Annotated in this window: 51 protein-coding genes and 1 pseudogene (1 of these 52 cut by a window edge); 30 read left to right on the plus strand and 22 right to left on the minus strand. The window is 72.9% G+C overall.

The annotated features are described in order from the left end of the window. Positions 1-370 precede the first annotated feature (370 nt). The 4 genes from ACFV9J_RS33135 to ACFV9J_RS33150 all read left to right on the plus strand — a co-directional run bounded on the left by ACFV9J_RS33135 (position 371) and on the right by ACFV9J_RS33150 (position 3,588). A complete protein-coding gene (locus tag ACFV9J_RS33135; RefSeq protein WP_385360502.1) occupies positions 371-1,351 on the plus strand; it encodes a small ribosomal subunit Rsm22 family protein in 981 nt (326 codons plus the stop codon). Positions 1,352-1,382: 31 nt separating this feature from the next. After that, on the plus strand, positions 1,383-2,045 hold the full coding sequence (locus ACFV9J_RS33140; protein ID WP_385360693.1) for a response regulator transcription factor: 663 nt from the start codon (positions 1,383-1,385) through the stop codon (positions 2,043-2,045). Between the two features lie 52 nt (positions 2,046-2,097). Continuing rightward, positions 2,098-2,751 (plus strand): TetR/AcrR family transcriptional regulator, encoded by a 654-nt coding sequence (locus tag ACFV9J_RS33145; RefSeq protein ID WP_385360504.1) that lies wholly within the window; start codon positions 2,098-2,100, stop codon positions 2,749-2,751. A 105-nt stretch (positions 2,752-2,856) separates the two neighbouring features. Continuing rightward, complete coding sequence (locus ACFV9J_RS33150; protein ID WP_385360506.1) at positions 2,857-3,588, plus strand: bifunctional DNA primase/polymerase; 732 nt, start codon at positions 2,857-2,859, stop codon at positions 3,586-3,588. A 16-nt stretch (positions 3,589-3,604) separates the two neighbouring features. Here ACFV9J_RS33150 and ACFV9J_RS33155 read toward each other — a convergent pair whose 3' ends face one another. The 5 genes and pseudogenes from ACFV9J_RS33155 to ACFV9J_RS33175 form a co-directional block, all read right to left on the minus strand. After that, positions 3,605-4,594 carry a hypothetical protein gene (locus ACFV9J_RS33155; RefSeq protein WP_385360509.1) on the minus strand — a complete coding sequence of 330 codons (990 nt, stop codon included), beginning with the start codon at positions 4,592-4,594 and terminating at the stop codon, positions 3,605-3,607. After that, positions 4,554-4,691: pseudogene (locus tag ACFV9J_RS33160) on the minus strand (iron transporter); the annotation flags it as partial. The gene ACFV9J_RS33155 and the pseudogene ACFV9J_RS33160, both read right to left, overlap by 41 nt. Before the next feature lie 3 nt (positions 4,692-4,694). Next, positions 4,695-5,537, minus strand: coding sequence for a heme ABC transporter ATP-binding protein (locus ACFV9J_RS33165; protein ID WP_385360511.1), 843 nt, complete (start codon positions 5,535-5,537; stop codon positions 4,695-4,697). Beyond that, positions 5,534-6,622, minus strand: a complete 1,089-nt coding sequence (locus ACFV9J_RS33170) for a FecCD family ABC transporter permease (protein ID WP_385360696.1) — start codon at positions 6,620-6,622, stop codon at positions 5,534-5,536. Before ACFV9J_RS33170 ends, ACFV9J_RS33165 begins: the two co-directional genes overlap by 4 nt. A gap of 5 nt (positions 6,623-6,627) precedes the next feature. Beyond that, positions 6,628-7,656 (minus strand): hemin ABC transporter substrate-binding protein, encoded by a 1,029-nt coding sequence (locus ACFV9J_RS33175; protein WP_385360513.1) that lies wholly within the window; start codon positions 7,654-7,656, stop codon positions 6,628-6,630. Between the two features lie 103 nt (positions 7,657-7,759). Between ACFV9J_RS33175 and ACFV9J_RS33180 the strand changes: the two genes are divergently transcribed. The 4 genes from ACFV9J_RS33180 to ACFV9J_RS33195 are packed head-to-tail and all read left to right on the plus strand — an operon-like array spanning position 7,760 to position 12,379. After that, the gene (locus tag ACFV9J_RS33180; RefSeq protein WP_385360515.1) at positions 7,760-9,199 is read left to right on the plus strand and encodes an HtaA domain-containing protein; all 1,440 of its coding nucleotides are present in this window, start codon (positions 7,760-7,762) and stop codon (positions 9,197-9,199) included. A gap of 44 nt (positions 9,200-9,243) precedes the next feature. Beyond that, positions 9,244-10,845, plus strand: a complete 1,602-nt coding sequence (locus ACFV9J_RS33185) for an HtaA domain-containing protein (protein WP_385360518.1) — start codon at positions 9,244-9,246, stop codon at positions 10,843-10,845. A 41-nt stretch (positions 10,846-10,886) separates the two neighbouring features. Then, positions 10,887-11,726, plus strand: coding sequence for a hypothetical protein (locus tag ACFV9J_RS33190; protein WP_385360520.1), 840 nt, complete (start codon positions 10,887-10,889; stop codon positions 11,724-11,726). Positions 11,727-11,734: 8 nt separating this feature from the next. Continuing rightward, entirely contained in the window at positions 11,735-12,379 is a 645-nt protein-coding gene (locus tag ACFV9J_RS33195) for a PhzF family phenazine biosynthesis protein (RefSeq protein ID WP_385360523.1), read from the plus strand. A 1-nt stretch (position 12,380) separates the two neighbouring features. Here the strand turns inward: ACFV9J_RS33195 and ACFV9J_RS33200 are convergent, their stop codons facing one another. After that, positions 12,381-13,028, minus strand: a complete 648-nt coding sequence (locus ACFV9J_RS33200) for a heme oxygenase (biliverdin-producing) (protein ID WP_385360525.1) — start codon at positions 13,026-13,028, stop codon at positions 12,381-12,383. A 132-nt stretch (positions 13,029-13,160) separates the two neighbouring features. Next, positions 13,161-14,018 (minus strand): type I methionyl aminopeptidase, encoded by an 858-nt coding sequence (gene map / locus ACFV9J_RS33205; protein ID WP_385360527.1) that lies wholly within the window; start codon positions 14,016-14,018, stop codon positions 13,161-13,163. Between the two features lie 58 nt (positions 14,019-14,076). Here map and ACFV9J_RS33210 point away from each other — a divergent pair, with 58 nt between their 5' ends. Continuing rightward, positions 14,077-14,319: a hypothetical protein gene (locus tag ACFV9J_RS33210; RefSeq protein ID WP_385360530.1), complete on the plus strand. Its 243-nt coding sequence runs from the start codon at positions 14,077-14,079 to the stop codon at positions 14,317-14,319. Here ACFV9J_RS33210 and ACFV9J_RS33215 read toward each other — a convergent pair whose 3' ends face one another. Then, on the minus strand, positions 14,320-15,663 hold the full coding sequence (locus tag ACFV9J_RS33215; RefSeq protein WP_385360532.1) for an MFS transporter: 1,344 nt from the start codon (positions 15,661-15,663) through the stop codon (positions 14,320-14,322). Between the two features lie 545 nt (positions 15,664-16,208). Further along, the gene (locus tag ACFV9J_RS33220) at positions 16,209-16,823 is read right to left on the minus strand and encodes a hypothetical protein (RefSeq protein WP_385360534.1); all 615 of its coding nucleotides are present in this window, start codon (positions 16,821-16,823) and stop codon (positions 16,209-16,211) included. 131 nt (positions 16,824-16,954) lie between these two features. Here ACFV9J_RS33220 and npdG point away from each other — a divergent pair, with 131 nt between their 5' ends. Together npdG and ACFV9J_RS33230 are read left to right on the plus strand one after the other, a co-directional pair. Next, positions 16,955-17,674: an NADPH-dependent F420 reductase gene (gene npdG, locus ACFV9J_RS33225; RefSeq protein WP_385360536.1), complete on the plus strand. Its 720-nt coding sequence runs from the start codon at positions 16,955-16,957 to the stop codon at positions 17,672-17,674. Between the two features lie 53 nt (positions 17,675-17,727). Further along, the gene (locus tag ACFV9J_RS33230; RefSeq protein WP_016326075.1) at positions 17,728-17,928 is read left to right on the plus strand and encodes a hypothetical protein; all 201 of its coding nucleotides are present in this window, start codon (positions 17,728-17,730) and stop codon (positions 17,926-17,928) included. Positions 17,929-17,950: 22 nt separating this feature from the next. Here the strand turns inward: ACFV9J_RS33230 and ACFV9J_RS33235 are convergent, their stop codons facing one another. Beyond that, positions 17,951-18,748, minus strand: coding sequence for a site-2 protease family protein (locus tag ACFV9J_RS33235; protein WP_385360539.1), 798 nt, complete (start codon positions 18,746-18,748; stop codon positions 17,951-17,953). Positions 18,749-18,945: 197 nt separating this feature from the next. Here ACFV9J_RS33235 and ACFV9J_RS33240 point away from each other — a divergent pair, with 197 nt between their 5' ends. Next, positions 18,946-22,890 carry a BTAD domain-containing putative transcriptional regulator gene (locus ACFV9J_RS33240; RefSeq protein ID WP_385360541.1) on the plus strand — a complete coding sequence of 1,315 codons (3,945 nt, stop codon included), beginning with the start codon at positions 18,946-18,948 and terminating at the stop codon, positions 22,888-22,890. Between the two features lie 21 nt (positions 22,891-22,911). Here ACFV9J_RS33240 and ACFV9J_RS33245 read toward each other — a convergent pair whose 3' ends face one another. From ACFV9J_RS33245 to panB, 3 genes are all read right to left on the minus strand, one after another. After that, positions 22,912-23,751: an ABC transporter permease gene (locus tag ACFV9J_RS33245; RefSeq protein WP_385360544.1), complete on the minus strand. Its 840-nt coding sequence runs from the start codon at positions 23,749-23,751 to the stop codon at positions 22,912-22,914. Beyond that, positions 23,748-24,779, minus strand: a complete 1,032-nt coding sequence (locus tag ACFV9J_RS33250; RefSeq protein WP_385360546.1) for an ATP-binding cassette domain-containing protein — start codon at positions 24,777-24,779, stop codon at positions 23,748-23,750. The genes ACFV9J_RS33245 and ACFV9J_RS33250 overlap by 4 nt, the downstream gene beginning before the upstream one ends. 157 nt (positions 24,780-24,936) lie before the next feature. After that, a complete protein-coding gene (panB, locus tag ACFV9J_RS33255) occupies positions 24,937-25,812 on the minus strand; it encodes a 3-methyl-2-oxobutanoate hydroxymethyltransferase (RefSeq protein ID WP_385360548.1) in 876 nt (291 codons plus the stop codon). 320 nt (positions 25,813-26,132) lie between these two features. Here panB and ACFV9J_RS33260 point away from each other — a divergent pair, with 320 nt between their 5' ends. Together ACFV9J_RS33260 and ACFV9J_RS33265 are read left to right on the plus strand one after the other, a co-directional pair. After that, the gene (locus tag ACFV9J_RS33260) at positions 26,133-27,185 is read left to right on the plus strand and encodes an endonuclease/exonuclease/phosphatase family protein (RefSeq protein ID WP_385360550.1); all 1,053 of its coding nucleotides are present in this window, start codon (positions 26,133-26,135) and stop codon (positions 27,183-27,185) included. A gap of 121 nt (positions 27,186-27,306) precedes the next feature. Beyond that, complete coding sequence (locus ACFV9J_RS33265) at positions 27,307-28,533, plus strand: MFS transporter (RefSeq protein ID WP_385360553.1); 1,227 nt, start codon at positions 27,307-27,309, stop codon at positions 28,531-28,533. 157 nt (positions 28,534-28,690) lie between these two features. On the opposite strand, the gene ACFV9J_RS33270 is transcribed toward ACFV9J_RS33265, so the two are convergent. Next, positions 28,691-30,220 carry an MFS transporter gene (locus tag ACFV9J_RS33270; RefSeq protein ID WP_385360555.1) on the minus strand — a complete coding sequence of 510 codons (1,530 nt, stop codon included), beginning with the start codon at positions 30,218-30,220 and terminating at the stop codon, positions 28,691-28,693. A gap of 120 nt (positions 30,221-30,340) precedes the next feature. On the opposite strand from ACFV9J_RS33270, the gene ACFV9J_RS33275 reads away from it, so the two are divergent. The 6 genes from ACFV9J_RS33275 to ACFV9J_RS33300 all read left to right on the plus strand — a co-directional run bounded on the left by ACFV9J_RS33275 (position 30,341) and on the right by ACFV9J_RS33300 (position 34,711). Further along, positions 30,341-31,291, plus strand: a complete 951-nt coding sequence (locus ACFV9J_RS33275) for an Lrp/AsnC family transcriptional regulator (protein WP_385360557.1) — start codon at positions 30,341-30,343, stop codon at positions 31,289-31,291. A gap of 45 nt (positions 31,292-31,336) precedes the next feature. Beyond that, entirely contained in the window at positions 31,337-31,519 is a 183-nt protein-coding gene (locus ACFV9J_RS33280) for a CopG family transcriptional regulator (protein WP_385360560.1), read from the plus strand. A 1-nt stretch (position 31,520) separates the two neighbouring features. After that, positions 31,521-31,865: a VOC family protein gene (locus ACFV9J_RS33285; protein WP_385360562.1), complete on the plus strand. Its 345-nt coding sequence runs from the start codon at positions 31,521-31,523 to the stop codon at positions 31,863-31,865. 26 nt (positions 31,866-31,891) lie between these two features. Then, positions 31,892-32,749 (plus strand): class I SAM-dependent methyltransferase, encoded by an 858-nt coding sequence (locus tag ACFV9J_RS33290; RefSeq protein ID WP_385360564.1) that lies wholly within the window; start codon positions 31,892-31,894, stop codon positions 32,747-32,749. Positions 32,750-33,638: 889 nt separating this feature from the next. Next, positions 33,639-34,493, plus strand: a complete 855-nt coding sequence (locus tag ACFV9J_RS33295) for a helix-turn-helix domain-containing protein (RefSeq protein ID WP_385360699.1) — start codon at positions 33,639-33,641, stop codon at positions 34,491-34,493. Further along, positions 34,490-34,711, plus strand: coding sequence for a DUF397 domain-containing protein (locus ACFV9J_RS33300; RefSeq protein ID WP_385360566.1), 222 nt, complete (start codon positions 34,490-34,492; stop codon positions 34,709-34,711). Before ACFV9J_RS33295 ends, ACFV9J_RS33300 begins: the two co-directional genes overlap by 4 nt. Here ACFV9J_RS33300 and ACFV9J_RS33305 read toward each other — a convergent pair. Next, positions 34,695-35,372, minus strand: coding sequence for a hypothetical protein (locus ACFV9J_RS33305; RefSeq protein WP_385360567.1), 678 nt, complete (start codon positions 35,370-35,372; stop codon positions 34,695-34,697). The two genes, ACFV9J_RS33300 and ACFV9J_RS33305, sit on opposite strands and share 17 nt — an antisense overlap. 248 nt (positions 35,373-35,620) lie before the next feature. On the opposite strand from ACFV9J_RS33305, the gene ACFV9J_RS33310 reads away from it, so the two are divergent. Then, complete coding sequence (locus tag ACFV9J_RS33310) at positions 35,621-37,678, plus strand: WD40 repeat domain-containing serine/threonine protein kinase (protein ID WP_385360569.1); 2,058 nt, start codon at positions 35,621-35,623, stop codon at positions 37,676-37,678. Between the two features lie 28 nt (positions 37,679-37,706). On the opposite strand, the gene ACFV9J_RS33315 is transcribed toward ACFV9J_RS33310, so the two are convergent. Continuing rightward, positions 37,707-38,285: a TetR/AcrR family transcriptional regulator gene (locus ACFV9J_RS33315; RefSeq protein WP_385360571.1), complete on the minus strand. Its 579-nt coding sequence runs from the start codon at positions 38,283-38,285 to the stop codon at positions 37,707-37,709. 111 nt (positions 38,286-38,396) lie between these two features. After that, positions 38,397-39,758, minus strand: a complete 1,362-nt coding sequence (glnA, locus tag ACFV9J_RS33320; protein WP_385360574.1) for a type I glutamate--ammonia ligase — start codon at positions 39,756-39,758, stop codon at positions 38,397-38,399. Positions 39,759-40,048: 290 nt separating this feature from the next. On the opposite strand from glnA, the gene ACFV9J_RS33325 reads away from it, so the two are divergent. The 3 genes from ACFV9J_RS33325 (at position 40,049) to ACFV9J_RS33335 (ending at position 43,193) form a co-directional block, all read left to right on the plus strand. Continuing rightward, positions 40,049-40,717, plus strand: a complete 669-nt coding sequence (locus tag ACFV9J_RS33325; RefSeq protein WP_385360577.1) for a DUF3105 domain-containing protein — start codon at positions 40,049-40,051, stop codon at positions 40,715-40,717. Continuing rightward, entirely contained in the window at positions 40,714-41,340 is a 627-nt protein-coding gene (locus ACFV9J_RS33330) for a DUF305 domain-containing protein (RefSeq protein WP_385360580.1), read from the plus strand. The genes ACFV9J_RS33325 and ACFV9J_RS33330 overlap by 4 nt, the downstream gene beginning before the upstream one ends. 83 nt (positions 41,341-41,423) lie before the next feature. Next, positions 41,424-43,193, plus strand: coding sequence for an NAD+ synthase (locus ACFV9J_RS33335; protein ID WP_385360583.1), 1,770 nt, complete (start codon positions 41,424-41,426; stop codon positions 43,191-43,193). A 24-nt stretch (positions 43,194-43,217) separates the two neighbouring features. Here ACFV9J_RS33335 and ACFV9J_RS33340 read toward each other — a convergent pair whose 3' ends face one another. The 3 genes from ACFV9J_RS33340 to ACFV9J_RS33350 all read right to left on the minus strand — a co-directional run bounded on the left by ACFV9J_RS33340 (position 43,218) and on the right by ACFV9J_RS33350 (position 44,247). Further along, positions 43,218-43,664: a VOC family protein gene (locus ACFV9J_RS33340; protein WP_385360586.1), complete on the minus strand. Its 447-nt coding sequence runs from the start codon at positions 43,662-43,664 to the stop codon at positions 43,218-43,220. A gap of 68 nt (positions 43,665-43,732) precedes the next feature. Next, positions 43,733-43,987 (minus strand): Txe/YoeB family addiction module toxin, encoded by a 255-nt coding sequence (locus ACFV9J_RS33345; protein ID WP_003976577.1) that lies wholly within the window; start codon positions 43,985-43,987, stop codon positions 43,733-43,735. After that, positions 43,984-44,247: a type II toxin-antitoxin system prevent-host-death family antitoxin gene (locus tag ACFV9J_RS33350; RefSeq protein ID WP_361007257.1), complete on the minus strand. Its 264-nt coding sequence runs from the start codon at positions 44,245-44,247 to the stop codon at positions 43,984-43,986. Before ACFV9J_RS33350 ends, ACFV9J_RS33345 begins: the two co-directional genes overlap by 4 nt. A 179-nt stretch (positions 44,248-44,426) precedes the next feature. Here ACFV9J_RS33350 and ACFV9J_RS33355 point away from each other — a divergent pair, with 179 nt between their 5' ends. Next, on the plus strand, positions 44,427-47,429 hold the full coding sequence (locus ACFV9J_RS33355; RefSeq protein WP_385360589.1) for a bifunctional [glutamine synthetase] adenylyltransferase/[glutamine synthetase]-adenylyl-L-tyrosine phosphorylase: 3,003 nt from the start codon (positions 44,427-44,429) through the stop codon (positions 47,427-47,429). 124 nt (positions 47,430-47,553) lie between these two features. On the opposite strand, the gene ACFV9J_RS33360 is transcribed toward ACFV9J_RS33355, so the two are convergent. Both ACFV9J_RS33360 and ACFV9J_RS33365 read right to left on the minus strand, forming a co-directional pair. Continuing rightward, positions 47,554-48,417, minus strand: coding sequence for a phosphatase PAP2 family protein (locus ACFV9J_RS33360; RefSeq protein WP_385360591.1), 864 nt, complete (start codon positions 48,415-48,417; stop codon positions 47,554-47,556). A 94-nt stretch (positions 48,418-48,511) separates the two neighbouring features. Continuing rightward, positions 48,512-49,546 carry a LacI family DNA-binding transcriptional regulator gene (locus ACFV9J_RS33365; protein WP_003976582.1) on the minus strand — a complete coding sequence of 345 codons (1,035 nt, stop codon included), beginning with the start codon at positions 49,544-49,546 and terminating at the stop codon, positions 48,512-48,514. 391 nt (positions 49,547-49,937) lie between these two features. Between ACFV9J_RS33365 and ACFV9J_RS33370 the strand changes: the two genes are divergently transcribed. The 5 genes from ACFV9J_RS33370 to ACFV9J_RS33390 form a co-directional block, all read left to right on the plus strand. Then, positions 49,938-51,209, plus strand: a complete 1,272-nt coding sequence (locus ACFV9J_RS33370; protein ID WP_385360594.1) for an extracellular solute-binding protein — start codon at positions 49,938-49,940, stop codon at positions 51,207-51,209. Positions 51,210-51,335: 126 nt separating this feature from the next. Then, positions 51,336-52,340, plus strand: a complete 1,005-nt coding sequence (locus ACFV9J_RS33375) for a carbohydrate ABC transporter permease (RefSeq protein WP_385360597.1) — start codon at positions 51,336-51,338, stop codon at positions 52,338-52,340. 13 nt (positions 52,341-52,353) lie between these two features. Then, on the plus strand, positions 52,354-53,265 hold the full coding sequence (locus ACFV9J_RS33380; RefSeq protein ID WP_385360599.1) for a sugar ABC transporter permease: 912 nt from the start codon (positions 52,354-52,356) through the stop codon (positions 53,263-53,265). A 147-nt stretch (positions 53,266-53,412) separates the two neighbouring features. Beyond that, positions 53,413-55,095, plus strand: a complete 1,683-nt coding sequence (locus tag ACFV9J_RS33385; RefSeq protein WP_385360601.1) for a glycoside hydrolase family 13 protein — start codon at positions 53,413-53,415, stop codon at positions 55,093-55,095. A gap of 463 nt (positions 55,096-55,558) precedes the next feature. Further along, a protein-coding gene (locus tag ACFV9J_RS33390) for a helix-turn-helix domain-containing protein (protein ID WP_385360603.1) crosses the window boundary here: on the plus strand, positions 55,559-55,996 show its 5' portion. Its footprint extends 411 nt past the window's final position; 438 of the gene's 849 nt are visible here — the first part of the coding sequence; its start codon is at positions 55,559-55,561; the stop codon falls past the right edge of the window.

Below are 55,996 nucleotides of genomic sequence, written 5' to 3' on the forward strand. Positions count from 1 at the left end.
GCTACGGGGGTGCGGGGCGTTGACGCGCCAACCGCTGCGGGCGGACACCCCCCGACACGCCCCCTTCGCGCCGTACGCGGCTGACCGCCCGTCCCCCCTAGCTGCGGGCCGCCGCCACTCCGCCGTCCCAGCTGCGGGCGGCGCCACCCCCCGCCCCAGCTGCGGGCAGCCGCCCCCCCCGCCCCAGCTGCGGGCAGCCGCCGCCCCCCGCCCCAGCTGCGGGCAGTCGTGCCGCTGGGGCGGCACGGGTGGGCGCAGCGGCACCCCGCAACGCCGGGCCGCGTCCCCCCTCGCGCCCGCACCCACCCCGGGTGCCAAGACCACACCGGGCCACACGACCCACCCACGGAGTGCCTCGTACAATCTCCGGGTGAACGACCCCGCCGACACCCTGCGCGCCACCCTCGCCGACCTCGTCGACGGCTTGCCGCCCCGACAGGCCGCACAGGCCGTGGACCGGCTGATCGCCAACTACCGCGGGGACACCCCCACCGACGCCCCCATCCTGCGCGACCGCGCCGACGTCGTCGCCTACGCCGCCTACCGCATGCCCGCCACCTTCGCCGCGGTGCGCTCCGCGCTGGCCGCGTTCGCCGCGGCCGTGCCGGACCGGGTGCCGGACAGCCATGTGGACGTCGGCGGCGGGACCGGCGCCGCGACCTGGGCCGTCAGCGACACCTGGGGCGGGACGCGTCCGGTGACCGTGCTCGACTGGGCCGAACCCGCGCTCGCCCTCGGCCGGGAGATCGCCGCCTCGCTGCCCGAGCTGAGAGAGGTCCGCTGGCAGCGCTCGCGGATCGGGGCGGCGCTCGCCATCGAGAGCACCGATCTCGTCACCGTCTCCTACGTACTCAACGAGCTGACCGCGGCCGACCGCACCGCCCTCGTCGACGCCGCCGCCGGCGCCGCGCGGACCGTCGTGATCGTCGAGGCCGGAACCCCCGCCGGGTACGCCCGCGTCATCGAGGCCCGCGACCGGCTGATCGCCGCCGGGTTCCGGGTCGCCGCGCCCTGCCCGCACAGTGCCGCCTGCCCCATCGAGCCCGGCACGGACTGGTGCCACTTCGCGACCCGCGTCAGCCGGTCCAGCCTGCACCGGCAGGTCAAGAGCGGATCCCTCGCCTACGAGGACGAGAAGTTCAGCTACGTCGCCGCCACCCGGCTTCCCGTCGCACCCGCCGCCTCCCGGGTGGTCCGGCGTCCGCAGCTCCGCAAGGGCCAGGTGCTGCTGGACCTGTGTGAATCCGACGAGCGGTTGCGGCGTCGTACGGTCACCAAGCGGCACGGCGACCTGTACAAGGCCGCCCGCGACGCGGCCTGGGGCGACCCCTGGCCGCCCGGGGAGGACTGAGGAAGAAGTGGAACCTGACGTGCGGCGCGCCCTGCGGATCGTGATCGCCGAGGACGATCCGCTGCTGCGCGAGGGGCTCGCCCTGCTGCTGCGGGCCGAGGGCCTGGACGTGGTCGCCACCGCGGACACCGCCGAGTCGGTGCTCGCGGCCATCGACGAGCACGAGCCCGACGTGGCCATCCTCGACGTGCGGATGCCGCCCACCCACACCGACGAAGGGGTCCGCGCGGCCGTCGAGGCGCGGCGGCGGCGCCCCGGACTCGCCGTCCTGGTGCTGTCCGCGTACGTGGAGCAGTCCTTCGCCACCGACCTGCTGACCGGGGGAGTGGGCGGTCTGGGGTACCTGCTCAAGGAGCGTGTCGGGCGGGTCGAGGAGTTCATGGACGCGCTCGGGCGGGTCGCGGGCGGTGGCACCGCCATCGATCCCGAGGTCGTCGCCCAGTTGTTCACCCGGACGCGGCAGGACACCCGGATGGAGCGGCTCAGTCCGCGGGAGCGGGAGGTGCTCGCGCTGATGGCCGAGGGCCTGGGCAACAGTGCCATCGCCGGGCGGCTCGTCGTTACCGACGGCGCCGTCCACAAGCACATCCGCAGCATCTTCGCCAAGCTCGACCTGTCTCCGGCCGACCAGGTCGACCGGCGGGTGGCGGCCGTTCTGCACTACCTGGAGAACGCGCGGGCGCCGCGCCACTGAGTGGACGGACGGCGCGAGACGTTCCGTCTTGTCGGGCTGGTAGCTTCGGGGCATGGCCACCACCCGGAAATCCGTCCGCAGCACGAACTCCGCCGCCGAGCGGCCGCACCCCGACGCCACCCGGCGCAGCCAGCGGTCCCGCCAGGCCATCTACGACGCCGCCCTCGCCCTGGTCGGCGAGGTCGGCTACCCGAAGACCACCATCGAGGGCATCGCCGCCCGCGCCGGCGTCGGCAAGCAGACGATCTACCGTTGGTGGTCCTCGAAGGCGGACGTCCTGCTGGAGGCCTTCCTCGACCTGGGGGAGCGGCTCGTGGAGGCCGCCGGTGAGGAGGCGTACACCATCCCGGACACGGGTGACGTCGCCGCCGACCTCAAGGTCGTACTGCGCGCCACCGTTGATGAACTGCGGGATCCGAGGTTCGAGGCGCCCTACCGCGCGCTGGCGGCCGAGGGCGTCGTCAACGAGGAACTGGGCCGGACCTTCGTCAGCCGGCTCCTGGAGCCGTCGCTCCAGCTGCACGCCGACCGGCTGCGGGCCGCCCAGGAGGCGGGCCAGGTACGGCAGGACATCGACCTGCGGATCGCGCTGGAGCTGTTCGTCTCCCCGCTCGCGCAGCGCTGGCTCCAGCACACGGGGCCGTTCTCCCACGCCTACACCGACACCCTCGTCGACTATGCGCTGCACGGGCTCGCCCCGCGGTGACCGAAGAGGCCTGACCAGGGAAGTTTGTCCCTTCGCGACCCCGAAGCGGGGAATGGTGCGACGATAGGGCATGCTGGTGCGCACGACGGCGAGGCAAGGGGATAGATGAGCGCGGAGTTCGGCGGTCGGAGCGGTCTGCAGGGCAAACTCTCCTCGTGGCTGCGCGGACGCCGCCCCAAGGAGGCCGCCGGAGACGGTGGCCGGGAGGATCTGCTGCTCGCCGCCGCCGGTGCCGGACTGCCGCTGGCGCCCGCCGCGCACCCCGCCGGATACCGTTGCTCCTGCGACCGCGTGGGCTGTCCGACCCCCGCCCGGCACCCGGTGTCGTTCGCCTGGCAGACGCAGTCCACCACCGACCGCGCCCAGATCGAGCGCTGGGCCCGGCACCAGCCCGAGGCCAACTTCATCACCGCGACCGGCATGGTGCACGACGTGCTCGACGTGCCGCTGGAGGCCGGTCGCGAGGCGGTGGAGCGACTGCTCGCCGCCGGAATCGACGTCGGGCCGGTCGCCGAGAGCGACGACGGGCGCATGCTGCTGTTCACCCTCACCCGCGGCACCCCCGAGGACGAGGACGAGTGGTGGCCCTGCGAGCTGGACTGCCACCCCGAGACCATGGACGAGCATCCGGGGCTGCGCTGGCACTGCCGCGGGTCCTATGTGCTGGTGCCGCCGGCCCGGCTGCCCGGCGAAGGGCGGACCGTGCACTGGGTGCGCGGTCCCGAGCACCCGCTGCCGGACCCGCTGACCCTGCTGGAGACCCTCACCGACGCCTGCGCCCGGCATGCCGGCGCGGAGGGCGACCACGAGGGAGCCTCCTGGCCGCTGCGCCGCTGAGCGCCCCGGCCCTCTCCTATTCGCCCTTGCCCGAGGTGAGGCCCTGGACCCGGCCCAGTACCGACACCTGCCCGTCCGCCGGATCGAGCGCGACCTCGTTGGAGACGAACTCCATCGTCAGCGACTGCTTGATCTCGCCGTCCGTCAGGGCCAGCACGTCCTTGTTCGGCGTCGGCACGGACGCGCCCCGCGCGGCGGTCTGCTTCTCGAAGTGGCGCGAGGTGAAGAACACCAGCGCGCCGCCGTCCTTCGTGCGCAGTGCCAGCGGGGCGTAGTCGCCGTTCGTCAGCGGCTCGTCGATGTACTGCGTGACCAGGCCGGGGCGGGTCGAGCGCTTCTCGCGCAGCGCGCGCCAGGAGCTGGTGTGCGTCCCGTCCGCGAAGGTCTTGCCGCCGTCCTGGAGGTATGTCGTGTAGTCCTTGCTCAGGTCGGCCGGCGGGACGCTCACGTCGGTGGCGTTCGCGGGCACGGCCTCGGCCCAGCCCTCCTGGTCGGTCTTGAACTCGGGCACCTTGCCGGGGGCGACCAGCGTCAGGTACGCCGCCTCCCAGGTCTCCTCCAGGCCGTCCCGGGTGAAGACCAGCAACCAGCGTGCCTTGCCGCCCTTGTTGGCCTTGGTGTCCGCGACGAACCAGCGCGGCCAGCCCGCCTTCTTCGGGATCGTGAACTTCGCGTCGGTCAGCTCCAGCGGCTCGTGCGCCGGGTTGCCGTCCGGGTGGTTGGCCGCCCCCGCCTTCAGCCGCGCCGAGTCGATCGCGGCGAGGGCGCCGGTGGTGTGGTCGGCGTCCAGGGAGGCGTCGTACGCCTTGTCGGCCTTGTTGTACGCGGTGGTGAACCGCTCCAGCGCCTTCGCGGCCTCGGCCCGGGTGGCCGAGGGGAGTACCTCGCGCTCACCGTGCACCACCACGCAGCCGCTCGCCGTCAGCGACAAAGCGGTCGCCGAGGCGGATATGAGCGCGTACTTCTCAAGCCTGCGGGGCCTTCGAGGGCCGCGATCCTGGCTCATCAGGTTCCTTCACCTTCCCCTTCCCGGAGGCGAACCCTACCGGGGCGAGGAAGAGCGCGAGCGTCGGGACCGGGTACCGCGGCCACACCGTGACTTCGCATCAGGGCTCGCGGTGCGGGACGACCAGGAGCGCGCCCGTGCGCGGGTGCGGGAACACCTCCACCGGCTGGTCGTAGACCTCGGACAGCAGGCCCTCGGCGAACACCTCCGAGGGCGGGCCCCCGGCCGCGATCCGGCCCGAGCGCAGGAGCGCCACCCGGTCCGCGTACGCCGCCGCCAGCGCGAGGTCGTGCAGGACGACGACCACCGCGTCCCCGGCCCGCGCCCGCTCCCGGCACAGCCGCAGCACGAGTTCCTGGTGCCTGAGGTCCAGGGCCGCGGTCGGCTCGTCGAGCAGCAGGAGGGGAGCGCGCTGGGCGAGGACGCGGGCGAGGGCCACGCGGGCCCGCTCGCCGCCGCTGAGCGCGGAGAACGGACGCCCGGCGAATCCGGCCACCTCCGTGCGCGCCATCGCCTCGGCCACGGCCGCGTCGTCCTCGTCCTCCCGGTCGCCGCCCGCCCAGGGCGCCCGGCCCATCCGGACGACCTCCTCCACCGCGAACGGGAAGGACAGCGACGCCGACTGGGGCAGCACCGCGCGGCGCAGCGCGAGTTCGGGCGCCGACCAGCCCGGCACCGGGCGCCCGTGGACGCGTACGACCCCCTCGGCGGCCGGGACGTCGGCGGCCAGCGCGCCCAGCAGGGTGGACTTGCCCGCCCCGTTGGGGCCGACCAGGGCGAGCACCTCGCCCGCCCGGACGTCCAGGTCCACCCCGTCGAGGACCGGCCGCCCGCCGAGGCGCACGCGCAGTCCCTCGGCCGCGGCGAGGACGTCGCCCGGTGCGGCCGGGGGCGGCGGCACCGGACGGGACGGCACCAGCCGCGGCAGCTTCACGCTTCTCATGCCCAGCCTCCCTGCCTGCGCCGGGTGCGGCGCAGCAGCCAGAAGAAGAACGGACTGCCCAGCAGCGCCGTCAGCACCCCGAGCGGCAGTTCGGCCGGCTCCGCGACCGTGCGGGCGGCCAGGTCGGCGGCGAGCAGGACCAGCGCGCCGAGCAGCGCGCTGCCCGGGATCAGGAACCGGTGGCCCGGCCCGGCCGCCATCCGCAGCAGGTGCGGGACGACGAGTCCGACGAAGCCGATGACACCGGCCACGCTCACCGCCGCCGCGGTCAGCAGGGCGATCACCAGGACCAGGACGATCCGCAGCCGCTCCACGTCCACCCCCAGGTGGCGGGCCGGGCGTTCGCCGAGGGCGAGGAGGTCGAGGCGACGGGCGTACAGCGGGGCGAGCCCCAGTCCGAGCGCCGCGCACGGCAGGACCGCCAGCACCTTGGGCCAGGTCGCCTGGGCGAGCGAGCCCAGCTGCCAGAAGGTGATCTGGTTGACCGCCGCCGTGTCCGCGAAGAACAGGAACAGCCCGATCAGCGCCCCCGCGAAGGCGTTCACCGCGATGCCCGTCAGGATCAGGGTCACGACCTCCGTACGGCCGCCCGAGCGGGACATCGCGTAGACGACCAGGACGGTGACCAGGCCGGAGGCGAAGGCGAAGACGGACACCGTCCAGGTGCCGAGGAAGTTCAGGCCGAACGCGATGGCGGCGACCGCGCCGACCGCCGCGCCCGAGGAGACGCCGATGACGCCCGGCTCGGCCAGCGGGTTGCCGAACACGCCCTGCATGAGTGCCCCGGCGCAGCCCAGAGAGGCGCCGACCAGCAGGGCCAGCACGATCCTGGGGAACCGCACGTTCCACAGCACCGACTCGGCCACCCGGTCCAGTTCCGTGCCGCCGAGCCCGGTCCGGTGCAGCAGCGAGCCGAGTACGTCGCCGACCGGGATCGGGTAGGCGCCGGTACCGGCCGCGACCGGGACGAGGACCAGCAGACCGGCGGCGAGGGCCGCGGTCAGCAGCCAGGCGGTGGAGCGCCGGGCGCGGGGCGGGGCGGCGGGGCCGGCGGATGCCCGGGGGCGGCCCTGCTTGTCGTCCAAAACGGTCACTGGTCGCCGTCCTCGCCGTACAGCTGCGCCACGACCGACTTCAGCACCTGGTCGGTGCGCGGGCCGTAGTTGAGGAGTACGCCGTCCTCGACGGAGACGATCCGGCGGTCCATCCCGGCCGGGGTCTGGGCGACGCCGGGGATCTTCACCAGGCCGTCCACGCCGCCGACCGATTCGAGTCCCTTGCTCATCACGAGGATCGCGTCCGGCGCGGCCTTGACCAGGGCCTCGCTGGTGATGGCGGTGAAGTCCTTGTCGAGGCCGGAGGCGGCCCCGGCGTCCACCGCCCCGGCCGCCTCGATCAGCGAACCGGCGCCGGAGTCCGCGCCGCCGATGAGGTAGACGGAGGCCGAGCCGCGCAGGTAGAGGAAGGCGACCCGCGGCTCCTCCCCGTGCGGAACGTCCCCCTGTACGGCCTCGATCCGCTGCTCCGAGCGCCGGGTCAGCTCCTTCCCCGCCGCCGGTACGCCGAGCGCGTCGGCGACCGCCCCGATGCGCGGGCCCACGTCGTCCAGCCCCTTGGCCGCCTCGACGAAGAGCACCGGGACCCCGGCGGCGCGGATCTGGCCCACCGCCTCCTCGGGGCCCGTGGTGGTCTCGGCGATCACCAGGTCGGGCCTGAGGGAGAGCACGCTCTCGGCGGAGACGTCGTGGCCCCGGGTGACCACCGGGAGCTTCGCCGCCTGTTCGAAGGTGGCGGTGACGTCCCGGGCGACGACCCGGTCGCCGAGCCCGAGCGTGAAGACGATCTCGCTGAGGCTGCCGGACAGGGGGACGATCCGCTCGGCCCGCTCGACCGTCACGCGCTCGCCGTCGGCGGAGCGGACGGTGACGGGAAGCCGGGGCTCGGGGCGCTTTTCGAGTGGTTCGACCCGGTTCGCGACGGGCTCCGCCGCCGAGGGGGCCGCAGCGCCGGAACCGGCGCCGGACGAGGCCTCGGAGGAGCCCGCGCATCCGGTCGCGGTCAGGGTGAGGGCGAGCGCGGACAGCAGTGCTCCCGCCAGTCGGTCTCGCAAGCGTCGCACTATTCCGTCCGTCCTCTCCGGTAGACCGCCAGTGTCAGTCGGCTAGAGCTTAGGTTAGCCTTACCTTCGTTCGCTACCGGCCCCCCGATCCGGAGGACTTCGCATGCCCGCCCGTCTTCGCGCCCTGGTCACCGTGTTGTGCGCGGCGGTCCTCGCGGCGCTGCTCCCCGTGGCCGCCGCACACGCCGAGAGCCGGACCGTGCAGGGCGGACGGCTCGACTGGGGCATCAAGTCCTCGTTCCAGACCTATGTCACCGGGCCCGTCGCGAAGGGCAGTTACTCCCTCACCGGGGGTGCGGCCACCGTCGGCGGCAGCTCGTTCCGCTTCCACTCGGCGACCGGCACCTACGACGGCGACACCGGTGCCTTCCGCGCCGCCTTCTTTGGCGGCGTGCACTTCCTCGGCCACCGCACCGGAACCGGCTCCTACCAGCTCGACCTCACCCTCAGCCGTCCCACCGTGAGCATCTCCGGCTCCACCGGCACGCTCCACCTGGACGTCGTCAGCAAGGCGAAGGACACCGGGGCGGTCACGACGTCCCGTCAGGTGCCCTTCGCCTCCCTCTCCCTCGGCGGCATCGACATGCGGGGCGGCGGCGGCACCGTCGCCCTGAACAACCTCCCCGCCACCCTCACCGCCGAGGGCGCCCGGTCCTTCGCCGGGTACTACACCGCCGGCACCGCACTGGACCCGGTGAGCCTGTCCGCCGACGTGAAGGCGTCCGCGCCGAAGCGGGAGACGCAGCCGTCGGACACCCCCTCGGCGTCCGCCGAGTCGCCGAAGCCCGCGAAGACGTCGGGCGGCACGGTCCGGGACGGCGCCGTCGACTGGGGCGTGCGCCGCACCTTCCGCGAGTACGTCACCGGCGACATCGCCGACGGCGAGTGGGTCCTCACCGCGGGCGCCCAGGACGGCGGCGCGCTCTTCCGCTTCCCCGGCGGCGAGGGGACGTACGAGGACGGCGACCTCACCGCCGCCTTCAGGGGCACGGTCCGCTTCACCGGCGCCCACGGCCTCGACCTGAGCCTCGGCAACGTACGGACCGTCGTCGAGGACGGCAGGGGCACGCTGTACGCCGACGTGACGAGCCCGGACGTCAAGGAGAAGAAGGTGCCCCTGGTCACCTTCACCGCGGGCGAACTGAAGCCGTCCGGCGGTCTGGTGAAGGTCACCGAGGCCCCCGCGAAGCTCACCGCGCGCGGTGCGAAGGCCTTCGGCGGCATGTACCAGGCAGGCACCGGGATGGACCCGGTGTCCCTCGCCGTCGCCCTCACCGCCGACGCGGAACTGCCCGCCCTGCCCGACCTCGGCAGCGAGCCCGCGCCGAGCGCGAGCCCGGCGCCCGAGCAGACCGGCGCGGACGCCTCCGCCGCCCCCGTCGCGAGCACCACCGACGACGGCGACTTCCCCGCACTTCCCGTCTCCCTCGCGGCCGGTGCCCTGCTGCTGGCGGCCGCGGCCCTCGTGGCCGTCGCCCTCCGCAGGCGCCGCGCCCGGCCCGCCGCGTCCGCCGACTCCCCGGCGGACCCGGAGCAGGGCTGAACACCCCCGACACCAGCCCGACACCACCCAAGGAGAACCGAGCCATGCCCGTCAGACGACGCCGCTCCACCGCCCTCGCCGCCGCCGTCGCCACGGCCGCCGCCCTCGGCGCGACCGCCCTCGCCACGCTGGGCGGCGCCACCGCCGCCTCGGCCGCCGGATCCCCGCTCTCGGACTACGAGTTGACCTGGGGCATCAAGCAGTCCTACCGGACGTACGTCGGCATGTTCGGCAGCTTCACCGCCTCCGAGGGCGCCACCCAGGCCGCCGGCAACGGTGCCTTCACCTTCACCGGGGGCACCGGCACCTACGACCACACGACGAACGCCGTCGATCTCGGCTTCCAGGGCAAGCTGGTGAGCGCCTCCGCCGCGCACCACTTCGAGGTCACGCTCACCGACGTGCGCTTCGACAGCGGCGCCGGTGAGATCACCGCCGACGTGACGACGGTCGACACCTCCGGCGCGACGCCCACCAAGAAGGGCGACGACGTGCCGCTCGCCAAGGTCGCCGTGACCCGCGCGATGACGGACATGGCGACCACCCTCACCACCGAGGCGGGCGAATACCTCGGCAGCGCGAGCTACGCGGGCGCGGCCGGGGACCCGCTGACGGTGGTCAAGAAGACGCCGGAGCCGACCACCGGGCCGACCACGCAACCCACCACCGGGCCGAGCACGGAGCCCTCCACCGACCCGACCGACCCGGAGCCGACCGGGACCGACTCCACCGGACCCGGGCCGACCGACCCGCAGACCACGCCCGCCACCCAGGACCCCAGCCCCACGGCGAGCACGAGCGCCTCGCCCACGGCCCCCGCGAGCACGGCCCCCGCCAAGGGCGAGATAGCCGACGGCACCCTCGGCTGGGGCGTGAAGGAGTCCTTCCGCGCCTACGTCGTCGGCACCATCGCCAAGGGCCGGGTCACCGTCTCCGGCGGCGCCGTCCAGGCCGCCGGGAACGGCGCGTTCACCTTCAAGGACGCCACCGGCACCTACGACACGGACGCCGACAGGCTGACCGCCACCTTCAAGGGCGCCGTCAACTTCAAGGGCCACCAGTCCGGCGGCACCTACGGCCTCGACCTGACCCTGAGCAACCTCAAGGCCACCCTCGACGGCGGCACCGGCAAGCTCACCGCCGACGTGAACAGCCTCGGGGTGCGGACCGAGGGAGTGGTCCTGGCCGACCTCAAGGCGAAGTCCGGCGATCTGACCGCCGCGAAGAACGTCGTCACCGTCGAGGACGTCGCCGCCACGCTCACCCAGGCCGGCGCCAAGGCCTTCGGCGACTTCTACCAGGCCGGTACCGCGCTCGACACCGTCGACCTGTCGGTGGCGCTCAGCGACGACGCCCAACTGCCGGACGGCGGCGGCTCGGGCACGTCCGGCGGCACGGGCGGCGGCTCCGGCACGGCGGGCGGCTCCACCGGCGGGGGCACGGGCACCGCCGGGGGCACCGGTTCGACCGTCGGCGGCACCGGAACGACCATCGGCGGTTCCATCGGCGGCGGCAGCCTCGCCTCCACCGGTTCGGACATACCGGGCCCCGCCCTCGGCGCGGCGGCCGGAGTCGCGGTCGTGGTCGGCGCGGGCGCGGTGTACGCGACGCGCAGGCGGCGGGGCCAGGCGCGGTCCGCCGAGTAATCCCCCGCGGGCCGGGGCGGTCCGCGCCCGATACTGTCCGTATGGAACGGGCGGTGCGGGAAGCGACGGGGGGACCCCTGGTCCTGGACGTCCGGGGCCGCCCCGGCCCACCACCGCTGCGATTCGTCCGGGCCCGGGACGGCGGCCCGCCCACGCTCCAGCTGGGCGACCGCCCCCTCACCCGGGCCAGGTGGCACGGCGACGGCTGCTGCCGGGAGCTGCACCTGCGCCGCCTGCCGGGACACCGCTCCCCGCTGCCGCCCCTGCGCGCCGCGTCGATGCGCACACCGGACGCCGACTGGCGCCACCGCTGCGCCCGGTGGCTGGAGGACAGCCCCCACGGCCCGCTGCACGACGGACGCTGGTCGGTCACCGCACACGCGTCGTTCGCGCCCGGCATCTGGACCGGGGACTTCGTACGGGACTGGCCCGACACCGTCCTCGAACTGCTCTGCGGAGGCGGCTGGCACGGCGTCCTGCCCCTGCGCCCGCTCTCGCCCCCCGACGCGCCGCGCGTGAAGGCGTACCGCGGGCACGCCCGGGACGGCACCCTCGCCCCGGTCCTGCTGTGGTGGGTGTCCTTCCTCGACGGCTGGCTGATCCTGGACGGGCACGACCGGGCGGTGGCGGCGCTGGCGGAGGGCGCCGAACCGGCCTGCGTGGTGCTGGCCCTGCTGCCGGAGGAGGCGGAGTGGCGGCGGATGGCCGACGCGGTCGCCCAGGGGCACGCGGAGCGGATGTCCCGGCTGCCGGAGCGCCCCGCCGGACCGGGAACCGAACGCCGACGCGCCGCCCTGGAACGCGGGTACGCGGACGCGCTCGCCACCCTCTCGTACGACGAGGCCCCCACCCCGCTCTGGCCGCCCGCGGACGATGCTTGAATGCCCCGGTGACCGACTACGACGTACTGCGGGTCTTCTGCGCGCCGAACGGCGGATACGGCAACGAACTGGGCGTCGTCCGGGACGGGTCCGTACTGCCGGAGCCCGGGCGGCGGCAGGAGCTGGCCGCCAAACTCGGCTTCAGCGAGACCGTGTTCGTGGACGACCCCGAGCGCGGCGTCGTCGACATCTACACGCCCACCCTGCGCCTGCCCTTCGCCGGGCACCCCTGCGTCGGCACCGCCTGGCTCCTCGACGTGCCCGAACTCGTCACGCGGGCCGGGGTGGTGGGCGCCCGACTGGACGGCGAGTTCAGCTGGATCGAGGCCCGCCCCGAGTGGGCCCCGCCGCGCACGCTGCGCCAGTACGCCACCGTCGCCGAGGTCGACGACCTCGCGGTGCCCCCGAAGGGGGAGTGGGTCTACGCCTGGGCGTGGGAGGACGAGGCGGCGGGCCGGGTGCGGGCCCGCGGCTTCCCCGGCCGCGACGACGGCATCGACGAGGACGAGGCGACCGGTGCGGCGGCGCTGCTGCTGACCGGACGGCTGGGCCGGGCCCTCAACATCACCCAGGGTGTCGGCTCCCAGATCCTCACCGCGCCGCAGCCCGGGGGCTGGGTCGAGATCGGCGGGCGGGTACGCCTGGAGCGGTGACTCAGGCGGACAGCGGGAACTCCTCGCCCAGTCCCCGGAAGACCGCCGTGTTGAGGTCGAAGGCGCGCTTGCACTCGGCGACGACCCGCTGCTTCTCCAGGTCGTCGGCGCGGATACCGTCCAGCAGCTCGCGGTACTCCCGCTTGAACGCGGCCGGGTTGGAGATCTCCTCGAAGACGTAGAAGCGGACCCCGTCGCCCTTCCTGGCGAAGCCCCAGGTCCGCTCGGCCTTGTCGCGGATGATCTGGCCGCCCGACAGGTCGCCCAGGTAGCGCGTGTAGTGGTGGGCGACGTACCCGGCCGGCCACTCCTCGGCGCACTCGCGCACCCGGGCCGCGTACGCCTCGGTCGCGGGCAGGGCGGTCAGGCCCGCGCGCCAGTCGGCGCCGCGCAGGTGCGCCAGGTCCCGCTCCAGGGAGGCCAGCCGCAGCAGCTCCGGCCGGACGAACGGCCCGGCCACCGGGTCCGCCGCCAGCCGTCCGGCGGCGGCCTCCAGGGCTTCGTAGACGAACCACAGCTGCTCGGTGTACCGCGCGTAGGCGTCGACACCGAGCCGCCCGCCCAGCAGGTCGCTCATGAACGTCGAGGTCTCCGCCTCCACGTGCTGCTCGTGGGAGGCGGTGCGGATGAGCGTCGAGAAGGAGTCCATGAGCACGATTTTCTATGGTTAGGCTTACCTAAGTCAATAGGCTTGCCGACGGGCTGTCGGTAAAAGCGTACCCACCCGGACGCGAAACGGCCCGCCCTCCGGGGAGAGCGGGCCGTCCAGGGGTGTGCGAGGTCAGGGGAGGGTGAGGATCTCCGCGCCCGAGTCCGTCACCACCAGGGTGTGCTCGAACTGCGCGGTCCGCCTGCGGTCCTTCGTCACGACCGTCCAGCCGTCGTCCCACATGTCGTACTCGTGGGTGCCGAGCGTCAGCATCGGCTCGATCGTGAAGGTCATCCCCGGCTGGATGACGGTCGTCGCGTGCGGGCTGTCGTAGTGCGGGACGATGAGCCCCGAGTGGAACGATGAGTTGATGCCGTGGCCGGTGAAGTCCCGCACCACCCCGTACCCGAACCGCTTCGCGTACGACTCGATGACCCGGCCGATGATGTTGATCTGCCGGCCCGGCCTGACCGCCTTGATCGCGCGGGCCAGCGACTCCCTGGTCCGCTCGACCAGCAGCCGGCTCTCCTCGTCCACGTCGCCGACCAGGTAGGTCGCGTTGTTGTCGCCGTGCACCCCGCCGATGTACGCCGTCACGTCGAGGTTCACGATGTCGCCGTCGCGCAGCACCGTGGAGTCGGGGATGCCGTGGCAGATGACCTCGTTGACCGAGCTGCAGAGGGACTTCGGGTAGCCCCGGTAGCCGAGCGTCGAGGGGTAGGCGCCGTGGTCGCACATGAACTCGTGCGCCACCCGGTCCAGCTCGTCCGTCGTCACGCCGGGCGCGATGTGCCGCGCGGCCTCCTCCATCGCCCGCGCCGCGATCCGCCCGGCCACGCGCATCGCCTCGATGGTCTCGGGCGTCTGCACCTCCGGTCCGGTGTACGGCGTCGGCGCGGGTTTGCCGACGTACTCGGGCCGGCGGATGTTTCCGGGCACGGAACGGGTGGGGGAGAGTTCCCCTGGGACGAGCAGCGACTGGCCAGACATGCGGCGAGTCTAACCAGCGGCCATGGGGGAACATGTCGGTGGCGAGAGGAGCTGTCCCATGGCCCTGTTCAAGAAGCGCACGGTCGGCAAACCGGGCGAGTGGTACTACTGCCTGGAGCACCAGAAGGTCGAGGAGGGCCCGGACTGCCCGGGCAAGGACCGCTTCGGGCCGTATGCCACCCGGACCGAGGCCGAGCACGCGATGCAGACCGCCCGCGAGCGCAACCTCGAATGGGAGAACGACCCCAGGTGGCACGACGCCCCTTCCGGGGGAAGCGCCGGCGGCGACCGGGACGACTGATCAGCCGCTCGCGGCGTCGGCTGCGCGCTTCTCGCGCAGCCGCACCGCGTGCTCGTTCGTCCGCGCGTCGTAGGTCATCATCGTCGGCAGGCACAGCGCCAGCACCCCCACCGCGCCCGCGCACAGCAGCCCGCCCGACCACACCGACGCCCGCACCCCGACGAGCGCGGCCGTGCCGCCCGCCCGGACCTGGCCGAGCTGCGGACCCACCGAGTACGACAGCAGTTCGATCCCGGCGAGCCGGCCGCGCAGCTCGTCCGGGATGGTCTGGTTCCACATCGTGCTGCGGAAGACGCCGCTGACCATGTCGCACGCCCCGGCGAGCACGAAGCACAGCAGCACCAGCCACACGTTCCCGGCGAAGCCCGCCGCGGCGATCGCCACGCCCCAGCCGGCCGCCGCGAGCACCACCATCCGCCCGTGCCGGTGCACCCGCGACGTCCACCCGCTGCTCACGCTCACCAGCAGCGAGCCCGCCGGAATCGCCGCGTACATCAGGCCGAGCGACCACTCGGCGTCCAGCTCGTCGGCCAGGAACGGCAGCACGGCGAGCGGCATCGCCAGGAGCATCGCCGCGACGTCGACCGCGTAGGTGCCCAGCAGCTCCTTGCGGCTCCACGCGTACCGGGCGCCCTCGGTGATCGCCGCCCACGACGGCCTGCGCGCCTCGTGCGAGGCGGGCGAGGAGGCGAGCCCCACCACCAGGGCCACCGAGGCGGCGAAGGTGACCAGATCGACCGCGTACGCCCAGCCGAGCCCCGCGTACGCCACCACCACGCCCGCCAGCGCCGGTCCGGCGATCCCGCCGACCTGCCAGCGCAGCGAGTTCAGCGAGGCGGCGGCCGGCAGGTGCTCGTGGGCCACGATCCGCGGGATCAGCGAGTCCAGGGCCGGGCGCTGGACCGCGCCGAGCGCCGAGGTGAACGCGGCGATCACGTACAGAGGCCACACGGCCGGGCTCGGCATCAGCGCGTTGACCAGCAGCGCCGCGCACGCCACGCCCTGACCGGCCTCCGTCCACAGGATCAGCCGCCGCTTGTCCCAGGCGTCGGCCAGCGCACCGCCGTACAGCCCGAACACCACCAGCGGCACCAGCTCCACGGCACCGATCGCGCCCACCGCCGCCGCCGAGCCCGTCAGCTCCTTGATCTGCACCGGCAGCGCGACGAAGGTCAGGAAGCTCCCGAAGTTCGTGATCAGCCCCGAAACCCAGAGCCGCCGGAAGTCCGGGGAGGCCCGCCAGGGGGAGAGGTCGGGCAGCAGCGCCCGCAGTCCGGTGGGCGCGCCGACGGGCACGTCCGCGGGTCTGTCGGCGGGCGCGTCGGCGGGGGAGGTGTCGGTCACGAGGGCCCATCGTCCGACCCCCGCCCGAACCCGGGCAACCGATTTTCGCGGCGCGGGCCACCGGCCGGTGTGCGGCGGCCCTGGGCCGGGCGGCGGTGGACACGGGGCGGGCGGCGGTGGACACGGGTCGGGCGGTGGCGGTCCGGATCGGGTCGGGTGGTAGCGGTCCCCGGTCGGGTGGTGGCCATCAGCGGGGGCGCGGGCGGGGCGGGGCGGTTTCGGATCGAGTGGTGGTCGCGGCGGTCTGGCGGCGGTGGTCAGTGGAGGGCGCAGCCGTCGCGGTTCGGGCGGTGTCGGTGCCGGTTCGGGTGGTGGTCGCGGCGGTCCGGCGGTGGTGGTCGGGGGAGGGCGCAGCCGTCGCGGTTCGGGCGGTGTCGGTGCCGGTGCCGGTTCGGGTGGTGGTTGCGGGCGGGGGCGCGGTGGTTTTGGGCCGGGGCGCGGCTTTCCGGGGTCGGGTGGTGGTGGGCAGTGGCCCATGGCCACGGCGTGGCCGTCTTGGGGCGGGGTCATCGCGGGGCGGGGTGGTCAGGCGTCGGCCCCGGCTGTCACCAGCCCGACGGTGGTGGGGCCGTCAGGTGGTCGGCGAGGCGGGAGAGGCGGTCGCGGAAGCGGCGGCGGCCCCGGGGCGGCGGCACCGCGTTCTCCCCGGCCGACGCGCTGACCAGGTGCTGCACCGTGTCCAGGTCCAGCTCGGCGCCGTCCGGGACGGTCAGCGTCTCGTGTGCCATCGCCGTCAGCTCCCGCTCGCCCGGCTCGCGGTCGGTGCCCAGCGCCAGCACCGTCGCACCCGCCCGGCGGGCGTCGTGCACCCGCTCCAGGAGCCGGGCGCCGGGGTCGTCGGGCGTGATCACCAGCAGCGTCTCGCCCCGCCGGGCCGCCGCCAGCCGCCCGAGGCCGACCGCGAGGTGCGCCGGGTCCGAGGGGCGCGCCCCGTGCCGGACCAGCGTCGGCGCCAGCTCCGGCGTCCCCGACCAGGCGGCCTCGTCCACCAGGTGCGCCGCCAGGTGCCAGGGCTCGTACTCGGGGGTGCCCACCAGCAGCAGACCGCCCCCGTGCGGCACCACCGACCCCCGCAGCGCCCCAGCGAACCGCCGGGTGGCCCCCAGCCACTCGGTCCCGGCGAGCACTTCCCGCAGCAGCGCGACCCGTACGGCGTCCATGCGGCCGCATCCTGCCGCAACCCCCTCCGCGCGGTCCGGCGTTCGCCCCGGATTCACCCGGCCCGGGGACCGCCTTCCGGCGGGCGGGACCCGTACCCCTGGGCAGGCCGTCGCGGACGTAGGGTCGGCCCATGACCTCTACCGACAGTGCTGCACAGAAGGCCCCCGCCAAGGCCCCGGCCAAGGACCCCTGGGACCTGCCCGACGTCTCCGGGCTGGTCGTCGGCGTGCTCGGCGGCACCGGCCCGCAGGGCAAGGGCCTCGCGTACCGCCTCGCCAAGGCCGGCCAGAAGGTGATCGTCGGCTCCCGCGCCGCCGAGCGCGCCGAGGCCGCCGCCGAGGAGATCGGCCACGGCGTCGAGGGCGCCGACAACGCCGAGACCGCGCGCCGCAGCGACGTCGTGATCGTCGCCGTACCGTGGGACGGACATGGCAAGACCCTCGAAACCCTGCGCGGGGAACTGTCCGGCAAGCTCGTCGTCGACTGCGTCAACCCGCTCGGCTTCGACAAGAAGGGCGCCTACGCGCTCAAGCCCGAGGAGGGCAGCGCCGCCGAGCAGGCCGCCGCCCTGCTGCCGGACAGCCGGGTCGCCGCCGCCTTCCACCACCTCTCGGCGGTCCTCCTCCAGGACCCGGAGATCGACGAGATCGACACCGACGTGATGGTGCTCGGCGAGGAGCGCGCCGACGTGGAGATCGTGCAGGCCCTCGCCGGGCGCATCCCCGGCATGCGCGGCGTCTTCGCCGGGCGGCTGCGCAATGCCCACCAGGTCGAGTCGCTGGTCGCCAACCTGATCTCCGTCAACCGCCGCTACAAGGCGCACGCCGGGCTCCGCGTCACGGACGTATGAGGCGATGGGGGACACTGGTCGGTACCAGTGTCCCCCCGACAGGAGCCGTTCCCATGCCCCGCCTCGCCCTCTACGCCCTGGTCGTCTGCGTACTCGCCGTGGCCGCCGCCGTCGTCTCCTTCGTGCAGGGCAGCGTCGTGATCGGCGTCGTGTGGGTGCTGCTGTCGGGGCTGTCGTCGAACATGTGCTGGTACTACGCCAAGCGCGGCCGGGACGCCCGCCGCGCCGCCTCGTCCACGTCCGTCACCGGCTGAGTCCGTCACCGGCCGAGCGGCGTCATCCGCCCGGCGTGCACAGCGGGTCGGTCTGCCAGAAGCGGTACAGCTCGAAGCCGCAGTACGTGTCGACCTCGCCGATCCCCAGGCCCCGCAGCAGCGCGTCGATCGCGTCGAAGAACACGCCGTTGAGCGCCGGGATCCACAGCAGCGCGAACACGATCAGCAGCCCGAACGGCGCGAGCGGCTCCACCTGCCGCCGCACGTTGTACGACAGCCAGGGCTCGATCACGCCGTAGCCGTCCAGGCCCGGCACCGGCAGGAAGTTCAGGATCGCGGCCGTGACCTGGAGCAGCGCGAGGAACGCCAGCGCCAGCCGGAAGTCGCGCGGTACGCCGTCCAGCGCGTCCAGCCAGAACGGCGCCGTGCACACGACGGCGAACAGCACGTTCGTCAGCGGCCCCGCCGCCGAGATGAGGCTGTGCCGCCACCGCCCCCGGATCCGCCCGCGCTCGATGAAGACGGCGCCGCCGGGCAGCCCGATGCCGCCCATGATCACGAAGAGGACGGGCAGGACGATGCTGAGCAGGGCGTGCGTGTACTTCACCGGGTTCAGCGTGAGGTAGCCCTTCGCGCCGACCGAGATGTCCCCGCTGTGCAGCGCGGTGCGGGCGTGCGCGTACTCGTGCAGGCACAGCGAGACGACCCACGCTGCCGTGACGAACAGGAACACGGCGAGACCCGGCTGCTCGGCGAAGCCGCTCCAGGTGGCCCAGCCCGTGACCGCGGCGACGGCGACGATCCCGAGGAAGACGGGACTGATCCTCCGGTCGCTGGGACGGGCGGTGGCGGTGGACATGGAACTCCCTGACTGTCGGGCACGCGTGACGGCACCCGCGGGGGTGCGGGACCGCCCGACCGTACCGGGCGCACGGGGAGAACGTCTCGTGCGGGGCCGACGGTTCCGGGGCTGGGGAGAGGGGCGGCGCGGGGTCGGCCACGCCGCGCGGACAAAACCCGGTGACCGGCTCCGACGGCAGCGGGGACAATGGGCCCGTGCGCTATCGCATCCTCGGCACCACACAGGTACTCCGTCCCGACGGCACGGCCGTCCCGCTCGGCGGGGCGCGGCTGCGCGCCCTGCTGACCGTGCTCGCCCTCCGGGCCGGCCGCGCCGTTCCCACGGGGCTGCTGGTGGAGGAGGTCTGGGCCGGGGACCCGCCCGCCGACGCGACGGGCGCCCTGCAGGCGCTGGTCGGGCGGCTGCGCCGGGCGCTGGGCGCCGACTCGGTCGCCTCGGCCGACGGCGGTTACCGGCTCGCCGCCGCGCCCGACGACGTCGACCTGCACCGTTTCGACCGGCTCGCCGGTGAGGGCACCCGCGCCCTCGCCGACGGCGACCCGGCCAAGGCGGCCGTCGTGCTCGACGACGCGCTCGCGCTGTGGCGCGGGCCCGTCCTCGCCGACCTGCCCGACCGCACCGCCGAGGCGGCCCGCTGGGAGACCCGGCACTTCGAAGCCCTGCGCGCCCGCCACACCGCCGCCCTGGACCTCGGGCAGGCCGAGCACGCCCTGCCCGAGCTGACCGCCCTGTGCGACGGCCACCCCCTGGACGAGCCCCTCCAGGCGCTGCGGCTGCGCGCCCTGCGCGACACCGGCCGCACCGCCGAGGCCCTGGCCGCCTACGAGTCCGTACGCCGCCTCCTCGCCGACCGCCTCGGCACCGACCCGGGGCGGGAGCTGCGGGCACTCCACGCGGAGCTGCTGAGCCCTTCGCCCGCCCCGGCACCCGGCCCCGGCCGGCCGTCCGGCACGGGTCCGGCGTACGGCGCGGGTCCGGCGTACGGCGCGTCCGGCCCGGGCGTGGCGTCCGGCAACGGCCCCGCGTCCGGTCCTGCCGCGGGACCCGCCGCCGCGCCCGGCTCCGGACCGGGACCTGCCGCTGAGGGGTGGCCCGCCTCCGGTACGGCGCCGGGGCCCACGGCCGCGCGTGCTGACGGCAGGCGACCTGCCCCGGGGAGCGGCCCCGCGTCCGAGGCGGCGCCCGGGTCCCACGCCGCGCCTGCCCACGGCACGGGTCCTGCCCCGGGCAGGTGGGCAGCTTCCGAGACGGCACCGGGGATCCCCGCCGGGCCGCTCCACGGCGCGGGACCTGCGTCCGACGCGGGACCTGCGTCCGACGCGGGACCTGCGTCCGGCGCGGGACCTGTCTCCGGTACCGGACCTGTCCCCAGCACTGGACCTGTCCCCAGTACCGGACCTGCCTCCGGTCCGGGGCCCGCCTCCCACCCGGCGGACGCGTCCGCCACCGGACAGCAGCCGACCACGTCCCCCGCGCCCGGCACGTCCCCCGCGCCCGGCACGTCCCCCGCGCCCGGTGCGGCGGTGCCCGTGCCGGCGGTGCCGCCGGGATCCGCCGCCGCGGCGCCCGGGTCCGCCGCCGCACCCGTCCCGGAGGGATCCCGCCCCCGAGGCAACCTGCGCGCCCGGCTCACCTCCTTCGTCGGGCGGGACGGCGACGTGGAGACACTGCGTGCCGATCTGGCGGCCACCCGGCTCGTCACCCTGCTAGGGCCCGGCGGTGCGGGGAAGACCCGGCTGTCGCAGGAGGCCGCAGAAGGGGCCGGGGACGTCGCGCGGGACGGGGTGTGGCTGGCCGAGCTGGCCCCCGTGGACGACCCCGCCGACGTACCGGAGGCTGTGCTGACCGCCGTCGGCGCCCGCGAGACCGTGCTCTACCGCGCCGGTGCCGAGGAGATGCGGGCCGTCACCGCCTCCGAGGGGCAGGACACCGCCGTCGAGCGGCTGGTCGAGCACTGCGGCCGGCGCCGCATGCTGATCGTCCTCGACAACTGCGAGCACGTCGTCGACGCCGCCGCCCGCCTCACCGAGGAACTCCTCGCCCGCTGCCCGCACCTGACCGTCCTCGCCACCAGCCGCGAACCCCTCGGTGTGCCGGGGGAGTCGCTGCGCCCCGTGGAGCCGCTGCCCGAGCCCGCCGCGCTGCGGCTGCTCGCCGACCGGGGCGCCGCCGCCCGCCCCGGCTTCCGCGTCGACGCCGACGAGGAGACCGCCGCCGCCTGCGCCGAGATCTGCCGCCGCCTCGACGGCCTGCCGCTGGCCATCGAACTGGCCGCCGCCCGGCTGCGGATGCTCACCCCGCGCCAGATCGCCGACCGGCTCGACGACCGCTTCCGCCTGCTCACCTCCGGCAGCCGCACCGTGCTGCCCCGCCAGCAGACGCTGCGCGCGGTCGTCGACTGGTCCTGGGACCTGCTCGACGCCGACGAACGCGAGGTGCTGGGGCGGCTGTCCGTCTTCGCGGGCGGCTGCGACCTCGCCGCCGCCGAGGCCGTGTGCGGGCCCGCCGCACTGGACGCCCTCGGCTCCCTCGTCGACAAGTCCCTCGTCGTGGCCGCGCCGGTGACGGACCGCCTGACCGGCGACGGCATGCGCTACCGGCTCCTGGAGACCGTCGCCGAATACGCGGGCGAGCGCCTCGACGAGACCGGCGGACGCGCCGCCGCGGCCCGCGCCCACCTGACGTACTACCGCGAACTCGCCCGCACCACCGACCCGCTGCTCCGCGGCGCGCGGCAGCTCGCCGCCATCGAGCGGCTGGAGCGCGAGTACGAGAACCTGCGCACCGCCCTGCGCCACGCCGTCGCCGAGCGCGACGAGCAGGAGGCGCTGTGCCTGGCGCTGTCGCTGGTCTGGTACTGGCAGATGCGCGACCTGCGGGTGGAGGCCCGGAACTGGTTCGTCGAGGTGATGGCACTCGGCCCGGACCCCTTCGCCGAACCCGGCACCCCCGCCCGGCCGGTGTGGGAGCGCTGCACGTCCGCCCCGCCCCCGATGACCGGCGAGGTCCTCGCCGAGGCCCGGCGCGGCGTGCACCTGGCCCATCTGGCCTGCATGGACACGGAGCTGGACGCGTGGCAGAACCCGGCGGCCCAGCGCAAGCTGCGCGTCATCGCGGGCACCTACGAGCCGGGGATGCCGCAGACCTGTTCCAGCCCCGGCCTGCTCTGGTTCTACTCCGTGATGCTCACCGGTGACATGGACCGGCTGCGCGAGATCATGGACGCCACCCTGCGCACCTGCCGCGAGACCCCCGGCTACGAGTGGGAGCTGGCCGGCGGCCTGCAGATGCGCGCCCAGATGCTCGCCAACCGCACCGACTGGGCGGGCGACGCGGTCCGCGACGCCGACGAGTCACTGGAGATCTACGACCGGCTCGGTGACGCCTGGGGCATGGCCGAGGCACTCTCCGGGCGGGCCGAGGCCCGTGAGCGCGTGGGCGAGTACCGGCTGGCCGCCGCCGACTACCGGGCCGCCGCCCAGCACGCCGAGCGGCTCGGCGCCCACGCCCAGGTGGACATCCTCGACGCCCGCCTGGGCAGCGTGCTCCTGGAGGCGGGCGACACGGAACGGGGCGAGCGCGTCCTGCGGGAGGTGCTCGACCGTACGGTCGGGACGGGTCACAACGGCGCGATGCCCGCCGCCCGGCTGTTCCTCGCCGGACACCTGGGCATGACCGGCCGCACCGCCGAGGCGGGGGAGCAACTGCGGCTGCTGCGCGAGGAGTTCTCCATCGCCCACTTCGTCGTCTTCGACGCCTTCATCCTCGCCGCCGAGGCGTGGCTCGCCACGCTGGAGGACCGGCACGAGGAGTGCCTGACCCGGATCCGCAAGTCGCTGGAACGGGCCGAGGATCCGCTGTCCGCGGCCATCGCCCCGCACATGCGCTCGGCGTACCTGACCATCGGCGCGATGGCCCTGGCCCGCCTGGACGGCGGAGAGCGGGCCGCGGACGGCGCCCGGTGCCTGGGCGCCGCCGAGGCGATGCTGCCGCCGGGGCACGTGTCGACGGGCATGGAGCGGGACGCGCGCGGCCGGGCCGTCGAGCGGGTCCGCGAGGCGCTCGGCGGCGAGGCGTACGAGGCGGCGTACGCCGAGGGCGGCCGGCTCTCCCCGCAGGAGGCCGTCGCCCTCGTCTGACGCGTGCCGCACGTGCGCGGATCAGGTCTTCGTACGGAACTTGTGGATGGCGATCGGTGCCATCACCGCGGTGATCGCGGCTGCCCAGCCGAGCGTGATCCACAGGTCGTGCGCGACCGGGCCGCCCACCATCAGTCCGCGCGCCGAGTCGGCGAGCGTGGACAGCGGGTTGTAGTCGGTGAAGGACTGCAGCCAGCCCGGCATCGACTGGGTCGGCGCGAAGATCGAGGAGCCGAACTGCAGCGGGAACAGCACCATGAAGCCCATCGCCTGCACGGACTGCGCGTTCTTCAGGACCACGCCCAGGGTGAGGAACACCCACATGATCGAGGAGGCGAACACCGCGGACAGGCCCACCGCCGCGAACAGTCCGGCCCAGTGGTCGATGTCGAAGCCGACCAGGACGGCGACGATCATCAGCACCGTGGTGGCGAACAGCATCCGGGCCATCTCGACCGCGATCTTCGCGAAGAGCACCGAGCCGCGCCCGATCGGCAGCGACCGGAAGCGGTCCATGACACCGGAGTTGAAGTCCTGGCTGAAGCCGGTGCCGACGCCCTGGGACAGCGTCATGCTCATCATCGCGATCATGCCGGGGATCACGTACTGCACATAGCCGTCCTGCCCGCCGCCCAGGGCCTGGCCGATCGAGCCGCCGAAGACGTACACGAACAGCAGGGTGAAGACGATCGGCATCAGCAGGGCGTCGAACATCGACTCCGGGTCCTGCCGGATCCACAGCAGGTTGCGGCGGACCAGGGCGCCGGTGTGCCGCACGTGCGCGCGCAGCGAGATCCGCGCGTCGGGAGCGAGCGCGGCAGGGGTGGCGGTGGCGGCTGGAGTGGTGGTGGCGGCGCTCATACGGCGACCTCCTCGCGGGCGTCGTCGGGGGCGGGAGCGGGGTCCTGCGGGGCACTGGCGCGGTGGCCGGTGAGGGACAGGAAGACCTCGTCCAGGCTGGGGAGTTCGGTGGTGACCGCGGAGACGGTGATGCCGCGCGCGGTGACCGCGCCGACCACGGCCGTCAGCTGCTCGTCGCTGAGGATCGGCACCAGCACGGCACCGCGCTCGGTGTCCACCGTGGAGCTGGCGAGCCCGGTGATGCCCAGCTCGTCCAGATAGGCGGCGAGCGGGCGCAGTTGCAGCGGGTCGGCCGGGCGGACGCGCAGGGTGCGGCCGCCGACCTTGGCCTTCAGCTCCTCGATGCCGCCGTTCGCGATGACCTTGCCGCGGTCCACGACGGTCAGCTCGGAGGCCAGCTGCTCGGCCTCCTCCATGTACTGGGTGGTGAGCAGCACGGTGACACCGTCGCCGACCATGCGCTTGACCTCATCCCACACCTCGTTGCGGGTGCGCGGGTCGAGACCGGTGGTGGGCTCGTCCAGGAACAGCACGGCCGGGTGCCCGATCATGGAGGCGGCCAGGTCGAGCCGGCGCCGCATGCCGCCGGAGTAGGTGGACGTGGGCCGCTTGCCCGCCTCGGTGAGCGAGAACCGCTCCAGCAGCTCGTCGGCGCGGGCACGCGCGTCCCGGCGGGAGAGGTCGAGCAGCCGGCCGATCATGTAGAGGTTCTCCCAGCCGGGGAGCTTCTCGTCCACGGAGGCGTACTGCCCGGTCAGCCCTATGACGCGGCGCAGCTGCCGGGGCTGCCGTACGACGTCGTACCCGGCGACGTGCGCCTGGCCGGAGTCGGGGGTGATGAGGGTGGACAGGATGCGTACGAGGGTGGTCTTGCCGGCGCCGTTCGGACCGAGCACGCCCATCACGGTGCCCTCGCGCACGTCCAGGTCGACGCCGTCCAGCGCCTTGGTCTCGCCGTAGTGCTTGACCAGCCCCCGCACGGTGACCGCGGTGTCCGCGGCCGGGGGGATGTCGTCGATTCGCTTCATGCCCCAGACGATGGCAGGGGGCACCGACAAACCGCCGACATCCCACCGACAGCCGCCCGGCCCCGCCGACACCCCGCCGACATCCCGGCCCGGGGAAGCACCCGGCCCCGCCGACGGGGGAAGATCGGCGGGGCCGGTGTCGTACCGCGATGGTCTCTCAGTGGACCGAGTGCTCGTCCGCGGGGAAGGTGCCGCCGACGACGTCCTCGGCGTACGCCTTCGCCGCGTCGCCCATGACCTTGCGCAGGTCGGCGTACTGCTTGACGAACTTCGGCACCCGCCCGCCGGTCAGCCCGAGCATGTCGGTCCACACCAGCACCTGGGCGTCGGTGTCCGGGCCCGCGCCGATCCCGACCGTCGGGATGTGCAGCGTCCGCGTCACCTCGGCGGCCAGCTCGGCCGGCACCAGCTCCAGGACGACCGCGAAGGCGCCCGCGTCCTGGACCGCCTTGGCGTCGCGCAGCAGCTGCTGGGCCGCCTCCTCGCCGCGGCCCTGCACCCGGTAGCCCATGGAGTTCACGGACTGCGGCGTGAGGCCGATGTGCGCCATCACGGGGATGCCGGACTCGACGAGCAGCCGGATCTGCTCGTGCGAGCGCTCGCCGCCCTCCAGCTTGACCGCGCCGACCCCGGCCTCCTTGACCAGCCGGGTCGCCGAGCGCAGCGCCTGCACCGGGCCCTCCTGGTAGGAGCCGAAGGGCAGGTCGCCCACGATCAGGGCGCGGCCGGTGCCCCGGACGACCGCGGCCGAGAGCATCGTCATCTCGTCCAGCGTGACGGGCACGGTGGTCTCGTAGCCGAGGTGGCAGTTGCCCGCGGAGTCGCCCACGAGCATCACCGGGATGCCGGACTCGTCGAAGACGGAGGCGGTCATCGCGTCGTACGCGGTGAGCATGGGCCACTTCTCGCCGCGCTCCTTGGCGGCGGTGATGTCCCGGACGGTGATACGGCGGTTGATCCTGCCCCCGTACAGCGCCCTGCTCCCGTCGGCGGGGGTGCGCTGCGGCGTCTGGGCAGCCGAAAGCTGCGTCATGGCAACGGCTCCTTCATGTCATCTCGAGGCGCCCTGACGGCGTCCCCGGATCCCTTCCATGGTGGCACTTGTCGCGCCCCGACGGCTAGGGGACCCCGGTCACGGGCTCTGGTACGGGGGCAGTGCGTGGCTCATGGGGTCAAATGTGCCCGTTGTGTCACAGAGCCGCCCGTCCCGGCACAGGGCGGAACTCCGCGGGACGGCCCGTACGTCCTCGTGTCCGTACGGCCGTCCAGGGCGGCGGGATCGGAACCGATCATCCCCTATGGTGCTGAGTCACAGGGGGCGACGGTGTGCACAGCAGGCAGTGAGGCAACGGTATGGCGCAGCAGGCGTACATGACGGAGACGGACGGCGGCGGCTCGGATCCCGAGCGCCGGGAGCCCCGGATTCGGCGCCTGTTCGACCGGGTGGTCAGCGGCTGGCGCGGCGACCGGCGGATCTGGCGCCGGGGCCTGGTCACGGCCGCGGTCGCGCTGCTCCTGGCGGCGGTCATGGCGGCCCACTCGCACGTCCCGAACGCCATCGGCAACCTCGGCAGCCTCACCGAGACCTTCCTGCCGTGGTTCGGCCTGCTGATCCCGGTCCTGCTGGTGATCGCCCTGGTCCGCAAGTCGGCGACGGCGCTGATCGCGCTGGTGCTGCCGGTCTGCGTGTGGCTCAACCTCTTCGGCGGCCTGCTCTTCGCCAAGACCGGTTCCGGCGGCGACCTCACCGTGGCCACGCACAACGTCAACGCCGACAACGCCGACCCGGCGGGCACCGCCCGTGCCGTCGCCGCCGCCGGTGCGGACGTGATGGCCCTGGAGGAGCTGAAGGCGTCCGCCGTACCGACGTACGAGAAGGCGCTGGCGGCCAAGTACCCGCACCACGCGGTCGTCGGCACCGTCGGGCTGTGGAGCAAGTACCCGATCAGCGGGGTGAAGCCGGTCGACATCGAGCTGGGCTGGAAGCGCGCGATGCGCGCCACCGTCGCCACACCCTCCGGGCCGATCGCGGTGTACGTCGCCCACCTGCCCTCCGTACGGGTGAAGCTGGAGGCCGGTTTCACCGCGCGGCAGCGGGACAAGAGCGCCGACGCCCTCGGCGAGGCCATCGCCGACGAGAAGCTGCCCCGCAAGATCCTGCTGGGCGACCTCAACGGCACCATGAACGACCGCTCGCTCACCGCGATCACCTCCCAGCTGCGCTCCCCGCAGGGCGCCGTGGGCGACGGCTTCGGCTTCAGCTGGCCGGCGTCCTTCCCGATGGCCCGCATCGACCAGATCCTGGTCACCGGCGTGGAACCGACGACCAGCTGGACCCTCCCGGCGACCGGCAGCGACCATCTGCCGATCGCCGCGCGTGTGAAGGTCGACACAACGGCTTCCTAGAATTCGTCTGCGGAATACCTGCCCTGAGAGTCTTTGTTCCGTACGGGAACATACAGTCGTCCCCGCCCGGCCCTCCCGGCCTCCCGTACGCGACCCCGCTCTCGAAAGGCGAGACCCCCTCATGCCCCTGGCCCTGCTCGCCCTTGCCGTGGGCGCCTTCGGCATCGGTACCACCGAGTTCGTGATGATGGGCCTGCTGCCCGACGTCGCGGACGACCTGGGCATCTCCATCCCCACCGCCGGCCACCTCGTCTCCGCCTACGCGCTCGGCGTCGTCATCGGCGCCCCGCTGCTCGCGGCGGCCACGACCCGGATGTCCCGCCGCGCCGTCCTGATCGCCCTCATGGCGCTGTTCGTGGTGGGCAACGCCCTGTCGGCCGTCGCCCCCGGCGAGATCTCCCTGCTCGCCGCCCGCTTCGTCAGCGGCCTGCCGCACGGCGCCTTCTTCGGCGTCGGCGCGGTCGTCGCCACCGGCATGGTCGCGCCGGAACGCAGGGCCCGCTCCGTCTCCCTGATGTTCCTCGGCCTCACCGTCGCCAACATCGTCGGCGTCCCGGCCGCCACCGCCATGGGCCAGCAGCTCGGCTGGCGGGCCACCTTCCTCGGCGTGAGCGCGATCGGCGTGGCGGCGATAGCGGCGCTGGCGTTCCTCATCCCGCGCGACAGCGCCCCCGCCCCCGCCACCGGCCTGCGCGGCGAACTGGCCGCCCTGCGTTCCCTGCCCGTCTGGCTGGCGCTCGGCACGACGGTCGCGGGCTTCGGCGCGCTCTTCGCGGCCTACAGCTACATCACGCCGATGCTGACCGACGCCGCCGGGTTCGCCGAGACCAGCGTGACGCTGCTGCTGGCCCTCTTCGGCGTCGGCGCCACCGCGGGCAACCTGCTGGGCGGCCGCCTCGCCGACCACTCCCTGCGCGGCACCCTCTTCGGGGGCCTCGCCTCCCTGGTCGTGGTCCTCGCCCTGTTCCCCCTCCTGATGCGTACGCCGGTCACGGCGGCCGTGTCGGTGGCCCTGCTCGGCATGGCCGCCTTCGTCACCGGCTCGCCCCTCCAGCTGATGGTCATGGAGAAGGCCGCCGCGGCCCCCTCCCTGGCCTCCTCCGCCAACCAGGCCGCCTTCAACCTCGCCAACGCGGGCGGCGCCTGGATCGGCGGACTCGCCCTGGCCGCCGGATTCGGGGCCACCTCCCCGGCGACGGCGGGCGCGGCCCTGGCGGTCCTCGGCCTCGCGGTCGCGGCCACGGCATGGACGGTGGACCGCCGCCGCGCGGCCCTCGCCCCGGCCCCCGGCCGCGAGCGCGTGGTCGCGGGGCACGTGCCGGAGCCGGTGGAGGCGGTACGGCGGTGAGGCCGCCCGGGACCGCCCGGACCGCCCGGACTGCTCGCACCGCCCGGACCGGCGGGCCCCCGGCCCGGAGCGGCATGGCCGTACGGCGCTGACTGCGGGGCCCGGGAGGCGTCGTGACGCCCTCGGTGCCCCGCCGTCTCCGGTGCCGGGCGCCCGCCTAACGCGTGGCCGGTACGGCGGCGGACTCCCCCGTGGCACCGCCCTTCGCCGACCCGTTCGGGCGGCGGGTGAGCCAGAACACCAGGGCCGCGCAGGCCGTCGCGAGGGCGCCCGCGCTCAGCGCGAGGGTGTTGTGACCGGTGGCGAACACGGCGTGCAGGGTCTCCTGGAAGCCGCCCCGCTGCCCGGCCGGGGCCGAGTCGAGCAAGGCGTCGGCCCCGCCGCCGGAGAGCACCCGCGCGGTGCCGTCCGGATCGGCGACCCGCCCCTGAAGGGAGCGGGCCATGGAGGAGACGGCCAGGGTCCCGAAGACGGCGACCCCGAAGGCGTAGCCGAGTTGTTCGAAGGTGCTGTAGGTGCCGGAGGCCATGCCGGCCCGCTCGGCGGGGACGGACCCCAGCGCGAGGGACGCGGCGACCTGGAACACCAGCCCCATGCCGACGCCGCTCAGGGCCAGGCCGCCGACCAGGGCGGGCCAGCCGGAGTCGGGGCCCAGGAAACCCTCGATCCCGGTGCCGAGCCCGGCGAGGAACAGGCCGAGCGTCGCGCCCACGCGGGGTGTGGGCCTGGGCACGAACCGACCGCTCAGGACCGCCACCGCGGCCGCGGCCAGCGCGTGGGGCAGGACGACCAGACCGGCGCCGACGGGGGAGAGGCGCTGGACCGACTGCAGCCAGATCGAGGTGTACGGCAGGATCCCGTACACCGCGCCCTCGCCGACGGCGATCGTGATCATCGCGGCGGTGAATGCCGGACGCCGGAACAACGACAGGTCCAGCAGGGGATGCGTACTGCGCCGTTGCACCGCGACGAAGCCCGCGAACGCCGCCACCGCCGCGGCCAGCGGCACCGTCGTGCCCGCCGAGGCCCAGCCGTGCGCGTGGGAAGCGGTCAGCGCGTAGACGAATCCGCCCGCGCCGAGCGCGAAGAGCACCATGCCCAGCAGGTCCGGACGCCGTGCGGAGTCCCGGGCGGGGAGGGAACGAGGAACGTAGCGGAAGGTCATGACCAGGGCGAGGACGGTGACCGGAACATTGACGTAGAAGATCCACCGCCAGTCCAGGCCCTGGGTGAGCAGCCCGCCCAGGATCGGACCCAGCGCGGAGGCGCTGGAGGCGACGGCCGCCCAGATCCCGAAGGCGAGCCCGAGCCGCCGCCCCGAGTAGAGGGTGCTGATCAGGGAGAGGGTGGTGGTGAACATCGCCGCGGCCCCCACGCCCTGCACCAGACGGGCCGTGATCAGCCAGCCCATGTCCGGTGAGAGCGCGCAGACCACCGAGGCGAGCGCGAACACGACCAGGCCCGCCACGTAGACGCGCCGCCGCCCGTGCAGGTCGGCGATCATGCCCACGCCGAGCAGGGTGGCGGCCACCGCGAGGGCGTAGCCGTCGGCGACCCACTGGAGTTGCGAGAGCGAGGAGCCCAGGGACTCCGACATGGACGGCAGCGCGACCAGCACGATCGTGACATCGACGAGCAACATGAACGTGCCCAGACAGACGGCGGCCAACGGCCCCCAGATACGCATGACACAGGCTCCCGGAGAGGTGAGGCGGGACAGGACCCGCTCACTGTGCTGGCCGTCGCGCAGGACACCCAGCCATAGCCTTGTCGATGCAAGCTTCCGGCTCAGAAGTGAGGTACGGCGGTGGATTCCGGCGCCCTGGACCAGCTCGACCCGCAACTCCTGGAGGCACTCCAGCTCGACGGCCGGACGCCCTTCAGCCGCCTCGCCCTCCGGCTGGACGTCTCCGAACGCACCGTCGCCCGCCGCTACCAGCGCCTGCGCTCCCTGGGCCTGCGCATCGTCGGCCAGCCCGTGCCCGACCGCCTGGGCCTGGTCCGCTGGCTGCTGCGGCTGCGCTGCACCCCCGACGCGGCCGGCACCATCGCCGACGCCCTGGCCCGCCGCCCCGACACCACCTGGGTCACCCTCGCCTCCGGCGGCACCGAGCTCTACTGCGCGGTCAACACCCGTAGCACCGACGAACGCAACGCCCTCCTCCTGCGGAAACTCCCCCGCACCCCGCACGTCCTGTCCGTCAGCGCGCACTGCATGATGCGGATCTTCGTCGGCACCACCAGCACCTGGCACGCCACCCGCTTCCGCCCCGCCTCCCCCGCGGTGGATTCCGGCGCTCCGGCCACCCCGCTGACGCTGGACGCCACCGACCGCGTCCTCTTCGCCGAGCTGGCCCGGGACGGCCGCGCCACCCTGCCCGAACTCGCCGCGGCCGCCGGGCGTTCACCCTCCAGCGTCCAACGCCACCTCGACCGGCTCCGCACCGAAGGGGCGCTGAGCTTCTCCGTCGACTTCGACCCCGAGCTGCTCGGCTACCACATGGCCACCCAGCTCTGGCTCGACGTGGCCCCCGCCCACCTGCGCACCGTGGGGGAGACCCTCGCCACCCACCCCGCGATCGCCTTCGCCGCCGCCATCACCGGCCCCTCCAACCTGGTCGCCTCCGGAGTCTTCCGCACCCCCGCCGACCTCTACGACTACATCGACCGGCACATCGGCCCCCTGCCGGGCATCCAGAGCATCGAAACGGCCCCCACCCTGCGCGAGGTCAAACGCCTCGCACCGGCTCTCCCCTGACTAGATTGTCAGGTTGTTAAGTTTCTAGTTTGCTAGCATGGCTCCGTGGGCGACGACGAGAGTGTGAAGCAGTTCAACGTGTACCTGCCGATCGGGTTGATCAAGCAGGTCAAACACCGTGCCATCGAGTCGGAGCTGTCACTGTCGGCCCTGGTGGCCGAAGCGCTGCGCGCCTATCTCGACGACCCCCGCGCGGAGAACGAGCAACCGTCCGACAAGGAGAGCTGACATGACGACCGAAGGCATTGAGGCCGTGTTCCTGGAGACGCACAACTGGGGCAGGGCGGCCAAGTTCTGGCAGGGGCTCGGATACGAGCTGGAGTTCGCGACGGACCACGCCTCCGGCCAACTGCGCAACGGCGACGGCCCCTACCTCTTCATCGCGGAGGTCCCCGAGGACAAGGAGCCCGAGGTGCGGCTCGTGCTGAAGGTGGCCGACGCGGACGACTTCCGCCCCGCCCCCGGTGCCGAGGTGGTCTCCCCGTTCGCGGACACCCACTTCGGAACCCGGGAGATGACCGTCCGCGACCCCGACGGGCGGCTGTGGAGCCTCCAGGCCCCGGCACGGACCTGACCGCCCGAACCGAAGGGAGTGGCCTCATGGCCGGCGAACGAACGGCGGAACCGGACGACACCGCGGTGCGGGTGGCCCTGTGGCGGGCGCTGCACGTCCAGGCGGACCCGCCGCCCCGCGTGATCGAGGACGAGGTAGGTCTGCGGCTGGCCGACCCCGGCCCCGACTGGCGTCGCCGCGCGGACATGGACCCGGCCGCGACCGGCTGGTTCCGGGCCGCGATCGTGGCGCGGGCCCGCTTCGTCGAGGACCTGGTCGTCGAGCAGGCGGCGCGGGGCGTCGGCCAGTACGTGCTCCTGGGCGCCGGACTGGACACCTTCGCCCAGCGCAGGCCGGACATCGCCGCCCGTCTCCGTGTCTTCGAGGTCGACCGGCCCGGCCCCCAGGCCTTCAAGCGCCGCCGACTGACCGAACTGGGCTTCGGCGTCCCCGACCGGCTGAGCCTGGTCCCGGTCGACTTCGAGGCGGGCGAGTCCTGGTGGGACCGGCTCGCGGCCGCCGGATTCGACGCGGACCGTCCGACGGTGGTGGCGTCCACCGGCGTCGCCATGTACCTCACCAGGGAGACGAACGCCGCCACACTGCGGGGGATCGCGGCGCTGGCCCCGGGCTCCACGCTGGCGATGACGTTCCAATTGCCGCCGGACCGGCTGGAACCGGAGCGGCAGGCGGAACTCGGCGCCGCACGCAAGGGCGCCGGCGCGGCGGGCACGCCGTTCCTCAGCTTCTTCACCCCGCCGGAGATGCTGGCCATGGCCCGCGACGCCGGCTTCAGGGACGCCCGGCACGTGTCGGCCGCGATGCTCAACGAGCGGTACTTCGCGGACCGGACGGACGGACTCGGCACGTCGAGCGGCGAGGAGATGCTGGTGGCGACCACCTGACCCTACCGAGGGACCCGTGGGCGCGGACCGACGGGAGGGCCAGGCGGCGCGGCGTCGCAGCGCGGACGCCACCGCGAGCCCGTCTCTCCGCCAACCGCCCGTCCCCGTCCGGGAAGTAGACGGTGGCCGGCACGGGCGCCGCGACGCGCACCCCGGCCACCCGCGCCACCCGCGGGCTGAACCCGCGCGTCCCGTCCTGCGGCACGACGGCGTACGGCGCCCCGACCCCCGCCCGGAACCCCGCGTCCCGGGCGGCACCGCCGTGTCCTCGGCCGGACCCTCCCGCAGCGCCTCCACCGGCCGTACCCGCGAGGCCCGGCGCGCGGCGGCCACCGCACCGCAGAGGGCCACGAGCAGCCCCGTCAGGACGGCGGCCCCGAGCGGCGCGAGCACTCCCGGGCGCGCGGAGATCTCCACAGCGAACCAGGGCGGTGCGATGTCCATCGCGATGAACAGGCCGGTCAGCGGCCTGGTGCCCAGCAGTCCCGACGCCCCGCCGAGCGCCGACGCGAGGCAGCCCACCAGCAGGGCCTCGGCGCGGACCATACGGCGCACCTGCCGTCCGGGGCGCCGCTGCACCACAACAAAGGCGAACGTGGAGGCCACCACGAGGGTGTTGTCCAGGGACTCCCGGTCGTTGGCGGCGTCCGCGTCGGCGCGGTGCCGGCCGGCACCGGAGAGCACCTCGGCCGTCTCGGGGACCACCGCGCGCACTCGCTCCGCCGGTCCCAGTACGACCACGGCGTCGACGCGGGGCGATGGACGCGGTGGAGCGGGGGCTGTGCGGCACGTCCGGGTGACAGGGTGGCCGTATTCCGTCACTCGACGTAGTTCGCCCGCCTACCTTGAATATGTGTCGCGACAGGACGCGTACGGCGGAGGGGTGCGGTTGCCGGTGAACGGCGAGGCGGACGAGCCGGGTTGGGAGGTCGACCCGGACGACGAGTGGGGCGTGGCCGTCCTCACCACCGTGGGCAGGCAGCTGAAGCTGCGCCGCGAGGCGGTGGGGATGCGGGTGGGCGACTTCGGAGTGGCGGTCGGCTACGGCGAGGATCTCGTCTACAAGGTGGAGGGCGGGAAGCGGATCCCTCGCCGGGAGTACCTGGAGAAGGCGGACCAGGTTCTCGACGCGGGCGGGCTCATCGCGGCGGCGTGGGAGGACGTGAAGAGGGTCCGGTACCCGAAGCACGTCCGGGACTTGGCGAAGATGGAGTCGCAGGCGGTCGAGTCCCTCTCGTACGCCACCCACAACTTGCACGGTCTCGTCCAGACCGAGGAGTACGCCCGGGCCCTGTTGGCCACGCGGCGCCCGGCGCTGTCGGAGGGAGAGTTGGACAGGGCGGTCGCCGCACGGATGGCCCGCAAGGCGATTTTCGAGCGGGATCCGGCTCCGGAACTCAGCTTTGTCCAGGAGGAGGCGACGCTGCGGCGACCCGTAGGCGGCAAGATGGTCCTGCTCAGGCAGCTCGAACACCTGCTGGAGGTGGCGCGGTTGCGGCACGTCGAGGTTCAGGTGATGCCGACGTCCCGCGGTGACCACCCGGGAACAGGGGGACGGATCCAAGTGCTCAAGTTCGGGGACGGCACGGCCGTGGGCCGGGCCGATGACGAGTTCGACAACCGTCCCGTCACCGATCCCCGTCAGTTGCGCATCCTCGAACTGCGCTATGGAATCATCCGGGCCGAGGCTCTGACCGCCAGGGAGTCAAACGCCTTCATCGAACAACTGCTGAGGGAGACATGAGCCGTAACGGCGAGCCTGAAGACACCACCGACCTGCTCTGGTTCACGAGCAGCTACAGCGACAGCAGTAACCCGAGCGACTGCGTCGAGGTCGCGATATCCCCCGCCACCATCCACATCCGCGACTCCAAGCGCCCCGACGGCCCCCGCCTCGCCGTGGAATCGGCGACGTGGACGACGTTCGTGGCCTGGCCGGACGCGGTCAGTCCTCGGGTTTGATCTTCGAGGCCACGAAGAGCAGCCCGGCCGTTGCCGCGATGAGGACTCCGGCCAGTTCTTCGTAACCGGTGAAATAGGCGACGGGGACGGCGATTCCGCAGGCTGCTCCGAGCAGCTCGAAGGAGCCCCCGATCAGCCGCCGGGGGCGATTCGCGGGCGGAGGATGATGGGGGTTGGGCGGGCTTCGCCAGTAGTGGAGAGGTCCCGCCCTGGGCTTCCAGCCGTCCGCCCGGAGCTCCAAGTACTCCGGGTGGTGGCGGGCGTAGCCCACGCGGCGGGGAGCCAGGCGCCGCCACGGCAGCCGTCCCAGGCGGATCGCGATCCATGCGAGCCCCGGCAGGCAGGCGACGGCCGCCCAGACCGCCGCGGCCACCCGCTCCCCGGTCGAGGACGACAGGATGCCCAGCAGCCGGTCCAGTTGCCCGCTGGCGGCGTAGGCGATCAGCGCGGCGAGGGAGAGTACCGCCGCGGTCCGTTCTATCTGGTGTCCGGTGTGGCAGCGGGCGCAGCGTGGCACGGACACGATTTCCATCCGCCAGGTGGAGCGCAGGACGATGATGAGCGGGGTCATCGAGGTCTCCGCGTCCTTGTGCAACCCCAGGACGTGGTCGTGCCATGACGGTGCGGTGGCCTCCCCGCAGAACCAGCACTCCCGCACCACGAGCTCCCTTTCCCCCGGCCGTTGCGCGATGTGGACGGCAGTGTAGGTGCGGTCGCCGATGAACTCTGTGGAGATTCACGGGTTTTCCGGGACCGGTCCGGGGGCCGGACCCCGGCCCTGGGGTGTGCCACACCGGTTGTGGAATGATCCGGGCGCAGGTTCGCCGCCCACGGGCCGCGGGCCGTCGTCGAGGAGAGACTTGGGGGAGTCATGATCCGCTGCACCGCATCCACCGAAGGGCTCGCGGGATGACGGACCGTAGGTCGGACCCGGCCACCGGTGACATACCGGCCGAGATCGGCCCCTACCGGCTGGAGCGGCTGCTGGGCGAGGGCGGGATGGGCCGCGTCTACCTCGGACGCACGCCCGCCGGGAGCGCCGTGGCCGTCAAGGTCGTCCACCGGGCGTATGCCGCCGACCCGGAGTTCCGCAGGCGGTTCGCGCTGGAGGTCGCGGCGGCGCGGCGCGTGCAGGGTCTCTACACCGTGCCGGTCGTCGCCGCGGATCTGGAGGCTGACGAGCCCTGGCTGGCCACGGCCTACGCCCCCGGGCCCTCGCTCCAGCAGGCCGTCGGGGAACGGGGGCCGCTGCCCGCCGCCGAGGTGCTCGCGCTGACGGCCGCGGTCGCCGAGGCGCTGGAGACGATCCACGCCGCCGGAGTGATCCACCGCGACCTGAAGCCCTCCAACATCGTCCTCACCGCCGACGGACCCAAGGTCATCGACTTCGGCATCGCCCGCGCCGCGGACGTCACCGCGCTGACCGCCACGGGGATGCGCGCCGGAACGCCCGCCTACATGGCACCCGAGTACATCCGGGGGCAGGAGGTCACCGAGGCCGGTGACGTCTTCGCGCTCGGCCTCGTCGCCCACTTCGCCGCCACCGGACGGCTCGCGTTCGGCGGCGGCAGCGACCACGGCGTGGCGTACCGGATCCTGGAAGCCGCCCCCGACCTCGACGGCTGTCCCGAGTCCGTGCGCGGCGTCGTGGCGCTCTGCCTGGAGAAGGACCCGGCCCGGCGGCCGACGCCCGCCGAGGTGATCCGGCTCTGCGGCCGGGCGGCGAACGGGGACTTCGACGACGGCCGCACGCCCACCGTCGTCTCCGCGCCCCCGGCGACCGGCCCGGACGCGCCCACCGCCACCGCCCCGGACGCCGGCCCCGGAACCCCGTCCACACCGCCGTACGCCGCCCTGCTCGGCGTCGTCGGGGCCATCGCCCTGGTCGTCGTCCTGGTCGTGACGCTGCTGCCCTCGTCGGAGGAGAGCCCGAAGAACAAGCAGCCGTACCCGGTGGTCGCGGCGACCGACATCTTCGCCAAGGGGACCAGCGGCGTCGCGTTCAGCCCGGACGGTGAGACGCTCGCGACCGGCGGCGAGGACGGGAAGGTGCGGCTGTGGAACGCCGCCACCCGCAAGGTGCGTGCCACGCTCGTGGAGAAGGGCTGGTACGGCCCGAGCCGCGTGGTCGGCGTGACGTTCAGCGCCGACGGGAAGACCCTGGTCACGAGGACCGGCACCCACCTGGTCGGCGTCTGGGACGTGGCCCGGCGCCGGGAGGTCCGCCGCATCGAGGAATCGGCCTACTCCCTCGCCCTCAGCCCGGACGGCAAGTGGATCGCCCTGGGCGACAGCGCGGGTGCCAACCTGTGGGACCTCGGCAGCCGCAGCGAGGACCCGCGCGCCCACCTGTCGCAGAACCTGCACGCGACGGACCTGGCGTTCAGCCCGGACGGCAGGACGCTCGCCTCCGTAGGCGACTTCTCCGACCAGCGCCACCAGGTGGAGAACGAGCCGGCCAAGCTGTGGGACCTGACCCGGCTCGACCCGCGGCCCTACGGCCAGGGCGACCCGCGCCACACCCTCGCCCTGGAGGACATCACCTACGCGGTCGCCTTCGGCCCCGACGGCAAGACCCTCGCCACCGGCGGCCAGGACGGCGGCGTACGGCTGTGGGACGTGGCCACCGGCCGCCTGAAGGCCACCCTCAGCCACCGCTTCGTCACCGAGGCCCGGGACCTGGCGTTCAGCCCCGACGGCAGGACGCTCGCCGTCACCGCCGACGGCCGGGTACTCCTGTGGAACCTGGCCGACCGCAAGCCCAGCGCCATCCTGGCCGACGACGAGACCGGCTTCGGCGCCGACATCAACGAGCTGGCCTTCAGCCCGGACGGCCGGTTCCTCGCGGGCACCACCACCGGGGGCGGCAGCCCCGAGGAGACCGCCGCCCCAGGCACCACCGAGGCCGACGCCGCCAAGGACAGCGGTGTCCGGCTGTGGAAGGTCCCGACGAAGACCGCTCACTGAGCGTGCCCGCCCACCCCCTGCCCCCGGATCAGACCACGGCGAGCCGGTCCACCAGCAGCTGCACCCTCCGCTCGGTTTCCTCCGGCGGCAGCCGTCCCGACCGGGTCAGGGTCGTCACCCCGTGCAGGGACGCCCAGAACACCTCGGTGAACAGCCCCGGTTCGACGCCGTCCCCGGCGACCTCGCGGAGGCTCTCCATCAGTGCGGCGAAGGCGTCCTTGAGGGGTTCGGGGGTGTCCTCCCGCGCGTACGCCAGGCCGCCGTCGAGTTGGAAGATGGCGTCGTAGACCGCCGGGTTGCGTTCGGCGAAGGCGAGGTAGGCACGGGCAAGGGCGTGCACCCGGGCGCGCGGGCCGTCGGCGGCGGCGGTCGCGGCCCGCACCGCCACGGCCATCTCGGTGGCGCCCTGGAGGGCGACGGCGCCGATGATCTCGCGTTTGCCGCGGAAGTGGCTGTAGAGGACGGGCTGGCTGTACTCGATCCGCTCGGCGAGCCGGCGGGTGGTGACCGCGTCCCAGCCCTGCTGCTCGGCGAGTTCACGGGCCGTCGCCACGATGAGGCGCTCGCGCTCCGCCCGTTCCCGCTGCTTGCGTTCCTGTACCGACATGACTCGATCCTAGCACCGCTAGACAATGAAGCGTTGGTAGCGCTAGCGTTGCCTCATTGGCTAGCGGCACTAGTTTCCGAACCTCCCGAGGGAGGGCCGCCGGGTCGGCCCCTACAGCACCGGCAGCGACTTCCGCAGCTCGAACGCCGTCACCTGGGAGCGGTACTCCTCCCACTCCTGCCGCTTGTTGCGGAGGAAGAAGTCGAAGACGTGTTCGCCCAGGGTCTCGGCGACCAGGTCGCTGCGTTCCATCAGGGCCAGGGCCTCGCCCAGGTTCTGGGGGAGGGGCTCGATGCCCAGGGCGCGGCGCTCCGCGTCGGAGAGGGCCCAGACGTCGTCCTCGGCGCCCGGCGGGAGTTCGTAGCCCTCCTCGATGCCCTTGAGACCGGCGGCGAGGAGGACCGCGTAGGTGAGGTACGGGTTGGCGCCGGAGTCGATGGAGCGGACCTCGACGCGGGCCGAGCCGGTCTTGCCGGGCTTGTACATCGGGACCCGGACCAGGGCCGAGCGGTTGTTGTGGCCCCAGCAGATGTAGGAGGGGGCCTCGCCGCCCGCGCCCGCCGTGCGCTCGGTGCCGCCCCAGATGCGCTTGTAGGAGTTCACCCACTGGTTGGTGACCGCGGAGATCTCGGCGGCGTGGCGGAGCAGGCCCGCGATGAAGGAGCGGCCCACCTTGGAGAGCTGGTACTCCGCGCCGGACTCGTAGAACGCGTTGCGGTCGCCCTCGAAGAGGGAGAGGTGGGTGTGCATGCCCGAGCCGGGGTACTCCGAGAACGGCTTCGGCATGAAGGTGGCCTGGAGGCCCTGCTCCAGGGCGACCTGCTTCATGACCAGGCGGAACGTCATGACGTTGTCGGCCGTGGAGAGCGCGTCCGCGTACCGCAGGTCGATCTCCTGCTGGCCGGGGGCGCCCTCGTGGTGGGAGAACTCCACCGAGATGCCCATCGACTCCAGCATGGTGATCGCCTGGCGGCGGAAGTCCATGCCGATGTTCTGCGGGGTGTGGTCGAAGTAGCCGGAGCTGTCGGCGGGGGTCGGGACCGAGCCGTCGACCGGCTTGTCCTTCAGCAGGAAGAACTCGATCTCGGGGTGGGTGTAGAAGGTGAAGCCCAGGTCGGAGGTGCGGGCCAGGGCCCGCTTGAGGACGTAGCGCGGGTCCGCGAAGGACGGCGAGCCGTCCGGCATCAGGATGTCGCAGAACATGCGGGCCGTGCCCGGGGCCTCCGCGCGCCACGGCAGGACCTGGAACGTCGACGGGTCCGGCTTGGCGATCATGTCGGACTCGTAGACCCGGGCGAAGCCCTCGATCGCGGAGCCGTCGAAGCCGATGCCCTCGTCGAAGGCCTGCTCCAGCTCGGCCGGGGCCACGGCGACGGACTTGAGGAAGCCCAGCACGTCCGTGAACCACAGGCGTACGAACCGGATGTCGCGCTCCTCCAGCGTCCGGATCACGAACTCCTGCTGCTTGTCCATCTTCCGCTTCCCCATCCTTGCTGGTCAGGCCGCCTGTCTCCGGTACGGCGGGAGGCGGTCGGGCACTTGAGCATCACACCACGGCGCCGTTACGTGTGCGTTGCGGACCTCCGTCGGCCGGCCCACCCCGTGACCGCAGCGTAGAGGCCACGTGTTCGATCGGGCCATTCCGGGGATCCGGCCGGGACAGATCCTGTGCCCGCCCTACGAAGGACGGGCCCCGCGCCATTACGATCAGCGGACCTCACGCTCGTCCGTCTCCAGCAGTCTTCCCAGAAGGGCAACACCCCATGGGTTCCGCCAAGAAGAGCAGCAACACGGCGCGACAGGCCCGCATAGCCGAGATGCGGCGTGCCGAGGAGGCCCGCAACCGCCGGAACCGGATCCTCACGGTCGCGCTCAGCACCGTGGTCGTCGCCGGTCTCGTCGTCGGCGGCGTCTTCCTCGTCCGGTCGCAGTCCGACGACTCCTCCGGCGACACCGCCTCCGACGGCAAGACCTCCGGCAAGTTCGAGACCGGTGCGGACGGCGTACGGACCTGGAAGGGCGACCTGGGGCGCAACCACGTCACCAAGAAGGTGACCTACCCCGTCGAGCCCCCCGTCGGCGGCGACCACAACCAGGTCTGGATGAACTGCAACGGCGACGTCTACACCAAGCCGCTGAACAACGAGAACGCCGTGCACTCCCTGGAGCACGGCGCCGTCTGGGTGACGTACACCGACAAGGCGCCCGAGGCCGACGTCGAGAAGCTGGCCGCCAAGGTCAAGAAGACGCCGTACTCGCTGATGAGCCCCGACGACAAGCAGAAGGACCCGATCATGCTGTCCGCCTGGGGGCACCAGCGCACGGTGACCGGCGCCGACGACCCGAACGTGGACAAGTTCTTCGAGAAGTTCGTCCAGGGACAGCAGACCCCCGAGCCGGGGGCCGCGTGCACCAACGGGCTGTCCCAGTGACCGCGAAACGGGCCGGCTGGATCGCGGGGGCCGCGGCCGCGGTGCTCGTCGCGGCCGGCGGGATCACCTACGCGGTCGCCGGGGACGACGGCGGCGGCAGGACCCCGGCCGCCGACTCCGCGGACGCCGGGTTCGCGCGGGACATGTCGGTCCACCACCAGCAGGCCGTGGAGATGTCGTACATCGTGCGCGACCGCACCGACGACGAGGAGGTGCGGCGGCTCGCGTACGACATCGCGCAGACCCAGGCCAACCAGCGCGGCATGATGATCGGCTGGCTCGACCTGTGGGCGCTGCCCAAGGTGTCGTCCGACCCGCCGATGACCTGGATGGGCATGGGCGACGCGCCCTCCGCCGGGGAGGGTTCGCTGATGCCGGGGATGGCCACCGACGCCGAGATGGACAAGCTCGGGACGCTGGACGGGAAGCAGGCCGAGGTCTACTACCTCCAGCTGATGACCGAGCACCACAAGGGCGGCGTCCACATGGCGAAGGGGTGCGTCGAGAGGTGCACGGTCGGCGTGGAGCAGCGGCTGGCCCGGGGGATGGTGGAGTCCCAGGAGTCGGAGATCCGGCTGATGGCCGACCTGCTGGCCGAGCGGGGCGCGAAACCGCGGAGCTGAGACGGCGTGCGTGAGGTCCCGGACATCGGGCGGTAACACATCCGTCGCCCCATTGCGTCGTTCTGACGATTACAGTGGGGTCCGTGCCTCGACTACGACTCGCCCTGAACCAGATCGACTCCACCGTCGGCGACATCGACGCCAACGCCGAGTCGGTCCTGCGCCGGACCCGGCACGCGGCCGGGCAGGGAGCGCACCTGGTGGCGTTCCCGGAGATGACGCTGACCGGGTACCCGGTGGAGGACCTGGCCCTCAGGTCCTCCTTCGTCGAGGCGTCCCGCGCCGCCCTGCGCTCCCTCGCGGCACGGCTGGCGGACGAGGGCCTCGGCGGGGTCCCGGTGGTCGTCGGCCACCTCGACCGCTCCGCGACCGCGCAGCCGAGGTACGGCCAGCCCGCCGGCGCCCCGCAGAACGCGGCGGCCGTGCTGTACGGCGGCGAGGTGGCGCTGAGCTTCGCCAAGCACCACCTGCCGAACTACGGCGTCTTCGACGAGTTCCGCTACTTCGTGCCCGGCGACACCCTGCCCGTGGTGCGGGTGCGCGGCGTGGACGTGGCGCTGGCCATCTGCGAGGACCTGTGGCAGGACGGCGGCCGGGTGCCCGCCGCCCGCTCGGCGCGGGCCGGGCTGCTGCTCTCCGTCAACGCCTCCCCGTACGAGCGGGACAAGGACGACACCCGGCTGGAGCTGGTGCGGGGGCGAGCGCGGGAGGCCGGGTGCACCACCGCCTACCTCGCCATGACCGGCGGGCAGGACGAGCTGGTCTTCGACGGCGACTCGATCGTCGTAGACCGGGACGGGACCGTCCTGGCCCGGGCGCCGCGGTTCACCGAGGGCTGCATGGTGCTGGACCTCGACCTGCCGGCCGCCGAGGCGGAGCCGCCCACGGGCGTCGTGGACGACGGCCTGCGCATCGACCGCGTGGTGCTCTCCGAAGCGGAGGAGGCGGCGGACACGGTGCCCGCGGGTGAGCCGTGGCGGTCCGGCGGGCACGCCGAGCCGCTGGACGACGACGAGGAGGTCTACTCGGCGCTCGTCACCGGCCTGCGCGCGTACGTCACGAAGAACGGCTTCCGCTCGGTGCTGATCGGGCTCTCCGGCGGCATCGACTCCGCGCTGGTCGCGTCGATCGCCTGCGACGCGCTCGGCGCGGAACACGTGTACGGCGTCTCGATGCCGTCCAAGTACTCCTCCGGGCACTCCAGGGACGACGCGGCCGAGCTGGCCCGGCGCACCGGCCTCCACTACCGCACCGAGTCCATCGAGCCGATGTTCGACGCGTACACGGGCGCGCTGGAGCTGACCGGCCTGGCGGAGGAGAACCTCCAGTCCAGGCTGCGCGGCACGCTGCTGATGGCGCTCTCCAACCAGGAGGGCCACCTCGTGCTGGCCCCCGGCAACAAGTCGGAGCTGGCGGTCGGCTACTCGACGCTGTACGGCGACTCGGTGGGCGCGTACGGACCCATCAAGGACGTGTACAAGACGTCGGTCTTCCGGCTCGCCGAGTGGCGCAACCGCGCGGCCCGGGACCGCGGCCGGACCCCGCCGATCCCGGAGAACTCGATCACCAAGCCGCCGAGCGCGGAGCTGCGCCCCGGCCAGGTCGACACCGACTCGCTGCCGGACTACCCGGTGCTGGACGCGATCCTCGCCCTGTACGTCGACCGGGACCGGGGCGCGGACGAGATCGTGGCCGCAGGGTACGACCGGGAGCTGGTGACGCGGACGCTGCGCATGGTGGACACCGCCGAGTACAAGCGGCGGCAGTACCCGCCGGGCACCAAGATCTCGCCCAAGGGCTTCGGCAAGGACCGCCGCCTGCCGGTCACCAACCGCTGGCGGGAGCGCGGCTGAGGCGCGACGGGACCCGCGTACCGGCTAGCCCTTGTGCTGGAGGTCGGCCAGCACCTTGTGCAGGGGCTCCGCCACCCGGCGCCGGTACTCCTGGATCGCCCAGCCGTTGCCGTCGGGGTCCTTGAAGTACATGAAGGTGGCGCCGTCGTCCGGGGCGTACTGCACCGGCTCCGAGACCTCCAGACCACGGGCGGTCAGCTCCGCGTGGGCCGCCTTGATGTCGGCGACGCAGAGCTGGAGGCCCTGGTACGAGCCCGGTTCCGGCCGGGTCTGCCCCTGCGCCATGTCCCAGATGGCGTCGCCGAGGGCGACCGAACAGCCGGAGCCCGGGGGCGTCAGCTGCACGATCCGCATGCCCGGCATGACCTCCTGGTCGATGTCGACGTGGAAACCGACCTTGTCGCGGTAGAAGTCCCGGGCGCGGTCGATGTCGGTGACGGGGAGCGGGATGACTTCGAGCGTGAAGTCCATGGCGTGACTCCTTCGGCTTCGGCTTCGGCTTTCGCCGGTCGCGGGTGTCGGGTCCGTACGGGCGGGTGTCAGTAGTGGTAGCGCGCCTGGACGATGACCAGCTGGTCATCGGTGGGCTTGTACACAAGACGGTGCGTGTCGTCGATGCGCCGTGACCAGTAGCCGGACAGGTCGCCCTTGAGCGGCTCCGGCTTGCCGACGCCCTTGAACGGGTCACGGGCGATGTCGGCGATCAGTCTGTTGATCCGCTTGGTCACCTTCCGGTCGCTCTCGGCCCAGTGGACGTAGTCCTCCCAGCCGTGGGACGTGAAAGTGATCCTCACGCCCGCTCCGCGTCCGGGTCGATCAGCTCGCGCCGCCGTGCGTCGCCCGCCTCGGCCTCCGCGATGGAGTCGAGCAGCCGGCGGGCGTTCCTCGGCGAACGCAGGAGATGCACCGTCTCCGTCCACGCCGTGAAGTCCTCCTCGGACATGAGCACGGCGTTCCCCTTGCGGGAGGTGATGTGCACCGGGGCGTGGTCCTCGTTGACCTGCTCTATCAGCGGGAACAGATTCTGACGGGCTTCGCTGGCGGTGATGGACATACCAGTGCCTCCCTTCCTCGGCTTGTACAAGATATCGTACGAGTCCGGGGCGGTCCACCGGAGAGCGGGAGCGGTACGTCCCGGCGCCCGCACGCCGTTCCCCGGCTACGCTCAGCCCGTACGACCTTGATCCCATCCCACCCGGGCCCGTGTGCCCCGCAGTCCGACAGGAGGCCGAGATGACGGCGCCGGGGCGCAGGAGCAGTACCTTCACGCGACTGCTGCGGCACGGTTTCACCGATCCCTCGGCCGCCGAACGGCTGCTGGACGGCGCCGAGCTGGCCGAGCTGCGCGCCGATCCCGTCCTGCTGGAGGCGCTGGGCGCCACCGCCGACCCGGACCTCGCCCTGCACGGACTGGTACGGCTCCTGGAGGCGCAGCCCGACGCCACCGCCCGCCAGGAGCTGCTGGACACCCTGATAGCGGCCAAGCCGCTGCGCGACCGTCTCCTCGGTGTGCTCGGCGCCTCCGAGGCGCTCGCCGACCACCTCGCCCGGCACGCCGGGGACTGGCAGGCCCTCGTCACGTACGAGCCGCGCGACCTGCACCGCGGCGTCGAGGAGTTCGAGCGGGGGCTCGCCGAGGCCACCGACCCGGTGTCCCTGCGCGTCGCCTACCGGCGCTGCCTGCTGTCCATCGCCGCCCGCGACGTGTGCGGCACCATCGACGTCGCCGAGACCGCCGCCGAGCTGGCCGACCTCGCCACCGCCACCCTGCGCGCCGCCCTGGCCCTCGCCGAGGCCGCCGCGCCCGAGGACGCCGCGCGGTGCAGGCTCGCGGTGATCGCGATGGGCAAGTGCGGCGGACACGAGCTGAACTACGTCTCCGACGTCGACGTCATCTTCGTGGGTGAGGCGGCGGACGCGGGCCCCGACGCCGACGAGGCCAGGGCGATCCGGGCCGCGACCTCGCTCGCCGCGCACATGATGCGGATCTGCTCCGAGACCACCGTCGAGGGCTCCATCTGGCCCGTCGACGCCAACCTCCGCCCCGAGGGCCGCAACGGCCCCCTGGTGCGCACCCTCAGCAGCCACGTCGCCTATTACCAGCGCTGGGCCAAGACCTGGGAGTTCCAGGCGCTGCTCAAGGCCCGCCCGGTGGCCGGCGACCCCGGCCTCGGCGCCGAGTACGTCGCCGCCCTCCAGCCCCTGGTGTGGCAGGCCGCCGACCGCGAGAACTTCGTCCCGGACGTGCAGAAGATGCGCCGCCGGGTGGTGGAGAACATCCCCCTCACCGAGGTCGACCGGCAGCTCAAGCTCGGGCCCGGCGGCCTCAGGGACGTCGAGTTCGCCGTGCAGCTCCTCCAGCTGGTGCACGGACGGGCCGACACCTCCCTGCACAGCGGCACGACGCTGGACGCCCTGGCGGCCCTCGCCGCGGGCGGCTACGTCGGCCGGACCGACGCCGCCCAGCTCGACGAGGCGTACCGCTTCCTGCGCTCCATGGAGCACCGCATCCAGCTGCACCGGCTGCGCCGCACCCACCTCGTCCCCGAGGACGAGGCCGACCTGCGCCGCCTCGGCCGCTCGCTGGGCCTGCGCACCGACCCGGTGACCGGGCTGCTGCGCGCGTGGAAGCGGCACGCCTCCGTCGTCCGCCGGCTGCACGAGAAGCTGTTCTACCGGCCGCTGCTCGACGCCGTCGCCCAGCTCGCCCCCGGCGAGGCCCGGCTCAGCCCCGAGGCGGCCCGGGAGCGCCTGGTCGCCCTCGGCTACGCCGACCCGGCCGCCGCCCTGCGGCACCTGGAGGCGCTCGCGTCCGGCGTCACCCGCAAGGCGGCCATCCAGCGCACCCTGCTGCCCGTGCTGCTCGGCTGGTTCGCCGACTCGGCCGACCCGGACACCGGGCTGCTCAACTTCCGCAAGGTCTCCGACGCGCTCGGCACCACCCCCTGGTACCTCAGACTGCTGCGCGACGAGGGCGCCGCCGCCGAGAACCTCGCCCGGGTGCTCTCCGCCGGACGGCTCGCCCCCGACCTGCTGATGCGGGCCCCGGAGGCCGTCGCGCTGCTCGGCGACGGCGTCGCCGGGGGACTGCGGCCGCGCGGCCGGGCCCAGCTGGAGCAGGAGACCCTCGCCGCGGTCCGCCGCGCCGACGACGCCGTACAGGCCGTCACCGCGGTGCGCGGCGTACGGCGCCGGGAGCTGTTCCGCACAGCCGCCGCGGACATCGTCGGCTCCTACGGCACCGAGGCGCAGCCCGTCGAGGCCGACCAGGGCGCCCTGGTGGACCTGGTCGGCGGCGCGGTGTCCGACCTGACGGCGGCGACGCTCGCGGGCACGCTGCGGGCGGTCGTGCGGGACAAGTGGGGCGACGTCCTGCCGACCCGGTTCGCGATCATCGGCATGGGCCGCTTCGGCGGACACGAGCTGGGCTACGGCTCGGACGCGGACGTGCTGTTCGTGCACGAGCCCCGCGACGGCGTGGCCGAGCGGGAGGCGGGCGACGCCGCCAACAAGGTCGTCTCCGAGATGCGCCGCCTGCTCCAGGTGCCGAGCGCCGACCCGCCGCTGCTGATCGACGCCGACCTGCGGCCCGAGGGCAGGTCCGGGCCGCTGGTGCGGACCCTGAAGTCCTACGAGGCCTACTACCGGCGCTGGTCACTGGGGTGGGAGTCGCACGCCCTGCTGCGGGCCGAGTTCGTCGCCGGGGACGAGGAGCTGGGGCGGCGCTTCATCGAGCTGATCGACCCCCTGCGCTACCCGGCGGGCGGGCTCGGGGAGGACGCCGTACGGGAGATCCGGCGGCTCAAGGCCCGCATGGAGTCCGAGCGGCTGCCGCGCGGGGCCGATCCCAAGCTGCACGCCAAACTGGGGCCGGGCGGTCTCTCCGACGTGGAGTGGACCGTGCAGCTGCTCCAGCTGCGGCACGGCCACGAGATCGCCGGGCTGCGCACCACCGGGACGCGCACGGCGCTGGCCGCCGCCCGGGACGCCGGGCTGGTCTCGGAGGAGCACACCGCCACGCTCGACGAGGCGTGGGTGCTGGCGACACGGGTCCGCAACGCGGTGATGCTGGTCCGCGGCCGGGCCGGCGACACCTTCCCCACCGACCCGCGCGAGCTGGCGGCCGTGGGCCGCTACCTGGGCCACGGCTCGGGCCACGCGGGCGACATGCTCGACGAATACCGCCGCACGGCCCGAAGGGCCCGCACGGTGGTGGAGGACCTGTTCTACGCGTAGCGGCTACAGCCCCTCGCCGCCGCTGCGGGCAGTCGTGCCGCTGGGGCGGCACGGGTGGGCGCAGCGGCACCCCGCCACGCCGGGCTGCGCACCCACCCCCGGCCACGTTCGCCCCGGGCACCCCTCAGGCCCGCCCCGGCAACCACACCCTCCCCCGCCGCGCAGCGACCGGCACCAGACGAGGCAACGCGTAAGGCAGCCGCCCGTACCAAGCGGCAGCGACCCCGTACCCGAACGCCAGACACAGCACACCCCCTACCGCATCCAGCCAGAAGTGGTTCGCCGTCGCCACGATCACCACCAGCGTGAGCGCCGGATACACCAGCCCCAGCACCCGCACCCACGGCACCGAAGCCAGCGCGAAGATCGTCAGCCCGCACCACACCGACCACCCGATGTGCATCGACGGCATCGCGGCGTACTGGTTGGACATGTTCTTCAGGTCCCCCGACGCCATCGACCCCCAGGTCTGGTGGACCATCACCGTGTCGACGAAGTGCCCGCCGTTCATCAGCCGGGGCGGGGCGAGCGGGTACAGGTAGTAGCCGACGAGGGCGACCCCCGTGGTCGCGAAGAGCACCAGCCGGGTCGCCGCGTAGCGGCCGGGATGGCTGCGGAAGAGCCACACCAGGACACTCAGAGTCACCACGAAGTGCAGGGTGGCGTAGTAGTAGTTCATGCCCACGACCAGCCAAGTCACCGAGTTGACCGCGTGGTTGACGGACTCCTCGACGGCGATGCCCAGTTGCTGCTCGACGTGCCAGATCCAGTCGGCGTTGCGCAGGGCCGCGGTCCGCTGTTCCGGCACCGCGTTGCGGACGAGGGAGTACGTCCAGTAGCTGAGCGCGATCAGCAGGATCTCGAACCACAGGCGCGGTCGGCGCGGGGCTCGCAGCCGGGACAGGAGGCGCTTCCCCGTCGTCCCGGCGACGGGGTGCGGAACGCCGTCCTGCAGGCGTTCCCGAGTCCTCACGGTCGCGTCACCCATAGGCATGAAGTCTGCCAGAAAAGCCTTCTTCCACCGATCATCCCTCAGGTGGAACCGACCCGCATCCGCCCCGGAGCCGGCACCCCCACGGGGGTCAGGGGCGGCCGCGCTCGCCCGGCGCCGACGCCGTCGAACCGCGCACCACCAGCTCCGGCATGAACACGAACTCGCTGTGCGGCGCGGGCGTCCCGCCGATCTCCTCCAGGAGCGTGCGCACCGCCGCCTGACCCATCGCCGGGACCGGCTTGCGGACCGTGGTGAGCGGCGGGTCGGTGAAGGCGATCAGCGGCGAGTCGTCGAAACCGACGACCGAGACGTCCTTGGGCACGTCCAGGCCCAGCTGCCGGGCCGCGCGTATCGCGCCCAGCGCCATCATGTCGCTGGCGCAGACCACCGCCGTGCAGTCCCGCCCGATCAGCGCGGAGGCCGCCGCCTGGCCGCCCTCCAGGGTGTACAGCGAGTGCTGGACCAGCTCCTTCTCCACCGTCTCGGCGCTCAGCCCCAACTGGTCCTGGACGGTGCGTACGAAGCCCTCGATCTTGCGCTGCACCGGCACGAACCGCTTGGGCCCGAGGGCCAGTCCGATCCGGGTGTGGCCGAGCGAGACGAGGTGGGTGACCGCGAGGCTCATCGCGGCCCGGTCGTCGGGGGAGATGAACGGCGCCTGCACCTGCGACGAGAAGCCGTCGACGAGGACGAAGGGCACGCCCTGCGCGCGCAGCCGTTCGTAGCGCTGCATGTCGGCGGTGGTGTCGGCGTGCAGCCCCGAGACGTAGATGATGCCGGCCACCCCGCGGTCGACCAGCATCTCGGTCAGCTCGTCCTCCGTGGAGCCGCCCGGCGTCTGGGTGGCGAGGACGGGCGTGTAGCCCTGGCGGGTCAGCGCCTGCCCGATGACCTGGGCCAGGGCCGGGAATATCGGGTTCTCCAGCTCCGGGGTGATCAGGCCCACCAGGCCCTCGCTGCGCTGCCGCAGCCGCACGGGGCGCTCGTAGCCCAGCACGTCGAGGGCGGCGAGCACGGACTGGCGGGTGGTGGCGGCGACGCCCGGCTTCCCGTTGAGGACGCGGCTGACGGTCGCTTCGCTCACCCCCGCCTGGGCGGCGATGTCGGCAAGCCGTGTGGTCACAGGGGTGGACTGTACCTGTCGGCCGCTGCCTTGCACACCGATCGGGCGCCGTGGGCGGCCTGTTGGACGGCCCGTCGGACGGCCCGGCGCGGGCTGCTGCGTCATCGCGCTCCCTCAAGAAAGTGGCGGCAAGAGCTTGCAGAGTCTTGCACAACCCGCCCGATACCGCTCGGGCCCCGTAAACAAGCGTCTCATGACGGTCGCCGAGAGGTCACGCCCGGATAACTTCGGAGATCTCTTGCACATTTTTGCAGCAAGACCTTTCGCCGGGCTTTCAACGCTGTTACGTTCACGTCGCCCGACGGCAGCAACGAAGCGGTCGGCGGTCGGCAGGAGCGGCGGACGGGCCCGCACCCTGCACCACACGGGCTTTCACCCTCAAGGAGAACTCATGCGGCGTGGCATAGCGGCCACCGCGCTGGTGGCGTCCCTCGCCCTGGCGGCGACGGCGTGCGGCGGAGACGGCGACAGCGACAGCGAGTCGGGCGGACCGGTCACCATCACTTACTGGGACACCTCCAACGCGACCAACGAGGCGCCGACCTACAAGGCCCTGGTCAAGGAGTTCGAGGCCGCCAACAAGGGCGTCAAGGTCAACTTCGTCAACGTGCCCTTCGACCAGGCGCAGAACAAGTTCGACACCGCCGCAGGGTCCAAGGGCGCCCCGGACGTGCTGCGCTCCGAGGTCGGCTGGACGCCCGCCTTCGCCAAGAAGGGCTTCTTCCTGCCGCTGGACGGCACCGAGGCCCTCGCCGAGCAGGACAAGTTCCAGCCCAACCTGATCGAGCAGGCCAAGTACGAGGGCAAGACCTACGGCGTCCCGCTGGTCACCGACACCCTCGCCTTCGTCTACAATAAGGCGCTCTTCGAGAAGGCCGGCGTCGAGGCCCCCAAGACCTGGGACGACCTGAAGAAGGCCGCCGCCACCATCAAGGACAAGACCGGCGTCGACGGCTACTGGGCCTCCACGGCCGGCTACTACGCGCAGCCGTTCCTGTACGGCGAGGGCACCGACACGGTCGACGCCGACGCCAAGAAGGTCACCGTCAACTCCGCCGCGGCGAAGAAGGGCTACGGCACCTGGCTGAGCCTCTTCGACGGCAAGGGCCTGCACAAGGCCGACACCACCGCGGACGCCTACGCCCACATCCAGGAGGCGTTCGTCAGCGGCAAGGTCGCCTCGATCATCCAGGGCCCGTGGGAGATCACCAACTTCTACAAGGGCTCGGCGTTCAAGGACAAGAACAACCTCGGCATCGCCACCGTCCCGGCCGGTTCCACCGGCAAGGCGGGCGCCCCGACCGGCGGCCACAACCTCTCGGTCTACGCCGGTTCGGACAAGGCCCACCAGGAGGCGGCGCTGAAGTTCGTGAAGTTCATGACCTCGGCGAAGTCCCAGGAGACCGTGGCCCTGAAGAACTCCACGCTGCCGACCCGCGACGACGCCTACACCGCCCAGGTCAAGGCCGACCCGGGCATCGCCGGCTTCCAGACGGTCCTGCCCGCCGCCCAGCCGCGCCCGGCGCTGCCCGAGTACAGCTCCCTGTGGACGCCGCTGGACGACGAGCTGCCCCAGATCGCCGGCGGCAAGAAGTCCCTGGACGAGGGGCTGGGCGACGCCGAGACCGCGATCGCCAAGCTGGTGCCGGACTTCAGCAAGTAGCAGCACCGACCGCCGGGCCCCCGCACCGGGGGAGGGGCCCGGCGGTCACCGACCGTGCGCCGCACCCCTGATCCTCCGATTCTCCCGATGATCGCTCCCGATGATCGCTTCCGAAGGTGTCGAACCATGACAGTCGCCATCGACCGCGCGACCGGCAAGCGCCGCGGTGACCGCACCCCGCGGCCCGGCCTCGGCCGGCGTCTGAAAGACGGCTACCAGAAGCACTGGTACGCCTACGCCATGATCGCGCCGGTGGCCGTCGTGATCGGCGTCCTCGTGCTGTACCCGCTGGGCTACGGCCTCTACCTCACCCTCACCGACGCCAACAGCCTCAACACGGGCCGCACCATCGGCGTCAACGAGATCGAGGCCACCTACAAGTTCGTCGGCCTGGACAACTACGCCGACATCCTGTGGGGCCCGACGGCCTACGACCGCTTCTGGTCGCACTTCATCTGGACCATCGTGTGGACGGCCGTCTGCGTCGGCCTGCACTTCTTCATCGGCCTCGGGCTCGCCCTGCTGCTCAACCAGAAGCTGCGCGGCCGGACCTTCTACCGGCTGATCCTGGTCCTGCCCTGGGCCGTGCCCACCTTCGTCACCGTCTTCGGCTGGCGCTTCATGCTCGCCGACCAGGGCATCATCAACTCCGCCCTGGACTGGCTGCACCTGCCGACGCCGGCGTGGCTGGAGGACACCTTCTGGCAGCGCTTCTCCGCGATCATGGTCAACACCTGGTGCGGTGTGCCGTTCATGATGGTCTCGCTCCTGGGCGGCCTGCAGTCCATCGACAACAGCCTCTACGAGGCCTCCGAGATGGACGGTGCCAACGCCTGGCAGCGCTTCCGCTACGTCACCCTGCCCGGCCTGCGCTCGGTCAGCTCCACGGTCGTCCTGCTCGGCATCATCTGGACCTTCAACCAGTTCGCCGTGATCTTCCTGCTGTTCGGCAACACCGCCCCCGACGCGCAGATCCTCGTCACCTGGGCGTACCAGCTCGGCTTCGGACAGCAGCCGCGCGACTTCGCGCAGTCCGCCGCCTACGGCATCCTGCTGCTGGCCATCCTGATCGTCTTCACCTCCTTCTACCGCCGCTGGCTGAACCGCAATGAGCAGCAGCTCGCGAACTGAGGCAGGAGCCGCCATGAGTACAAGCACCGCGCCCACCAAGGCCCCCGCCGAGCAGGTCACCGCGTCCACCGCGCCGCCGCGCAAGGTCCGCGGCCGCGGCGAACGCAGCCGCGCCGCGTCCCTCGCCTCCCACGGCGTGCTGACCCTCGCGAGCCTCGTCGCGCTCTTCCCGGTCGCCTGGCTGGTCTACCTGTCCCTCGGCCCGGACAAGAACGACTACCTGCACCCCGGACGCATCTGGTCGAAGATGACCTTCGACAACTACGCGTTCGTGCTCCAGGACACCAACTTCTTCGACTGGCTGAAGAGCTCGCTGATCGTCTCGCTGGGCACCACCGTCATCGGTGTGCTGGTCGCCGCGACGACCGGCTACGCGGTCTCGCGGATGCGCTTCCCGGGCTACCGGAAGCTCATGTGGGTCCTGCTGGTCACCCAGATGTTCCCCATCGCGGTCCTGATCGTGCCGATGTACCAGATCCTGTCGAAGCTCCAGCTCATCGACAACTACTTCGGTCTGATCCTCGTCTACTGCTCGACCGCGGTGCCGTACTGCGCCTGGCTGCTCAAGGGCTACTTCGACACCATCCCGTTCGAGATCGACGAGGCCGGGCGGGTGGACGGGCTGACCCCGTTCGGCACCTTCTTCCGGCTGATCCTGCCGCTGGCCCGGCCGGGCCTCGCGGTCGCCGGCTTCTACAGCTTCATCACCGCGTTCGGCGAGGTCGCCTTCGCCTCGACGTTCATGCTGAGCGACACGAAGTACACCTTCGCCGTCGGACTGCAGAGCTTCGTCAGCGAGCACGACGCCCAGCGCAACCTGATGGCGGCCACCGCCGTGCTCGTCGCGATACCCGTCTCCGCGTTCTTCTACCTGGTGCAGAAGAACCTGGTGACCGGCCTCACCGCGGGCGGCACCAAGGGCTGACCGCCCCACCCGGAAACGTCCGGCCGCGGTGCCCATCCGACCCCGCTGCACCGCGGCCGGCCGCCCCTTCCGCCACCGACGCCGCCTCCACTCCGTTCCGCTCCGTTTGCTTCGTTTCGCTTCGTTTCGCTACGTACCAAGGACGACATGAGCCAGCAGCCTTCCGCCGCACCGGCCCCCACCTCCGCCGTCGCCACCGTCCCCAAGCGCCACGACTGGTGGCGGGACGCGGTCATCTACCAGGTCTACCCGCGCAGCTTCGCCGACAGCAACGGCGACGGCATGGGCGACCTGGAGGGTGTCCGCACCCGCCTGCCGTACCTGCGCGACCTGGGCGTGGACGCCGTGTGGCTCAGCCCCTTCTACGCCTCCCCGCAGGCCGACGCCGGCTACGACGTCGCCGACTACCGGGCCGTCGACCCCATGTTCGGCACCCTCCTGGACGCCGACGCGCTGATCCGCGACGCCCACGCGCTGGGCCTGCGCATTATCGTCGACCTGGTGCCCAACCACTCCTCCGACCAGTACGAGTGGTTCAAGCGCGCGCTGGCCGAGGGCCCCGGCTCCCCCTCCCGGGACCGCTACCACTTCCGCCCCGGCAAGGGGAAGAACGGCGAACTGCCGCCCAACGACTGGGAGTCCATCTTCGGCGGCCCCGCCTGGACCCGGGTGACGGAACCCGACGGCACCCCCGGCGAGTGGTACCTCCACCTCTTCGCCCCCGAGCAGCCCGACTTCAACTGGGAGCACCCGGCCGTCGGCGACGAGTTCCGTTCCATCCTGCGGTTCTGGCTGGACATGGGCGTGGACGGCTTCCGCATCGACGTCGCCCACGGCATGGTGAAGGCCGAGGGGCTGCCCGACCTGGGATCCCACGAGCAGTTGAAGCTGCTGGGCAACGATGTCATGCCGTTCTTCGACCAGGACGGCGTGCACGCCATCTACCGCCAGTGGCGACTGATCCTGGACGAGTACTCGGGCGAGCGCATCTTCGTCGCCGAAGCGTGGACCCCGACCGTCGAGCGCACCGCCAACTACGTCCGCCCCGACGAACTGCACCAGGCGTTCAACTTCCAGTACCTGGGCACCCACTGGGACGCGGACGAGCTGCGCACGGTCATCGACCGCACGCTCGACGCCATGCGTCCCGTCGGCGCCCCCGCCACCTGGGTCCTCTCCAACCACGACGTCACCCGGCACGCCACCCGCTTCGCCAACCCGGCGGGCCTCGGCACCCAGATCCGCCTGGCCGGCGACCGCGAGCTGGGGCTCAGGAGGGCCCGCGCCGCGACCCTGCTGATGCTGGCCCTGCCCGGCTCGGCCTACGTCTACCAGGGCGAGGAGCTGGGCCTCCCGGACGTCGTCGACCTGCCCGACGAGGTGCGCCAGGACCCGGCGTACTTCCGCGGCGCGGGCCAGGACGGCTTCCGCGACGGCTGCCGGGTGCCGATCCCGTGGACCCGCGAGGGCTCCTCGTACGGCTTCGGCGACGGCGGTAGCTGGCTGCCGCAGCCGGCGGGCTGGGGCGAGCTGAGCGTCGAGGCGCAGACCGGCGAGCCCGGCTCGACCCTGGAGCTGTACCGCGAGGCCCTGGCCGTCCGCCGCTCCACCGCCGACCTCGGCGCGGGCGACACGGTCGAGTGGCTGCGCGCCCCCGAGGGCGTCGTCGCCTTCCGGCGCGGGGACTTCGTGTGCGTCGCCAACACCACCGGCGAATCGGTGACGATGCCCGCGTACGGCCGTGCCCTGCTGACCAGCGGCGAGATCACCGAGGCGGCCGGCGAGGCGAAGGTCCCGGCGGACACGACGGTGTGGTGGACCCGCGCCTGACCTCCGGTACGACGAGGCCCGCCGCCTCCCCCGGGGGAAGCGGCGGGCCCTTCACCCCTGCTCACGGCCGGTTCGTACTACGCCGGTTCACCTCACGCACCCGCGCGTTCAGTTCACCGGCACGACCGCCTTCCCGCAGCGCCTCCGCCAACTGCCGGGCCGTGCCCGGGTTGCAGCGTCCGAGGTCAACCAGCGGTGGCAGGTAGTCGCTCGCGAGCGAGACGGTGCCAGCCCCAACGACGGCAGGCGTACGCCCACTTCGTCCAGCGCGAGGGAGAGTTCGTCCTTGGCGGCGCCGGCGTCCTGGATCGCGGCCGCCCGCCTTCTGCGGTCCTGTGGTGCCATGGTGCGGTGCCCTTCTTTCGTGGTGATCCCGACTCTCCCCACGATCATCGGTGCGTGACGCTACCCTCACCAGGGGTAATGGTTTTCGTTGCGCTCGATCGAAAACGGGGGACAGTCGATGCCCGCGCCGAAGGAACTCGACCCGTCCGCGTCCCTGCCCGCGCTCTACGGCGTGAAGTTGCGCAAGCTCCGCGTCCGCGCGGGGCTCACCCAACGAGGGCTCGGTGACCTGATCCCCATCGCCCACAGCCGCATCGCCCAGTTCGAACTCGGCAAGGAGACACCGCCCGAGGACGTCAACACCAAGCTGGACGCCCTCTTGGAGGCCGATGGGGACCTGATCGACCTGTGGGGTCACATCAGACGGACGCCGATTCCGGACTGGGCGCGGAAATTCGTGGAGTACGAGGCCCGAGCAGTCAAGATGCTCAAGTACATGGCACACGCCGTGCCCGGTCTCCTTCAGACCGAGCCGTACGCCGGAGCCCTACTGCGTATCAGCCGCCCTCGCGATACGGACGCGGAGATCGAGGAACTCGTCGCCACCCGACTGGAA

Source organism: Streptomyces sp. NPDC059906, from assembly GCF_042730645.1.
In the GTDB taxonomy this organism is placed as follows: Bacteria; Actinomycetota; Actinomycetes; order Streptomycetales; family Streptomycetaceae; genus Streptomyces; species Streptomyces rubrogriseus.

Bases quoted from the DNA above. Each gene is read 5' to 3' on its own strand.
- ACFV9J_RS33245 (WP_385360544.1), bottom strand. From the start codon at position 23,751: ATGAGCGCCGCCACCACCACTCCAGCCGCCACCGCCACCCCTGCCGCG.
- ACFV9J_RS33370 (WP_385360594.1), top strand. From the start codon at position 49,938: ATGCGGCGTGGCATAGCGGCCACCGCGCTGGTGGCGTCCCTCGCCCTG.
- ACFV9J_RS33145 (WP_385360504.1), top strand. From the start codon at position 2,098: ATGGCCACCACCCGGAAATCCGTCCGCAGCACGAACTCCGCCGCCGAG.
- ACFV9J_RS33250 (WP_385360546.1), bottom strand. From the start codon at position 24,779: ATGAAGCGAATCGACGACATCCCCCCGGCCGCGGACACCGCGGTCACC.
- ACFV9J_RS33285 (WP_385360562.1), top strand. From the start codon at position 31,521: ATGACGACCGAAGGCATTGAGGCCGTGTTCCTGGAGACGCACAACTGG.
- npdG (WP_385360536.1), top strand. From the start codon at position 16,955: ATGACCTCTACCGACAGTGCTGCACAGAAGGCCCCCGCCAAGGCCCCG.
- ACFV9J_RS33355 (WP_385360589.1), top strand. From the start codon at position 44,427: ATGACGGCGCCGGGGCGCAGGAGCAGTACCTTCACGCGACTGCTGCGG.
- ACFV9J_RS33315 (WP_385360571.1), bottom strand. From the start codon at position 38,285: ATGTCGGTACAGGAACGCAAGCAGCGGGAACGGGCGGAGCGCGAGCGC.
- ACFV9J_RS33165 (WP_385360511.1), bottom strand. From the start codon at position 5,537: ATGAGAAGCGTGAAGCTGCCGCGGCTGGTGCCGTCCCGTCCGGTGCCG.
- ACFV9J_RS33150 (WP_385360506.1), top strand. From the start codon at position 2,857: ATGAGCGCGGAGTTCGGCGGTCGGAGCGGTCTGCAGGGCAAACTCTCC.
- ACFV9J_RS33210 (WP_385360530.1), top strand. From the start codon at position 14,077: ATGGCCCTGTTCAAGAAGCGCACGGTCGGCAAACCGGGCGAGTGGTAC.
- ACFV9J_RS33300 (WP_385360566.1), top strand. From the start codon at position 34,490: ATGAGCCGTAACGGCGAGCCTGAAGACACCACCGACCTGCTCTGGTTC.
- ACFV9J_RS33360 (WP_385360591.1), bottom strand. From the start codon at position 48,417: ATGGGTGACGCGACCGTGAGGACTCGGGAACGCCTGCAGGACGGCGTT.
- ACFV9J_RS33290 (WP_385360564.1), top strand. From the start codon at position 31,892: ATGGCCGGCGAACGAACGGCGGAACCGGACGACACCGCGGTGCGGGTG.
- ACFV9J_RS33220 (WP_385360534.1), bottom strand. From the start codon at position 16,823: ATGGACGCCGTACGGGTCGCGCTGCTGCGGGAAGTGCTCGCCGGGACC.
- ACFV9J_RS33230 (WP_016326075.1), top strand. From the start codon at position 17,728: ATGCCCCGCCTCGCCCTCTACGCCCTGGTCGTCTGCGTACTCGCCGTG.
- ACFV9J_RS33375 (WP_385360597.1), top strand. From the start codon at position 51,336: ATGACAGTCGCCATCGACCGCGCGACCGGCAAGCGCCGCGGTGACCGC.
- ACFV9J_RS33340 (WP_385360586.1), bottom strand. From the start codon at position 43,664: ATGGACTTCACGCTCGAAGTCATCCCGCTCCCCGTCACCGACATCGAC.
- ACFV9J_RS33185 (WP_385360518.1), top strand. From the start codon at position 9,244: ATGCCCGTCAGACGACGCCGCTCCACCGCCCTCGCCGCCGCCGTCGCC.
- glnA (WP_385360574.1), bottom strand. From the start codon at position 39,758: ATGGACAAGCAGCAGGAGTTCGTGATCCGGACGCTGGAGGAGCGCGAC.
- panB (WP_385360548.1), bottom strand. From the start codon at position 25,812: ATGACGCAGCTTTCGGCTGCCCAGACGCCGCAGCGCACCCCCGCCGAC.
- ACFV9J_RS33270 (WP_385360555.1), bottom strand. From the start codon at position 30,220: ATGCGTATCTGGGGGCCGTTGGCCGCCGTCTGTCTGGGCACGTTCATG.
- ACFV9J_RS33190 (WP_385360520.1), top strand. From the start codon at position 10,887: ATGGAACGGGCGGTGCGGGAAGCGACGGGGGGACCCCTGGTCCTGGAC.
- ACFV9J_RS33265 (WP_385360553.1), top strand. From the start codon at position 27,307: ATGCCCCTGGCCCTGCTCGCCCTTGCCGTGGGCGCCTTCGGCATCGGT.
- ACFV9J_RS33180 (WP_385360515.1), top strand. From the start codon at position 7,760: ATGCCCGCCCGTCTTCGCGCCCTGGTCACCGTGTTGTGCGCGGCGGTC.
- ACFV9J_RS33155 (WP_385360509.1), bottom strand. From the start codon at position 4,594: ATGAGCCAGGATCGCGGCCCTCGAAGGCCCCGCAGGCTTGAGAAGTAC.
- map (WP_385360527.1), bottom strand. From the start codon at position 14,018: ATGTCTGGCCAGTCGCTGCTCGTCCCAGGGGAACTCTCCCCCACCCGT.
- ACFV9J_RS33385 (WP_385360601.1), top strand. From the start codon at position 53,413: ATGAGCCAGCAGCCTTCCGCCGCACCGGCCCCCACCTCCGCCGTCGCC.
- ACFV9J_RS33350 (WP_361007257.1), bottom strand. From the start codon at position 44,247: ATGTCCATCACCGCCAGCGAAGCCCGTCAGAATCTGTTCCCGCTGATA.
- ACFV9J_RS33200 (WP_385360525.1), bottom strand. From the start codon at position 13,028: ATGGACTCCTTCTCGACGCTCATCCGCACCGCCTCCCACGAGCAGCAC.
- ACFV9J_RS33260 (WP_385360550.1), top strand. From the start codon at position 26,133: ATGGCGCAGCAGGCGTACATGACGGAGACGGACGGCGGCGGCTCGGAT.
- ACFV9J_RS33310 (WP_385360569.1), top strand. From the start codon at position 35,621: ATGACGGACCGTAGGTCGGACCCGGCCACCGGTGACATACCGGCCGAG.
- ACFV9J_RS33235 (WP_385360539.1), bottom strand. From the start codon at position 18,748: ATGTCCACCGCCACCGCCCGTCCCAGCGACCGGAGGATCAGTCCCGTC.
- ACFV9J_RS33380 (WP_385360599.1), top strand. From the start codon at position 52,354: ATGAGTACAAGCACCGCGCCCACCAAGGCCCCCGCCGAGCAGGTCACC.
- ACFV9J_RS33325 (WP_385360577.1), top strand. From the start codon at position 40,049: ATGGGTTCCGCCAAGAAGAGCAGCAACACGGCGCGACAGGCCCGCATA.